54 protein-coding genes (1 of these 54 running past the window's edge) are annotated in these 57,671 nt (G+C 50.8%); 43 read left to right on the plus strand and 11 right to left on the minus strand.

Annotated features, from left to right (window positions below):
- Positions 1-44 precede the first annotated feature (44 nt).
- The 4 genes from ACLUXO_RS05030 to ACLUXO_RS05045 all read right to left on the minus strand — a co-directional run bounded on the left by ACLUXO_RS05030 (position 45) and on the right by ACLUXO_RS05045 (position 4,225).
- Complete coding sequence (locus ACLUXO_RS05030) at positions 45-620, minus strand: hypothetical protein (protein WP_412136592.1); 576 nt, start codon at positions 618-620, stop codon at positions 45-47.
- 99 nt (positions 621-719) lie between these two features.
- On the minus strand, positions 720-1,142 hold the full coding sequence (locus tag ACLUXO_RS05035) for a very short patch repair endonuclease (protein ID WP_412136593.1): 423 nt from the start codon (positions 1,140-1,142) through the stop codon (positions 720-722).
- Positions 1,143-1,170: 28 nt separating this feature from the next.
- Positions 1,171-3,021, minus strand: a complete 1,851-nt coding sequence (locus tag ACLUXO_RS05040; RefSeq protein ID WP_412136594.1) for a Z1 domain-containing protein — start codon at positions 3,019-3,021, stop codon at positions 1,171-1,173.
- Between the two features lie 16 nt (positions 3,022-3,037).
- Positions 3,038-4,225: a restriction endonuclease PLD domain-containing protein gene (locus ACLUXO_RS05045; protein ID WP_412136595.1), complete on the minus strand. Its 1,188-nt coding sequence runs from the start codon at positions 4,223-4,225 to the stop codon at positions 3,038-3,040.
- A gap of 263 nt (positions 4,226-4,488) precedes the next feature.
- Here ACLUXO_RS05045 and ACLUXO_RS05050 point away from each other — a divergent pair, with 263 nt between their 5' ends.
- Entirely contained in the window at positions 4,489-5,631 is a 1,143-nt protein-coding gene (locus tag ACLUXO_RS05050; protein ID WP_412136596.1) for a DNA cytosine methyltransferase, read from the plus strand.
- 66 nt (positions 5,632-5,697) lie between these two features.
- Here the strand turns inward: ACLUXO_RS05050 and ACLUXO_RS05055 are convergent, their stop codons facing one another.
- Positions 5,698-5,958 (minus strand): nitroreductase family protein, encoded by a 261-nt coding sequence (locus ACLUXO_RS05055; protein WP_412136643.1) that lies wholly within the window; start codon positions 5,956-5,958, stop codon positions 5,698-5,700.
- A gap of 175 nt (positions 5,959-6,133) precedes the next feature.
- Here ACLUXO_RS05055 and ACLUXO_RS05060 point away from each other — a divergent pair, with 175 nt between their 5' ends.
- Entirely contained in the window at positions 6,134-6,319 is a 186-nt protein-coding gene (locus ACLUXO_RS05060; RefSeq protein ID WP_412136597.1) for a hypothetical protein, read from the plus strand.
- A 76-nt stretch (positions 6,320-6,395) separates the two neighbouring features.
- Here the strand turns inward: ACLUXO_RS05060 and ACLUXO_RS05065 are convergent, their stop codons facing one another.
- Both ACLUXO_RS05065 and ACLUXO_RS05070 read right to left on the minus strand, forming a co-directional pair.
- Positions 6,396-7,607, minus strand: coding sequence for a L,D-transpeptidase family protein (locus ACLUXO_RS05065; RefSeq protein ID WP_412136598.1), 1,212 nt, complete (start codon positions 7,605-7,607; stop codon positions 6,396-6,398).
- Between the two features lie 94 nt (positions 7,608-7,701).
- Entirely contained in the window at positions 7,702-8,337 is a 636-nt protein-coding gene (locus ACLUXO_RS05070) for a hypothetical protein (RefSeq protein ID WP_412136599.1), read from the minus strand.
- Between the two features lie 64 nt (positions 8,338-8,401).
- Here ACLUXO_RS05070 and yaaA point away from each other — a divergent pair, with 64 nt between their 5' ends.
- The 7 genes from yaaA (at position 8,402) to ACLUXO_RS05105 (ending at position 15,069) form a co-directional block, all read left to right on the plus strand.
- Complete coding sequence (gene yaaA, locus ACLUXO_RS05075; RefSeq protein WP_412136600.1) at positions 8,402-9,139, plus strand: peroxide stress protein YaaA; 738 nt, start codon at positions 8,402-8,404, stop codon at positions 9,137-9,139.
- Positions 9,140-9,319: 180 nt separating this feature from the next.
- A complete protein-coding gene (locus tag ACLUXO_RS05080; protein ID WP_412136601.1) occupies positions 9,320-10,723 on the plus strand; it encodes an FAD-binding oxidoreductase in 1,404 nt (467 codons plus the stop codon).
- A gap of 315 nt (positions 10,724-11,038) precedes the next feature.
- Positions 11,039-11,545 (plus strand): TetR/AcrR family transcriptional regulator, encoded by a 507-nt coding sequence (locus tag ACLUXO_RS05085; protein ID WP_412136602.1) that lies wholly within the window; start codon positions 11,039-11,041, stop codon positions 11,543-11,545.
- 34 nt (positions 11,546-11,579) lie between these two features.
- Entirely contained in the window at positions 11,580-12,638 is a 1,059-nt protein-coding gene (locus tag ACLUXO_RS05090) for an FtsX-like permease family protein (RefSeq protein WP_412136603.1), read from the plus strand.
- Position 12,639: 1 nt separating this feature from the next.
- Entirely contained in the window at positions 12,640-13,314 is a 675-nt protein-coding gene (locus tag ACLUXO_RS05095; protein ID WP_412136604.1) for an ABC transporter ATP-binding protein, read from the plus strand.
- A gap of 141 nt (positions 13,315-13,455) precedes the next feature.
- A complete protein-coding gene (locus ACLUXO_RS05100; RefSeq protein WP_412136605.1) occupies positions 13,456-14,475 on the plus strand; it encodes a hypothetical protein in 1,020 nt (339 codons plus the stop codon).
- Positions 14,476-14,571: 96 nt separating this feature from the next.
- Positions 14,572-15,069 carry a PTS sugar transporter subunit IIA gene (locus tag ACLUXO_RS05105; protein WP_412136606.1) on the plus strand — a complete coding sequence of 166 codons (498 nt, stop codon included), beginning with the start codon at positions 14,572-14,574 and terminating at the stop codon, positions 15,067-15,069.
- Between the two features lie 63 nt (positions 15,070-15,132).
- On the opposite strand, the gene ACLUXO_RS05110 is transcribed toward ACLUXO_RS05105, so the two are convergent.
- Positions 15,133-16,533: a C69 family dipeptidase gene (locus ACLUXO_RS05110; protein WP_412136607.1), complete on the minus strand. Its 1,401-nt coding sequence runs from the start codon at positions 16,531-16,533 to the stop codon at positions 15,133-15,135.
- A 276-nt stretch (positions 16,534-16,809) separates the two neighbouring features.
- Here ACLUXO_RS05110 and ACLUXO_RS05115 point away from each other — a divergent pair, with 276 nt between their 5' ends.
- The 5 genes from ACLUXO_RS05115 to ACLUXO_RS05135 all read left to right on the plus strand — a co-directional run bounded on the left by ACLUXO_RS05115 (position 16,810) and on the right by ACLUXO_RS05135 (position 20,436).
- Positions 16,810-17,358, plus strand: coding sequence for a TetR/AcrR family transcriptional regulator (locus ACLUXO_RS05115; protein WP_412136608.1), 549 nt, complete (start codon positions 16,810-16,812; stop codon positions 17,356-17,358).
- A 128-nt stretch (positions 17,359-17,486) separates the two neighbouring features.
- Positions 17,487-18,026 (plus strand): NAD(P)H-dependent oxidoreductase, encoded by a 540-nt coding sequence (locus ACLUXO_RS05120; RefSeq protein ID WP_412136609.1) that lies wholly within the window; start codon positions 17,487-17,489, stop codon positions 18,024-18,026.
- A gap of 14 nt (positions 18,027-18,040) precedes the next feature.
- Positions 18,041-18,589 (plus strand): NADPH-dependent FMN reductase, encoded by a 549-nt coding sequence (locus tag ACLUXO_RS05125; RefSeq protein WP_412136610.1) that lies wholly within the window; start codon positions 18,041-18,043, stop codon positions 18,587-18,589.
- A gap of 93 nt (positions 18,590-18,682) precedes the next feature.
- Positions 18,683-19,465 carry a tyrosine-protein phosphatase gene (locus ACLUXO_RS05130; RefSeq protein WP_412136611.1) on the plus strand — a complete coding sequence of 261 codons (783 nt, stop codon included), beginning with the start codon at positions 18,683-18,685 and terminating at the stop codon, positions 19,463-19,465.
- An 11-nt stretch (positions 19,466-19,476) separates the two neighbouring features.
- Complete coding sequence (locus ACLUXO_RS05135) at positions 19,477-20,436, plus strand: FAD:protein FMN transferase (RefSeq protein WP_412136612.1); 960 nt, start codon at positions 19,477-19,479, stop codon at positions 20,434-20,436.
- Between the two features lie 45 nt (positions 20,437-20,481).
- On the opposite strand, the gene ACLUXO_RS05140 is transcribed toward ACLUXO_RS05135, so the two are convergent.
- Positions 20,482-21,006 carry a CvpA family protein gene (locus ACLUXO_RS05140; protein ID WP_412136613.1) on the minus strand — a complete coding sequence of 175 codons (525 nt, stop codon included), beginning with the start codon at positions 21,004-21,006 and terminating at the stop codon, positions 20,482-20,484.
- 164 nt (positions 21,007-21,170) lie between these two features.
- Here ACLUXO_RS05140 and rsmG point away from each other — a divergent pair, with 164 nt between their 5' ends.
- From rsmG to ACLUXO_RS05225, 17 genes are all read left to right on the plus strand, one after another.
- Positions 21,171-21,890 (plus strand): 16S rRNA (guanine(527)-N(7))-methyltransferase RsmG, encoded by a 720-nt coding sequence (rsmG, locus tag ACLUXO_RS05145; RefSeq protein WP_412136614.1) that lies wholly within the window; start codon positions 21,171-21,173, stop codon positions 21,888-21,890.
- Positions 21,891-21,908: 18 nt separating this feature from the next.
- Positions 21,909-22,733, plus strand: coding sequence for a nucleoid occlusion protein (noc, locus tag ACLUXO_RS05150; protein WP_412136615.1), 825 nt, complete (start codon positions 21,909-21,911; stop codon positions 22,731-22,733).
- Position 22,734: 1 nt separating this feature from the next.
- Positions 22,735-23,514 (plus strand): ParA family protein, encoded by a 780-nt coding sequence (locus tag ACLUXO_RS05155; protein WP_003621113.1) that lies wholly within the window; start codon positions 22,735-22,737, stop codon positions 23,512-23,514.
- Positions 23,492-24,385, plus strand: coding sequence for a ParB/RepB/Spo0J family partition protein (locus ACLUXO_RS05160; protein WP_003624700.1), 894 nt, complete (start codon positions 23,492-23,494; stop codon positions 24,383-24,385). The genes ACLUXO_RS05155 and ACLUXO_RS05160 overlap by 23 nt, the downstream gene beginning before the upstream one ends.
- Positions 24,378-24,641: a DUF951 domain-containing protein gene (locus ACLUXO_RS05165; protein WP_050952965.1), complete on the plus strand. Its 264-nt coding sequence runs from the start codon at positions 24,378-24,380 to the stop codon at positions 24,639-24,641. The genes ACLUXO_RS05160 and ACLUXO_RS05165 overlap by 8 nt, the downstream gene beginning before the upstream one ends.
- A gap of 76 nt (positions 24,642-24,717) precedes the next feature.
- Positions 24,718-25,818 carry a redox-regulated ATPase YchF gene (ychF, locus tag ACLUXO_RS05170; RefSeq protein WP_002879521.1) on the plus strand — a complete coding sequence of 367 codons (1,101 nt, stop codon included), beginning with the start codon at positions 24,718-24,720 and terminating at the stop codon, positions 25,816-25,818.
- 14 nt (positions 25,819-25,832) lie between these two features.
- Positions 25,833-26,603, plus strand: a complete 771-nt coding sequence (locus tag ACLUXO_RS05175; protein WP_412136616.1) for a DUF1129 family protein — start codon at positions 25,833-25,835, stop codon at positions 26,601-26,603.
- 140 nt (positions 26,604-26,743) lie between these two features.
- Positions 26,744-28,471: an ABC transporter ATP-binding protein gene (locus ACLUXO_RS05180; protein ID WP_412136617.1), complete on the plus strand. Its 1,728-nt coding sequence runs from the start codon at positions 26,744-26,746 to the stop codon at positions 28,469-28,471.
- Positions 28,472-28,481: 10 nt separating this feature from the next.
- Positions 28,482-30,326, plus strand: coding sequence for an ABC transporter ATP-binding protein (locus ACLUXO_RS05185; protein WP_412136618.1), 1,845 nt, complete (start codon positions 28,482-28,484; stop codon positions 30,324-30,326).
- A 128-nt stretch (positions 30,327-30,454) separates the two neighbouring features.
- Entirely contained in the window at positions 30,455-31,141 is a 687-nt protein-coding gene (locus ACLUXO_RS05190) for a response regulator transcription factor (protein ID WP_412136619.1), read from the plus strand.
- Positions 31,131-32,339 carry a sensor histidine kinase gene (locus ACLUXO_RS05195; RefSeq protein WP_412136620.1) on the plus strand — a complete coding sequence of 403 codons (1,209 nt, stop codon included), beginning with the start codon at positions 31,131-31,133 and terminating at the stop codon, positions 32,337-32,339. The genes ACLUXO_RS05190 and ACLUXO_RS05195 overlap by 11 nt, the downstream gene beginning before the upstream one ends.
- Before the next feature lie 36 nt (positions 32,340-32,375).
- Positions 32,376-33,926: a UDP-N-acetylmuramoyl-L-alanyl-D-glutamate--2,6-diaminopimelate ligase gene (locus tag ACLUXO_RS05200; protein WP_412136621.1), complete on the plus strand. Its 1,551-nt coding sequence runs from the start codon at positions 32,376-32,378 to the stop codon at positions 33,924-33,926.
- A 13-nt stretch (positions 33,927-33,939) separates the two neighbouring features.
- Positions 33,940-34,689 carry an aspartate/glutamate racemase family protein gene (locus tag ACLUXO_RS05205; protein ID WP_003613284.1) on the plus strand — a complete coding sequence of 250 codons (750 nt, stop codon included), beginning with the start codon at positions 33,940-33,942 and terminating at the stop codon, positions 34,687-34,689.
- Between the two features lie 151 nt (positions 34,690-34,840).
- Positions 34,841-35,590: a DeoR/GlpR family DNA-binding transcription regulator gene (locus ACLUXO_RS05210; RefSeq protein WP_412136622.1), complete on the plus strand. Its 750-nt coding sequence runs from the start codon at positions 34,841-34,843 to the stop codon at positions 35,588-35,590.
- Entirely contained in the window at positions 35,590-36,504 is a 915-nt protein-coding gene (gene pfkB, locus ACLUXO_RS05215) for a 1-phosphofructokinase (protein ID WP_412136623.1), read from the plus strand. Before ACLUXO_RS05210 ends, pfkB begins: the two co-directional genes overlap by 1 nt.
- Positions 36,505-36,552: 48 nt before the next feature.
- On the plus strand, positions 36,553-38,529 hold the full coding sequence (locus ACLUXO_RS05220) for a PTS fructose transporter subunit IIABC (RefSeq protein WP_412136624.1): 1,977 nt from the start codon (positions 36,553-36,555) through the stop codon (positions 38,527-38,529).
- A 105-nt stretch (positions 38,530-38,634) separates the two neighbouring features.
- On the plus strand, positions 38,635-40,230 hold the full coding sequence (locus ACLUXO_RS05225; RefSeq protein WP_412136625.1) for an NERD domain-containing protein: 1,596 nt from the start codon (positions 38,635-38,637) through the stop codon (positions 40,228-40,230).
- 218 nt (positions 40,231-40,448) lie between these two features.
- On the opposite strand, the gene ACLUXO_RS05230 is transcribed toward ACLUXO_RS05225, so the two are convergent.
- Positions 40,449-41,090: a hypothetical protein gene (locus tag ACLUXO_RS05230; protein WP_412136626.1), complete on the minus strand. Its 642-nt coding sequence runs from the start codon at positions 41,088-41,090 to the stop codon at positions 40,449-40,451.
- 95 nt (positions 41,091-41,185) lie between these two features.
- Between ACLUXO_RS05230 and ACLUXO_RS05235 the strand changes: the two genes are divergently transcribed.
- From ACLUXO_RS05235 to ACLUXO_RS05270, 8 genes are all read left to right on the plus strand, one after another.
- Entirely contained in the window at positions 41,186-41,986 is an 801-nt protein-coding gene (locus ACLUXO_RS05235; RefSeq protein ID WP_412136627.1) for an HAD family hydrolase, read from the plus strand.
- A 25-nt stretch (positions 41,987-42,011) separates the two neighbouring features.
- On the plus strand, positions 42,012-42,665 hold the full coding sequence (locus tag ACLUXO_RS05240; RefSeq protein ID WP_270448806.1) for a metal ABC transporter ATP-binding protein: 654 nt from the start codon (positions 42,012-42,014) through the stop codon (positions 42,663-42,665).
- A complete protein-coding gene (locus ACLUXO_RS05245; protein ID WP_270448807.1) occupies positions 42,665-43,462 on the plus strand; it encodes a metal ABC transporter permease in 798 nt (265 codons plus the stop codon). Before ACLUXO_RS05240 ends, ACLUXO_RS05245 begins: the two co-directional genes overlap by 1 nt.
- Before the next feature lie 390 nt (positions 43,463-43,852).
- A complete protein-coding gene (locus ACLUXO_RS05250; RefSeq protein ID WP_412136628.1) occupies positions 43,853-44,695 on the plus strand; it encodes a DUF6574 domain-containing protein in 843 nt (280 codons plus the stop codon).
- Between the two features lie 27 nt (positions 44,696-44,722).
- A complete protein-coding gene (locus ACLUXO_RS05255) occupies positions 44,723-46,414 on the plus strand; it encodes a TcaA second domain-containing protein (RefSeq protein ID WP_412136629.1) in 1,692 nt (563 codons plus the stop codon).
- A 253-nt stretch (positions 46,415-46,667) separates the two neighbouring features.
- Positions 46,668-48,206 (plus strand): L-lactate permease, encoded by a 1,539-nt coding sequence (locus ACLUXO_RS05260; RefSeq protein ID WP_412136630.1) that lies wholly within the window; start codon positions 46,668-46,670, stop codon positions 48,204-48,206.
- A 120-nt stretch (positions 48,207-48,326) separates the two neighbouring features.
- Entirely contained in the window at positions 48,327-49,553 is a 1,227-nt protein-coding gene (locus tag ACLUXO_RS05265; protein ID WP_412136631.1) for a lactate oxidase, read from the plus strand.
- 210 nt (positions 49,554-49,763) lie between these two features.
- On the plus strand, positions 49,764-50,567 hold the full coding sequence (locus tag ACLUXO_RS05270; protein ID WP_412136632.1) for an Rpn family recombination-promoting nuclease/putative transposase: 804 nt from the start codon (positions 49,764-49,766) through the stop codon (positions 50,565-50,567).
- A gap of 47 nt (positions 50,568-50,614) precedes the next feature.
- On the opposite strand, the gene pepF is transcribed toward ACLUXO_RS05270, so the two are convergent.
- Positions 50,615-52,417 carry an oligoendopeptidase F gene (gene pepF / locus ACLUXO_RS05275; protein WP_412136633.1) on the minus strand — a complete coding sequence of 601 codons (1,803 nt, stop codon included), beginning with the start codon at positions 52,415-52,417 and terminating at the stop codon, positions 50,615-50,617.
- Between the two features lie 175 nt (positions 52,418-52,592).
- On the opposite strand from pepF, the gene ACLUXO_RS05280 reads away from it, so the two are divergent.
- The 4 genes from ACLUXO_RS05280 to ACLUXO_RS05295 form a co-directional block, all read left to right on the plus strand.
- The gene (locus tag ACLUXO_RS05280) at positions 52,593-53,732 is read left to right on the plus strand and encodes an LCP family glycopolymer transferase (RefSeq protein WP_412136634.1); all 1,140 of its coding nucleotides are present in this window, start codon (positions 52,593-52,595) and stop codon (positions 53,730-53,732) included.
- A gap of 133 nt (positions 53,733-53,865) precedes the next feature.
- Complete coding sequence (locus ACLUXO_RS05285) at positions 53,866-54,009, plus strand: hypothetical protein (protein ID WP_201330044.1); 144 nt, start codon at positions 53,866-53,868, stop codon at positions 54,007-54,009.
- Between the two features lie 2 nt (positions 54,010-54,011).
- The gene (gene lanKC / locus ACLUXO_RS05290; RefSeq protein ID WP_412136635.1) at positions 54,012-56,504 is read left to right on the plus strand and encodes a class III lanthionine synthetase LanKC; all 2,493 of its coding nucleotides are present in this window, start codon (positions 54,012-54,014) and stop codon (positions 56,502-56,504) included.
- 78 nt (positions 56,505-56,582) lie between these two features.
- Positions 56,583-57,671, plus strand: partial view of a sensor histidine kinase gene (locus ACLUXO_RS05295; RefSeq protein WP_412136636.1) — the 5' portion only. It continues 255 nt past the right edge of the window; the window shows 1,089 of its 1,344 coding nt (coding positions 1-1,089); its start codon is at positions 56,583-56,585; the stop codon falls past the right edge of the window.

Consider the following 57,671-nt stretch of genomic DNA (forward strand, 5'->3'; position numbering starts at 1 on the left):
AAAAAGACTACAGTCCCAGTAAAAGGACTGTAGTCTTTTAGTTGCTATTTGAATGAAAGGTCTTTGTAACCATGGATAGAGACATTTTTGTATTGCTTAGCTAATGCCTTAGTTGGATAGTAGTTTGCCCAATTGTAGCCATTGAAGTATACTAAGACACCGACTTTTTTACCATTGATACGACGATTGACACGCCGGAAGGATGGGAAATGCTCTCTCATTGAGTACCAATAGCCAACGCAAAAGTAACGCTTCTTGTAAATACGGCTGTAATAACCGGCGACCCAGTGCTTGGATGCTTTTTCAATAGCTCTGTTCTCAGCTATTTGTTTCTTTGTCTGAGCGTAGTAATGGTAGCTAGGATAGCCATTGCGAGCATAGATGTGCATATTGTTTCCTAAGCTACCAGAAAATGTGTATTTGGTGAATTTAATGACATGTTTGTTGCTATCACGACCTACATCATAGCTATACCATTTGCCTCTTAAGTCTTTAGGTACAACGATCTGTTTACCTCGACCATATTTTACAGCGGAAACGGTTTGAGTATTATAACTGATAATAGTAATCAGTCCAAGCATAGCGCTCAAAACAGCTAGTACTCTTTGAAACTTCTTCATTCTTTTTTACCTCATAATTGTGAAAACCATGTTCACTAATTATGATACAACTTTATGTTAAGAGAAAGAAGAGAATTATTAATGATTTTGACTAATAATTCATTCATCACTGCGAGTGTACATCATGATCAATTCAGCGTAGTATTCTGGATTTTTGAGCACTTGTTTAGACCAAAAGCGCAATACTGTCCATCCCATTTCTTTAAGCTTTGTATTGACTTCTTGATCCCGCTTCATGTTGCGCTCGATTTTAGGAATCCAGTAGTCACGATTGCTCTTTATGTGTTTTTTGTAGTTTTCCCAATCATAGCCATGCCAGAATTCTCCATCGATAAATACCGCAACTTTGTATTTGGTGAGTGCAATGTCTGGCTTTCCCGGAAGATCTTTATAGTTTTTTCGGTAGTGAATGCCATTCTTCCAAAGGATTTTGCGAATGATGACTTCGTCCTTTCCTTCGGTAGAATGAACCTTGGACATTCGTTTGCTAGTCCTAGGGTTGGTCTTAAATTCATACGTCACAGGCTATTACCTGCCTATTCTTGAGGAACTAGTCAATCATATAAATGTTGCTAGTGCCAGGAAGTTTGATGTTTGGCACCCAGAGTTTCTTCCCTTCGGGCCAATTCAATTCTGGATTGTCACCGTTTACTTGATAGAGCGTTAAGACAAACTTGTCGGTAAATGCATTTGTAGCAGCCCAGTCATTTGGTGACAGTAAGGCCCGCATGCCATAGGTAATGTTACGGTCTCGTCTTACCATAAGCATGCCTGTAGCAAGTGGAGTCTTGTGCATTTCAGATTGAATCATGCTCTTGTATCCAGCAAAATTGAAGTTGTCATCTTCAAATTTGTCTAAAATCTTGATAATTAGCTGAAGAGGAACTGCTTGAGGTGCTTCAGTTCCATCAAACTTTTCCACCATTTTGGAAATCTCATCAAAAGTATTATTGTGAGGATTTGACGGGAAGTGGTTGCTGTTGCCTGGAAGAATGTTAAGCAAAGATTTGTCTAACACATTTTCACGTGTTGGATTTAATCCGTCAGGATAGCTGATAGTAATTTTTTCTCCTTTTCGGGCTTGCTCAACGATTGCGTTGTTTGTCTCATTAATTTCAGAGAACAGGTTGTACAGCTCGTGAGTAATAAAGAGACTGATAAGCCCCTTATCGCGATCATACCCAAACATTCTGTTGTGTTGCCACATTGTGTCTGCTTGTGGGTGTTTGCTCGTGCGTGCGTAATAGAAAGTATGTAGCTGACTAAACGTTACGCCACGACCAAGATTGGTACCACCAACTACGAAATTACACCCGTTTGCATAGTCTTCACTTGTATCAGCGCTTGAACCGTTTAACTTAACGATGTTGAATTCCTTCTTACTCAAGATTTTTTGAACGAGTTGATAGATATCTTCAAAAGACTGCTTTGGATCTTTTACAGGAGCAAGCGTGTCATATTCTTTCTTCATTTCATCTTTTAACTTAGGATCATCGGATGATTCAGAAAGCTCGTCAAGTACATTGCTGATTTCCCTTGCCGTTCTGTTGTGTTCTGACTGCAAGCGGCTTGTATGAATTAAGCAATTAGACACTTCATGACCCGTTAGGAAGAGTTGTGCCGTTACAACTAAATGTCGAATGACAACATCACGAGCTAAGTTTGAAGCAGATTCGCTGTCAATAAAGCGCACAAAATCTGGTGTTTTGTCTTTCGGAAAGAAGAAGTTGCCGCCAAGATAGGCGTCTCCTGGTTCGAAGTAGTCTACGAAAAGGGGATGCCAGCCGGAGATGCTTGATTGCAATAACAAGGATTGAGGAGTACCAGTCATTTGCAGGTAGATGCTGCTTTGGGCTGTATCAATAATATCTTGAAGATATTTATTGATCGATGACACTTTGTCTTGATTGACCTTGGTGTTCAAAGATGCGGCGTCTGCTTCATCGTCAATGATAAATAGTGGATTTCCTAAAAGCATGTTTGTATTTCTGAATCTATTTGCCCATGCTTTAAGAACTCGGTAATTCTTTTTAACAACAACTACTACGGGTTTATCACCGTGGTTCCTAAATTTTTGTTCTTCATTTTCGTTGCATACTACGAAATCCGTCAAGTCGTTTTTTGCCCGGTCATAGGTTTGATCTTGAAGAGTAGTATTGTCAGTAGTCAGAAACAGAAAGAAGGGAAATCCGAGGTCAACGGCTTCACACATTACCCCAAAAACATGTCCAGTCTTCCCAGATTGAATGTTGCCAAATAGGAGTCCCATTTGATGGGACGCATAGTCAAATTGTGACAGTCGTTTTTCTCCTATTTGCTTTGCGGTCTTTTCAATTGAATCAGCAAAGCCGGTTTTTCCTTCATTTCTGATTTTATCTATATAGTTATCTAAGTAGCCCATCAATTACTTCCTTAAGCTAATCACAAAAGTGGATCGTCCAAACATCTAAAGGCTCTTCTGTCCAGTTTTTCTTGTCCAGGCGGTTCTTTTCATTTCGTTTGAAGACTTTGCCAAGTCTCTTCTCATTGGTCTTGTGTAATTCGAGCGTCGTCATGTGAGACTGTTTGAGCATCTCCTCAGTTACCATACCAAGTCTATCAGGATCGCCATCTTTATTATCAAAAGGCTTTAGCAGCCCAGATGCAACTAAGCGACCTTTGATCCATCTACCAAAGATACGGTCATTACCATATGCTGTCAACTGCTTGTTATTTTGAGCAGTGGTATGTGCTTCGAACATGTATCCATCATCGGTTACCAGGAAAAACGGCTTGTCTTTTGGGTAATCAGGTTCACGGGTGATATCTACGCTAACAGTGATTTGGGTTTCGAACCAGTTTCGTGGAGTAACTTTACCGTTCTTGCCTTTTCTGCCGTTTCCGTAGCACACATTGATATTGGAACTTGCAAAGTCTTTTCTATCCGTACTGAAACGATTTGCATACTTTGGAGCTTTGATTGGAATGTGAAAGGAAATATCGTTCTCTTTTTCGTTGAAGTGTTGAACTGATGATTCAGTTAATTCAGATACATCTTCAATATTGGTCAATAAGTCGTTTCTTTCGTGAACAGTCTTGATCTCATCAATTTTCTCTACAGTGATACAACATTTCTCTAGCAAATTGGTGATAAATACAGATAGCTCTTGATTCTCTGCGATGTCTTCAGTCGTTTTAGAGAGTTCGTATTGACGTGAGGTACGGCTGGTTGGATCTAAGGCACCTAAGTTTGCAGATCCTAGAATGCTGAGAAACGGTTTGCCATCTTTCCAGAAGATGTACAGCTTGCCGTGATATTCCATACTTCTGACAATGTATAAGTCACCAATTCCACTGGCTTGCCACTTTTTGTGAAGACGAATTATTTCATTGCGAATGCTGCTGGGTATTCCATCAACGGAATACATTCCGCAAATCAGCTTAACGTCTTTAATATTATATTTTTCTACAAGTTCATCGACTTTTTGGAGCCCTTTTACAGAAACATAGCCTACTGCAATCTCAAGCTTATCAGATTGTGCAAGAGATTCTTCAAATTGTTCTGATATTACCTTCTTGCCACTTGGTTTAATCATCGGTCTAATATCTGTATACAAAATTGACATCAGTCATACCTCATTTCTAAGAAATTGAAACTATATTCTTATTAGTTCCATGCTCAATTAAATTCTATCAGCTAAAAAATAGTTTGTCAGAATTATGTGGTGCGCGTATTATTTGGCTGTATTACAGTGGAAATAGAGGTACGGTACATTATTATTGCCTGCTGCGTTCAAAAAAGGTAAAATGTTAGCATAGTCATATGCCAAAACAAATGTTTTGATAATGATTTTTGTAGCAAGAAAACTGATTACTGAGGAGCTCAAATATGATTTTTAGGACTGCTGAACTTTTTGCTGGCCCTGGTGGTGGAGCGTATGCCGCCAAGCAAAGCCATTTCGTAGACAAGAACGGCGTAGAATGGGGATTTACCCACGCTTGGGCTAATGAATATGATCCCGACACTGTTGAAACCTATAAGCGGAACATTCTTAATGATCCAGATGCAAAGACAGTCTACTGTGAAGATGTTCGTAATTTTAATCTAGATGACGATGAGAAGCTTGGAAACATTGATGCTTTAATTTTTGGTTTTCCATGTAATGACTACTCAGTGGTGGGGAAGCATAAAGGTCTTGAAGGGACTTATGGTCCACTTTATAGCTATGGCGTACATGTTTTGAAGAGATATCAGCCTAAAGTTTTTGTGGCTGAAAACGTTGGTGGGCTGACGTCGGCAAACCAAGGTGAAGCCTTCATTCAAATTTTGAAGGCATTGCAAGAAGCTGGTTACACTCTGACACCAAACTTTTACAAGTTTGAACAGTATGGCGTTCCTCAGATGCGACACCGTATCATTATTGTTGGGATCAGAAACGACTTAGCGGAAAAGGGGATCAAGTTCCATGTCCCAGCACCGACTACGCCAAACCCGTCTGACTACAAGACGGCGGGTGAAGCATTGACTAATCCACCGATTCCAGCTGATGCGTCAAACAATGAAATGACTCATCACAACAAACGTACTGTTGATATGCTTAATTATATCCCTGAAGGTGGCAATGCATGGTCGTTGTCTATTCCAGAAGAATTGCGTTTGCATGTTAAGGGGGCAAAACTCTCCAACATTTATAAGCGCTTGACCTTCAATAAACCGTCTTATACGGTAACGGGTTCTGGCGGTGGTGGCACTCATATGTATCACTGGAGTGAAAATCGCGCTCTAACAAATAGAGAGCGTGCGCGTTTACAGACTTTCCCAGATGACTACGTATTTGTTGGTGGGAAAGAAAGCGTTCGTCGCCAAATCGGTATGGCGATTCCTCCAGAGGGGATGAAGCATATTTTGATGGCCGTGCTTAAGACGTTTGCAGGCGTAGATTATCCGAGTGTTGAACCTACTGAGCGTTTACAGCCAGAAATCCTGTTCAATGTCAGTGGTAGCGAAGTCGCAAACTTAGTTAAACATTAATAGAGCATAAGAAAACTGTTTCCGGTAAGAGCTGGAAACAGTTTTTTGTATGTATTCAGACTAAGTTTAAGCGAATTCTGTTACATCCTTGACATCGTAGCGAACCGTGTCAGGAACGACTTCACTTGGGTCCGGCTTGCCAATGGAGATGGCCATTACCGGAATGTATTGTTCTGGATTTAAGCCAAATTCTGCGGCTGCTTTGCTTGCGTCATAGCCGGCCATTGGGTTGGTTTCGTAACCGTGTTCACGGGCAACCAGCATCAGTTGCATGGAGACGAGTGAGGCACCGGATAGACTTTCTGTTTTGCATGATATCTTTAAAATCGTTGTTCATTTTATTACCTCAAAGAATGTACGATTACATCTACATTGTAACCGATTGCACATAATAAACAACCATGTTTTACTGAAAATATTTTGTATCATCCGAACCGGAGAAAGCGTTATAATATAAGTAGTAGGAAATGGTCAGAGATGTGTGAGAAATAAGGTGAGCGTAATGAAGATGAAGCATGCTAAGAGAATTGCCCTTTTGCTGGCTTTAGGCTACGCTGGTGGCCAGGCTTTGAAGCGGTCAGCCCCGTTCTTGAAGGGGGTGCAGGCAGGTATCCTCATGGAGAAAGAGAAGAGAAAGCTCATGGAGAGCGAACCTGTCCAGAAACTTAAGGAATTATCTGATAAATAGAAAGATATCTTGCATACCAAAAAAAGGATCTACCTTCTCGATGAAGATAGATCCTTTTTCATATGTAATTTACGTTTTAGTAAACGATCACTGGCATGTGAACCGTAACCGCGTCCCAAACAGACTTGATTTCACTTGGCCGGATGTTGACGCAGCCGTGTGACCCGCCTTCCAGGTAGGCCGTGCTTGACCAGTCGGTCCGCCATGAAGCGTCGTGCAGGCCGCAGCCGCTCATGGTAAATGGCATCCAGTAGCTGACCTTGGAAGCGTAGCTCGACCCGTCATCGTTCTGCCCTCGCAAAGTCGCGTCCTGCTGCTTGTACATGATATACCAAACACCAGGTGGGGTGGCATTGTCGCCCTTGTTGGCCGTCCCTGTAACCACGTCAGATACAGTTACGACCACCTTGCCGTTGACCACTACCCACATGTCCTGGCTGGCGATTGACACAACTACATAGCTGTTGCCCAGCCCGTTGTTGCTCTTGCCGTAGCCCAAACCTTGCGTGGTGTAGCCTTCGCCATAGATGTGGTTCTTCCCGTCAATGGTCTTCTTGCCAGTCTCATAAGCTGACAGAACCGCCTTCTTGGCGCTGGCCGTCCAGATCCCCCAGCCGTAGCTTTGGTTGGTAACGGTGATGGTTGACCCGGTTGGCGTCTTGAACTTGTAGCTCTTGCCCAAAGTCTTGACTTCCTTGTTCATGGCCTCCAGTTTCGCCGTCAGCTTGCTTGCGTCGTCGTAGTGGACAGCGCCGTTGTAGTAGCTGACTTGGGTCAAGTAGTCCTTAGCTGCCAGGGTAAAAGTCTTCCCCGCTACAGAGTAGTTCACGCTGGCCGCGGTAATGGCCTTCAGCTTGCTCTTGCCCTTCTTCAGAGCCGTGTTCTCGTAATTGTAGCTCTGGTCAGTCGGCAGCTGGGTGTACTGCTTGTCAAAGTATTTCTGCACCCGTTCCTTGCTGATAGTTGTCAGCTTGCTGTCGCGGACAGAAGTAATCTTGCCGTCCTTGTAGACCAGCTTGTTCACGGCCTTGGCCTGGATCTTTTCGACCGCTTGGTCAACCGTCAGCTTGCCCACCTTGACGCCATAGATAGTAACGTTGGCGTTGAAGTGCTTCTTGTTATATGCCGCCTGCTTCTTGTTTTCCGCTAGAACGGTTGCCTGGTGCTGTTGGTAGGCATTGTGCCCCCAAATACCAGCGCAGGCTAGGGCGATAACCGCCAGGCCCGCGATAATCAGATACTTGCTGCCTTGAGTGTTTTTCTTCCGGTAGTCTTTGCGAGAAGTCATTAGTAACTCCAATCTGTTCATTAAAAAGATTGTGTTCAGTATAACACGAATCGCTTAGCGATTAAAATGTACGGAGGGATTTTTTAATATCATTTTAAAACTTCGTCTCCGCGATATCGTCCTCCGGCCGGTGGCCTTGAATCCGGATCAGTTGCCAGGCAAAAGGACTTTCCTGCTTCTTTAACTGAACCGTCAGGACTCCGTTTTCAAAAACAAAATCACATTCTTCCCGGCCGTCGATCCATTCGATCCGGTTTGGTTCTTCCGTTAGGCCTGTCACCTTGACCTCTGCAGGATAAGGGGCCTTTAAGAAAAGGTAGGCCTGGTAGGGCGCGTGCCGGTTGGTCAAGACAAAAGCCTCTGCCGCGTCGGCTGACAAGGCACTTTCCTGGCCTTCATTGACCGCGTGGCCAAACTTGTGCATCCAGGCGTTCAAAGCGTCTAAAGCCGCCTGGTCAGCTTCGTCTTCACCGTCCACGTCAACGACTAAGGCCTGGCCGGCCTTTCTGGCAGCTAGCAAAGCGTCCACGACTTCATCTGCCTTGTAGTGCTTTCCAGCTTGGTCTGGCAGGTAGGCGATGGTGTACTTTTCGCAGGCCGCTTTTAATTCTTCCCGGCCGCTGACGGCGCGGGCACCGATGTCCCTTGCCCGGCGGACCAGAGCATCCGCGTTTACATTTGCCCCAGTTGGGTTAAAATTTAAGATAATCGCAAAATCAGGGTTGATCATGCTTGCTCCTCCTTATTGTTAAACACATGTTTTATTTTACTAGATTATTAATAGGATGTAAAAAATGAAGATTGTAATTTCCCCCGCTAAAAAAATGCAGACAGACGGCGGCTTTTTGCCGAAAAGCCAGCCCGTCTTCCTCGACCAGGCTGAGGAGCTTTGGTCCTATTTGCATTCCTTAGATCAAGCTGAGCTGGAAAAAGTCTGGCGGGCCAATGCCAAAATCACCGAAGAAGCCCGGCAGATGCTGGCTGCTGACCTGACTCAGCCGCAAGTACCAGCCCTCTTTGCCTACAGCGGTCTGCAGTACCAGTACCTGGCCGCTGATGTTTTAGACCAAGCCGGACTAGACTACCTGGATCAGCACCTGCGCGTTTTGTCCGGTCTTTACGGCAGCCTTCACCCCTTTGACGGGATCGTGCCCTACCGCCTGGAAATGAAGAGCCCCCTGCCTGCCTTTAAGTATAAGAGCCTTTATGAATTCTGGGGAGAAAAAGTTTACCAAGAGCTCTACCAAGATGATTCCGTGGTCCTCAACCTGGCTTCCAAGGAATACAGCCGCCTCCTGGCTCCGTTCTTAAAAGAGGGCGACCGCTTGCTTGAGGTCGTCTTCCAAGAAGAGAAAAACGGCAAATGGCGGACTCAGGCAACTCATGCCAAGATGGCCCGGGGCCGTTTAGTCCGCTGGCTGGCGGAAGGGGGCCGGGACTTGTCCGACCTGCCGGACTTCACCGACTTCGGCTATGCCTTTGCCCCTGACCAAAGTGGGGCAGACCGGGTCGTTTTCCGGAAGAAGGCATGACGATTTTTCACAAAGTACGAAAAAAGAAAAAAATTTTACACTTTTAAAAGGTTGGGAAGCGCTTGCTGACCGGCCTTTTTCCTTTTGTGCAATAAATCATAAAATTGACAACGCTTTCAGATGTGATTTAATAGAAACAGAGATTGAAACACAAAAAAGAAAACTGTAAGGTGAGCTAGAATGGAATATCATAAGTTAACTGCTGAAGACATTGAAAACTTGCGGCCAATGATTGCCGACCCAGAACGTTTTATTACTGAAGTAACTGAACACTGGGACCACGACCAATTCAAGACTGTCCGGGCTATGCCTGACCTGGTAATCCAGCCAACCACGGCTGAAGAAGTAGCCAGCGTTTTGAAGTATGCCAGCGACCACGAAATTGCCTTGACTCCACGGGGCAACTCAACTGGTTTGATGGGGGCTAACTTGACTGTGCACGGCGGGATCTCCCTGGACATGGTTAAGATGAACAAGGTTATCGACTATGACCCAGCCAGCTTGACCATCACTGTTCAACCAGGCATCCGTCTGAACCAACTGGAAGAATTTTTGGCAGACAAGCCATTTACCTACATGCCAGCACCAGCTATGCACTGGGCTACTGTAGCCGGCAACATCAGCACCAACGCCGGCGGCTTGAAGGCTATCAAGTACGGGGTAACCCGTGAACACATCCGGGAAGTTAAGGTTGCCTTGACTGACGGCAAGGTCTACAAGTTCGGTTCCAAGTCAGTTAAGTCATCATCCGGCTACTCCTTGAAGGACCTGATCATCGGTTCAGAAGGGACTTTGGGCGTCATCACTGAAGCTGTTCTCCGTCTTTACCCAAGACCAAAGCACGCTTTGAACGCCATCATTCCTTTCCCGACTCTGGACGATGCCATCCAATCAGTGCCAGCTATCCTGGCTTCCGGCGTTGTGCCAACCACTGTTGAATACATGGGCCGCAAGGTCTTGAACCTGTGGGAAAAGTACTACGACGCAACTTTCCCAATCAAGGAAGGCGACGGCTTCATCATCCTGGGCATCGACTCCTTCACGGCCAGCGACGCTGAAGCCCAATTGGCGCAAGCTTTGGAAGCAGTCAAGCCATTCCACGCTTTGAAGGAAACTGTCTTGAACGCTGAATCAGACGAAGCCAAGACCATTTGGGACGCCCGTGAAAAGCTGCTTTTGGCCATCCAAAAGTCAACTCCGAAGATGGACGAAGTCGACGTTTCCGTGCCGATCAACAAGATTCCATTGGTTCTGCACCGGATCGAAGAACTGGAAAAGGAAGAAAACATGCGGATTCCTAACTTCGGCCACGCTGGCGACGGTAACCTGCACATCTACCTCTGCTCAGACGACATGACTGACGAAGAATTCGCCAAGAAGGGCGACACCGTTATCTCCGAACTCTACAAGACCGCCAAGTCAGTGGACGGCAACATGTCCGGTGAACACGGGGTTGGCTACGCCCGCCAGAACTACTACGAAGACTTCTACGGCAAGGACTACACCGACTTGCTCAGAAAGGTCAAGGGTCTCTTCGATCCTAAGGGCATCCTTAACCCAGACAAGATCTTCCCGTTAGACTAAAGCACGGTCCCTCCGCGCGGCAAGCTTCAAAAATCCGAAGCAAAAATAATCAAGAACTAATCAACTAAGCAAATCAAGAATTAACCAAAAACCGAAAAGAACAAGTACCTAACAATAAGTACATAAAAACAAAAACAACAAAACAACATTTTAATTTTTAAGCTTCACAAATTAATTATCACAGGGAAGGGCTGCTCCGGCAGCCCTTTTTTGTGCAAGAAAAATGACATCGCGTCACTTTTCTTGTTGACATGGTGTCACTTTAGGCATATATTAGAAAATAGTTGAGGGTGACACGGTGTCATGGAGGTAAAAATGGTCAAGGCAACTTTTGAGAATTTAAGCAAAGACAAGCAGGACCGGGTAACAGAGGCCCTGCTCAAGGAATTCAGCGCCCATACTTTGGCCAGCGCCCAGGTGGCGCGGATCGTCAAGGAAGCCGGGATTGCCCGGGGGGCCTTTTACAAGTACTTTGAGGATTTGACGGATGCTTACCAGTACCTGTTCAAGCTGGCCATGCGGGACCTGCACACGGGTCTGACCGGCCGGATGGGGGCAGACGAGCTCTACCAGATGACCAAGGACTTTGTAACCAAGGCTACTGGCAGCCAGTACTATGACTTGATCCGCCTGCACTACGCGGCTAACGAGGCCCTTTTGCCAAGCAAGAAGCCCCGGCAATTGCCGGCTTGTGCTTGGGCAGCTATGGCTTTGTCGCATGAGGCGATCAAGGATGCGCTGCTGGACCCGGAGAATGCCGCTTTTTACTTAGACCGGGAACGTGAGGCTTTAGAGAAGCTGTTTAGTAAAAAGGCGGACTAGGGGAAAGATATAAGAAAGGAAGAAAGCAGAAAAAATGTTTTTAGCATTAAAAGAGATCAAGCATGAAAAGAAACGCTACGGCTTGATTGTCTTCATGATTTTTTTGATCGCCTACATGATTTTGGCAACCTGGGGACTGGCTTACGGCTTGGCCCGGGAAAACACGGTGGCCCTGGAGGGCTGGCAGACCAAGAGCGTGGTTTTGAACAAGAATGCCAACCTGTCCATGAACAGCTCAATTTTGACCAAGGATGACCTAAAGAAGATCGACCTGACGGACAAGGAAGCCGTGGTCGGCGAACTGCAGGTAGTGGCCAAGAAGAAGGGCAAGACCGGGATTAACGCCCAGTACATGGGGGTTAAGAAGGGCGAGTTCATCTACCAGGATCAAGACCTAGTGGCCGGCCGCCGGGCGAAGAGCAAGTATGAAGTTACGGCTGACAGCCGCTTTAAGGACAAGGGCTACAAGCTGGGCGACAAGGTGACCTTGAACGGGTCTGACCACAAGTACACGATCGTCGGCTTCGTCAAGGATGCCAAGATTAACATTGAACCGATCCTGTATGGCTTTTTGCCAGCATGGAAGGAATTGAAGAACGTGGCACCGGGGATTGAAGCTTCCGGGATTATTTCTCAGCGGAAATTGTCTGTTAAGGGGAAGAACTTCAAGACTTACGGGGTTAAGGAATTTACGCAAAAACTGCCAGGCTACTCTGAACAGAACCTGACTTTTGAATTGATGATTTCTTTCATGTTTATCATCTCTCTGGTAATCGTGGCTGTCTTCTTGTACATCCTGACCATCCAAAAGCTGCCAAACTACGCGGTATTGCGGGCCCAAGGGGTACCAGCCAAGACCTTGATTTGGGCTACGGTCAGCCAGAGTCTGCTTTTGGTAACAAGTGCCTTGGTCTTGGCTCTTTTGGCTATCTGGGGCACGGCGGCCGCCATGCCGGCTTCAGCACCGATGGCCTTTACGCCAAGCATCTTTGTGGCAGCGATCGGCGGGATGCTGCTAATGGCATTACTCGGCGGACTCAACCCAGTTAGAACGATTTTGAAGATTGACCCGGTACAGGCAATTGGAGGCTAAGATGGCAGCGATTGAAATCAAGAACGTGAAAAAAGTTTACGGGCAGGGGGATGCAGCGACAGTTGCCCTCAAGGGGGTTGACTTCAGCGCTGATACTGGCAACGTGGTCCTGTTGATGGGGCCAAGCGGGGCCGGGAAGAGTACCCTGCTGACGATTATGGGCGCCTTGCAAAACGCAACCAGCGGGCAGGTGGAAATCGACGGCCAGGACATCAGCCAGTTGAAGGAAAAGGACCGCAGCCGCCTGCGCCTAAACAAGCTGGGCTTTGTTCTCCAGGCCTACAACCTGGTGCCGTACTTGACGGTTAAGGAACAGTTCCAGTTGGTGGACAAGGTGAAGAAGACTGGCAACTTGAGCCAGAAAGAATTAAAGGATCTTTTGGCTGACTTGGGGATTGAGAACCTGGTCAAGAAGTATCCGGAAAATCTGTCAGGTGGGCAGAAGCAGCGGGTGGCAATCGCCCGGTCCATGTACGCCAACCCGAAGATTTTGCTGGCCGATGAACCAACGGCATCGCTGGACAGTGAACGGGTAGAAGAAGTTGGCCGCTTGTTTAAGAAGCTGGCCAAGGACCACGGGAAGGCGATCATTTTGGTCACCCACGACCCGCGGCTGGAAAAATACGCTGACCACATCTACGACATGATGGACGGGCAGTTGACACAAAGAAAATAACAGAAGAAGGCTCCGCTCAGGCGGGGCCTTTTTTGACCGGATACGCAGAAAAATGACCGGATTTGAATTTTTGGCGGAAAAAATCTGGAAAAAGAGTATCCTTAAATAAGAAAACGAGTGAAAAATGTGAGGTCGTTAGGGATGGAAAAATTATACGAAATCTACACTGGCGGAGCTGAGGACAGTTTCGAAGTCGGGAAATTATTGTTTGAAGAAAACGGCTGGCAGCTCTACTTGACTTTGGATGAGTTGGGCCGGGATGATTCCCTGCTCCTAATCAAAAAGTCAGCGGTCACGCGGCTCTTGGATCAATCAAATTATTTGGCAGAGATCCAGCGCCGGCGGAAGCTGCTGGCGCAAAAAGGCCTGGCAGATCCTTTCAAGCTGGAAGACAAAGTTAGCTTAACTAAGTCAGTTGAAAGCTTTATGGACTTGTTGCCTGGGCAGGTTGTTTATTTTGGCCTGGAAGGCGAAGATTACCAGCAATGGGGCTATATTGATGAAATTTCTGCCGGGCAAGTTAATTTTGCGGCATATCCATCTGGCAAATACAAGCCTTTTGCAGGAGAAGTTGCTGTCAGTCAACTCCGGCGGCTAGCCGCTTTTTCAGGTGAATGGCTGCTGGACAATCCTAAGTTGCGGGATACTGAAGATGCAACGGAAGTTAGTTTGCGTGAAGTTCATCTGAAAGAAGATCCTGATTCATTTGCGGTTGGCCGGCGCTTGTGTGCTGATGACGACTTCAGCTTGTATTTGACTGTCGACGAAATTGGCCGGGATGACTCATTGCTGCTGGTTAAGAAGTCGGCCGTTGACAGAGTAATTGAACGATCAGAGTATTTGCAAGATGTCAGCCGTTGCCGGCGCCAGCTTAAGAAAAAAGGATTAGAAGATCCTTTTGAAGTTCAAGGTAAAGCAGCAAACATCAAGCAGATGCAGGACTTCTGGCGATTAGCTGCCGGGCAAGTCGTGTCCTTTGTCATGAAAGATGAGGAAGAAGCGGAATACGGCGTCTTGAAGAGCAAGGAAGGGGATGCCTTAAGCCTTGAGCAATACCCGTCTGACAAGTACGAGACTTTTGCTGGCCAGATCAACCTGGCTGAAGTTGACCGCTTGGAAGCCTTTGGCGGAGAATTGACTTTGGAAAATGACAATTGTTAGCGGGAACATATAGTAAAACTACCATCAAAATGATAAACTAGACAATGATGATTGCGCTTACATATTTTAGTCTGAATATCATTTTGAGGTTGATTTATGTTTAGAATTTTTGATTTGCTAAGGAGCAGGGCCCGGCTGAGCAAGGTTCTGGCTCCGGTCCAGGGTAGGCTCTTTCCGCTCGCGGACGTCAACGATGAGATTTTTGCCAGCAAGGGACTGGGTGAGGGCTTCGCGGTTCAGCCGTCCAGCGATTTGATCTACGCGCCCTTGAACGGCACGGTTACTTCCTTGTTTCCGACCAACCATGAGATTGGCATCCGGACCAAGGAAGGGCTGGATCTCTTGATCCACCTGGGTTTGAACACGGTAGAGCTAGGTGGGGGCGGCTGCGACATTTTAGTTGAAGCCGGCCAGGAAGTTAAAAAGGGGCAGCTCTTGGCGACCATGAACCGGAAGCTGCTCCGCGGGCTCGGCTACGACGATACGGTGATCGTGACTTATACCAACGACCAGATCCTCAAGGGGGTCTCGGCACCGGTCTTCTTTAGGGAAATCAATGCCAAAAGAGCGGTCCAGACGATCAGTTACCATTAGTGACAACAAAACAGGCGTGAAAGCAGCAATGGTGCACTTTCACGCCTGTTTTAATATGCTTTTTTACAAATTCGGGTCCATCTGGAAGCTGAGCGGGGAATCGCCTGTTTGCTCAGTAATCAAACTGCTGATCAACTTGTTGTAGATGTCCGTAACCGTCTTGGCCATCTTGGCATTGGCCTCATCCGCGATCGCCGTGGCCTGGCTAGGATTGGCGTGCAGCTTCTGGTCGTATTCATAGCGCAGGCGCAAGACCTTTTCTTTGGCTTCAGTTTGAGCGTTGGCCAGTTCCTTACCGTACTTGCCCCAGTTCCGGTCAACCAGAACCCCGGCCAGCTTGAAGATCCAGTAGGCAGAGTTCGGGCTGTAGTCGACCTTGCCATTGCCCCACATGTAAGGCACCTTGGTCCCTTGCGGGAAGAAGGGAATGTAGACGCTCTGCGCCGTAACCCCCATGGCCAGCCAGTGGTACATGTCCTCGCCCTTAAGCTGCAAGAGGTGGGATTCCTGGGTCGTCGCCACCCCGATTGGCCGGAAGGTTGCCTGGCCCGCGTTTTTCGGGTTAGTCAGGTCGTATTCCGTATTGCTGTAGTGGCTGGCCAGGACCGTCTGGGCGTCCTGGATGCTCAGCGGCCGGTCTGCCTTTTGAATAAAGGGCAGGTCAAAAGACTGCGGTTCTTGCTTAACTGACGGGGTCAGCAGCTTTTGCCCGTACCAAACCCGTGGGGTGTTATAGTGCAGGTCGCTCTCGCTTCTCGTGCCAAAAATCTCCCGCCAGTTGAACTTGGCTTCCTTTGGCCACAGCTGGTGTTCATAAACGAATTCCTGCAGGCCGGCTGAATAAAGGAAGTTGGCCGGATCGTTAAAGTTGATCTCTTGAATTGACAGCTGGTTGGCAACCACCGTGTAGGAGTCGTCCGGGATTCTCTGGGCAAGCCAGTGGTGGCCAGAACCGATTTCCAAGTACCAGGCCTCGTCTCTGTCCGCAAACAGAATCCCGTTTGATTCAGCCGCCCCGTACTTTTCCACGATCTCGCCCAAGCGCTTGACCCCTTCTTGGGCCGTCTTGACGTAAGGCAAAACAATAGTCACCATGGCTTCTTCCAGCAGGCCCTTTTCAGGGTCAAAGGGGTCGATAGCCAGAACCCGCTCGTTGGCATAAGCACTTTCCGTAGCACTCATTGCCACATGGTACTCATTGATCCCGTCTTCTTCAAAAAGCCCGTACTTTTTCGTCCATTCTGGAGTGGATGAATATGCAAAGGCTTCCTCTGGCAAAGCAATTGTGAACTTGTTATCATGCGACTTAAAAGTCTGGGCTCCTGCTTGCCGCTGGTGGAAGGCCAGGTGCTTGGGCCAGGCCGTCCGTGAGTCTTCATTGCGGCCAATAATCACGCTGCCGTCAAGGCTGGCCTTTTTCCCGATCAAGATGGAAGTGCAGGATGAACGTCCGTGTGTTGTCATAATTTGTCCTCTTTTCTCCTTGTGCTCTTGTTTAGATTTTACCTTATTTTGCCTCCGCCCGCAGGGACGAGGGTTTATCTGCTTAACTTTTTACTAAAAATACGCCGTTGGTTAGATATTGTGCTAATATATAAATTGGTACGAATAAGCATTTTTTATAAGCTGATTGTCGATGATTCATTAGTCTAAGCTAATAGAATCAGCTGGAAAAGCTTGTTCTGGTTAGGAATGAAATAGTAAAGTGTTTACAAAATATGATGAAATTAGGTGGAGCAGATGATGGCCAGAAGGAAAGAGATTGATCGCGAGCGAATATTGGAAATCGCCTACAAGAAGGCCTTGACCGACGGGATCGAGAACCTGACTGCCCGCAGCATTGCCCAGACTGGCCACTTTTCAACTCAACCGATCTATTTGGAATTCAAGAACATGGATGGCCTGCGCAAGGAAGTGCTTAAGCGCGTCTCCCGCACCTTGCGCGATGAAATCCTGCAGAAGAAATTTATTGGCGAGCCATTATACGATGTTGACCTCTCCTACCTGCAATTTGCCCGCGACCACCGGAGCCTGTACTCAACGATTTTCGTCAATGGGGAATTTGGTGACGACTTAATCCGCGATACCTTGATGGACCTGGGCCACACCAAGGTTCGCGAACAGTACCAGCGCGACCTTGACCCGGAACTAGAGAAGTGGCTCATCGCCCTTAACTGGATTATCGTCAACGGCCTGGCCGTAATGCTGGTCGATGGCCTGATTGACTATGACCAGGACAACTTCGTCCGGATCATCAAACGGCAGCTGGAAAGCCTTTTTGACCGTTGATCCATTTAAAAAATCAAACTATCAATCGGGCATTTCTATCCTTGTAATTTTTTCACAAAAACCCTGCTGAAATCCCTTTAATTTGGGTATAATAAGGGGAGTAATGGAAAATCTGAAAGGTGGTTTTTATGAAAGTTTTAGCTCTTAACGGATCTAACGCTGACAAGTCTTACAACGAAATGCTGCTGAAGTTCATTGCCAAGCACTTCGCTGATAAGTATGATTTTGAATTCGCGACCGTGAAGGGGTTGCCGATGTTTAAGGAAGGCCAGGAAGACCCGGCTGACGTGGCCAAATTGAGTGACCAAGTTGCCGCTGCTGACCTGGTTTTGATCGGGTCACCGGAACAACAGCACTCAGTAACCAGCGCTTTGAAGAGTGCCCTGGAATGGCTGTCAACCAACACTCACCCCTTCAACGGCAAGCCAGTCGTTATCGTGTCAACTTCACCGCTGGCCCAAGGGGCTGCCCGGTCACAGACCAAGCTGAAGACGATTTTGGCTTCCCCAGGCCTGCACCCGGTTGTCTTCAACGATGACGAATTCATGATGGGCGGGGCAGCTACTGCCTTTGACGAAAACGGCGATTTGAAGATTTCCGGCACCGTTGACTTCCTGGAACACTTCTTTGACGAAGTCGACGCCTGGTACGCACAAATCACGAAGTAAGTGGGGGATTTCAAATGAAATTATTAGCTATTGTCGGAACTAATGCCGATTTTTCTTTCAACCGTCTGCTCTGCCAGTTCATCGCCAAGCGTTTCGGCGATAAGGCGGAAATTGAAGTCGCTGAAATTGGCGACCTGCCAGCCTTCTACAAGGAAGGGCAAGCTGATGCCCGCGTTGCGGCCTGGCGGGAAAAGGTTGACCAGGCTGACGGCTTGATCATCGCTACTCCAGAATACGACCACGCTATTCCAGCTGCTTTGAAGAGCGCTTTGGAATGGCTGGGCAGCCACGCTGGCAGCAAGGTTATGGCCTACAAGCCAGTCTGCGTGGTTGGCGTATCCTTGGGCGGCCAAGGCGCTTCCCGCGCCCAGGAAGATGCCCGGGAAATCCTGCTGGCTCCGGACATGACGGCCAACGTTTTGCCAGGCAACGAATTGCTGATCGGCCGGGCCTACAGCAGCTTTGACAAGGAAAGCGGCGACCTGGTTGACGAAGCTGCAATCGCTCAGCTGGACAAGGTTATGGAAGCCTTCTTTGCTTTCGTTGCCCAAGTCAAGAAGTAATGTAAAAGAAAAATTGCAAAATAAGGCGGATAGCTTGGCGCTTCCGCCTTGTTTTGTTTTAAAATTGTAGGAAGAAGTGAAGGAGGAGAAAAGATGGCAGAGGAACTTTTACCCTTGAAAACAGTCCGCAATCCCCGGGACCTTGGCGGCTATACCGGCTTTGCCGGCAGGAAGATCAAGGCCGGACTTTTGCTGCGGACCGGGACGGTCGCGGCGATTAGTGAAGAAGATGGCAATTATTTGCGGGCCCGCGGGGTGAAGACCATCATCGACCTCCGTTCTCCGCAAGAATGCCGCAAGCGGCCGGATAAAAAGCTAGCCGGGATCCAGAACGTCAATATCCCCGTTAACAGCCGGGACCAGACCAAGGCCGGGGCCAGCCTGGCGGAATTAGCCAGGCAGTACGGCTTAGACCCCCTGGCGGGCTTCCGCCATATGGTGGAAAGCTACCGGCTGATGGTGACGGAAGAGCATGCCCAGGCGGCTTTTGGCCAGGTTTTAACCTATCTGGCTGAAACTGAAGGCGGGACTATTTACCACTGTTCAGAAGGCAAGGACCGGACAGGCCTGGTGACTGTCTTTTTGCTGACAGTCTTGGGGGTTGATCCGGAAACCATCCGCCAGGACTATCTTTTATCTGCCCCCTACCTTAACGGCTACCGGGCCAAAAGGGACAAGGAAGCCCGGGAAAACGGGGAAAGCCTGGTGCAGCGGGCCAATCTCAGGTCTCTGGGGACGGTCAACAATGAGTACTTAGATAGTGCCTTGATCACTATCGACCAGGAATATGGCGGCATGGAAGCCTTTTTGACCCGGCAATTGGGCGTAACGCCCGTCCTTCGTGACCAGCTCCGGGCCAAGTATCTAGAAGAGTAAGGATTTTAAAAATGGGAATCATCAAATACATATCAACTGACCAAGTCATGGCCCAGCACAAGGCCATGGGGACCCACATCAGCCTGCAGATCTACGGGGCAAGGGAAGACCCGGAAAAGATTCTGGACCAGACCAAGGCCCTGATCGACCACTTTGAAGACCTGCTGACGGTCAACCGCAAGCCGGACCACCCCCGCTACGGCCTGTCCGAAGTCACCCGGGTCAACGACCAGGCGGGGAAAGAGCCTGTCCAGGTCTCCAGCAGCGTTTACGGCTTGATCAAGCTGGCCGTTGAGACCAGCCGGGAAAACTTCGGCTTCAACGCCTTAATCGGCCCCCTGGTCAAGCTCTGGTCCATCGGCTTTCAGGATGCCCACGTGCCAAGTGACGCGGAAATCCAGGAGAAAATGAAGCTGATCGACCCTTGGATGGTCGAATTAAATGACGATGACCACACGGTCTTTTTGAAGCAGGAAGGCATGGAGCTGGACCTGGGCGGGATCGCCAAGGGCTGGACGGCCGACCGGATCCGGGACCTCTGGCGGGCCTATGGGGTCGAAGCCGGCATCATCAACCTGGGCGGCAATGTCCTCTTCGTCAACCCTTGCCCGAAGCGGGCCAACGGGATGTGGACGGTCGGCGTCCAGGATCCTTTGAAGCCGCGGGGAGAAAACATCACGGCCATGATGATCCCGGAATGCTCCGTGGTCACCAGCGGGACTTACGAGCGCTTTTTGGAAGTGGACGGGCACAAGTACCACCACTTGATCGACTCCCGGACCGGCTACCCGGTGGAAACCAACATCGCCGGGGTGACGACCTTCACCAAGAATTCCGTTGACGCGGAAATCGAGTGCAAGCGCTGCTTCTTTGCCGGCCAGCCAATTGCCAACTGGGTCAATGACCGCCGCTTAGGCGCCGTTTACGTTTATAACGATGAACGGGTGAAAAAGGTCGGCCTGGATTACTAAAGTAAAGCAAAAGCAGCCTCACCTTCTGGTGAAGCTGCTTTTTCCTTAGGCCGTGGTCCGGCTGACGCTGAAGAGAGTCTTGAAGACCCCGGTTGACAGACCGGGCGTGTCATTGACGATGAAACTGAGCAATTGGGAATCGCTGATCAGCTGGCTCAGCTGGCTGACGCCGACTGAGTTGAGGATGGACAAGACCACGTACATGAAGAAGTAGGAGGCCACGAAAGAAACGATGGCCCCGGCCGTGTGGTCCAAAGTGGCCGTGAAACCAGTCTTGGTCTCCTGGGCGGGCAGCCAGGCCTTGAAGATCTTGGCCACCTGCTTGAGGATGAAGAAGAGGGCGAAGAAGGCCCCGAAGCGGCAGGCCTGCAGGACCAGGCTGGAGTCGCCCGCCTGCCCCTGGACGAACTGGGTGTAGATCAGGTTGCCGACCGGATTCTGCAGCATGATGGCCAGCATGAAGACCAGACCGGCGAAGATCAAATTGACGATCCGCTTGGAGAAACCTACATGGTAGCCTTTGTAGGTCTGCCAGGCGATGTAGAGAATGACGAAAATAACTAAGAGCATCTTTAATATCCTTTGTTTTTAGCTGTAATTTTCCATGGATTCTTTTTGACCTTCAAGCAAAAATAATCCATAATTGTTAAGATAGTTTGTGTAACATTTTTTTGCGCAAGATTGCTTTTTGCGTTACATTTAAGGGTGTGAAACACGGTTTCACAGGTGAAAGAATGAATCCTGAACTTTTTGCAGAAACATTGTCAAAATATAATTTTAAGTTGTCTCCTGTCCAAGAGCAACAATTTAAAACATATTTTAAGGAATTGGTCCGGGTCAACGAACATGTCAACCTTACCCGGATCACGGACGAAGACGAGGTCTACCTCAAGCATTTCTACGATAGCGTGACTCCGCTCCTGCTCTGGCCAGAGGTCTTTGCTGAAGGGGCAAAGCTCTGCGATGTCGGGGCCGGAGCCGGCTTTCCGTCACTACCAATCAAGATCCTCCGCCCGGACCTGGAAGTCACCATCGTTGACTCTTTAGGCAAGCGGCTGAACTTCTTGTCTGACTTGCTGGAGAAGCTGGGCATCGAAGGCGTGAACCTGGTGCACGGCCGGGCTGAAGATGTGGGACAAAACCCGGACTACCGGGAGAAGTTTGACCTGGTAACTGCCCGGGCTGTGGCCAGAATGAGTGTTTTGAGCGAATACTGCCTGCCCCTGGCCAAAGTCGGCGGCAAGTTCCTGGCTTTAAAGGGGCCGCGGGCTGACGAAGAATTGGAAGACGCCAAGAGTGCCCTGGAGAAATTGGGCGGCGAAGCTGTCTTCAGCCGGGTCTTCACCCTGCCAGGCAGCGCTGAAGAGCGGACCCTCGTCCTGGTTGACAAGGTCAAGGCAACTCCGGGCAAGTACCCGCGCCAGGCAGGCACGCCAAACCGGAAACCTTTGTAGTTTTTTGGAGGTGCCCAAATGGCTTTTGGTTTTTTCCATCGAAATGAAATTCCCCAAAACAAGCAGGTCCAAGACCTGCCTTTAGCGGAAATCCATCCGAACCGCTACCAGCCAAGAAGGACTTTTAGCGACGATTCCATCCAGCAGCTCGCCCAGACCTTGCAAGAAGAAGGGCTCTTGCAGCCGATCATTGTCCGCCAGGACCAGGGCGAATACGAAATTATTGCCGGCGAGCGCCGCTTCCGGGCGGCCAAAAGCCTGGGCTGGGAAAAGATCCCAGCGATCGTGAACAATCTTGATGACCAGCAAACCGCTTCTTTGGCCTTGATCGAAAACCTGCAAAGGGAAAACCTGAATCCAATCGATGAGGCCCAGGCTTATGAGCAGCTGATGCAGCTCAACGACTTGACCCAGACCCAGCTGGCCCAGGACATCGGCAAGTCCCAGTCCTACGTGGCTAACAAGCTCCGCCTGCTCAAGCTGGCAGAACCCGTCCAAGAGTATCTGGCCAAAGGCGAGCTCAGCGCCCGCCATGGCCGGGCCATTTTGGGCTTAAGCGAAGAGGACCAGGTTAAATTGGCTGAAGAGATTGTCGAAAAAGGTCTCAGCGTGAAAGAGACGGAAGAGCGGGCGGCCAAGCTGGCCAATCCTAAGCCAGCCGTTAAGAAAAAGGCGGTGGTCCGCTATGGCCGGGACATGCAGCTGCAGATTAACACGATCAAGCAGGCGGTTAAACTGGCCAAGGAGTCCGGCGTGAAAGTCAAGGTTACTGAGGCGAAGAGCCCGGATGAGTACCAGATTACTATCGTGATGAAGAATCAGAGAAAGAAGAAGGAGGACTAGCATGGGCAGCGTCATCGCAGTCGCCAACCAGAAGGGCGGCGTTGGCAAAACCACGACGACCATCAATTTGGCCGCTTCCATTGCTAAAAGAGGCTACAAGGTATTGATTGTCGACATTGACCCGCAGGGCAATGCCACCTCAGGCTTGGGGATTGAGAAGTCGACCATCGAGTACGACATCTACAATGTCCTGATCGATGAAATCCCGATCGCCTCAGCCATCAAGCCGACCAGCAGCAAGAAGCTGGACATCGTGCCGGCCACGATCAACCTGGCCGGGGCGGAAACCGAGCTGATCAGCATGATGGCCCGGGAAACCCGCTTGAAGGGGGCTATTGAAGACCTGGGCGACAAGTACGACTTCGTCTTTATCGACTGTCCTCCTTCTTTGGGGCAGTTGTCCATCAACGCTTTTACGGCCAGCCAGTCGATTTTGATTCCGGTCCAAAGTGAATACTATGCCATGGAAGGATTGAGCCAGCTGCTCAACACCATCCGCTTAGTCCAGAAGCACTTCAACAAGGACTTGGGCGTGGAAGGGGTCTTGCTGACCATGCTGGATGCCCGGACCAACCTGGGGGCCGACGTGGTCCAGCAGGTCAAGGAATATTTCGGCGACCGGGTCTACAAGACGATCATCCCGCGGATCACCAAGCTGGCTGAAGCGCCAAGCTACGGGGAGGCAATCACGGAATACGCGCCAAGTTCGCGCGGGGCCAAGGTTTATGATGACTTAGCAAAAGAGGTGCTGAAGGCTCATGGCAAGAGACTCAAGAAATAAAAAACAGGAAAAGAAGAAGGGCGGCCTGGGCCGGGGCTTGGGGGCGCTTTTTGAAGAAGAGCCCCAGGTAAAGCCGGCCGAGGAAATTGAAGACCTGCCTTTGGCAGAAGTCCGGCCTAACCCTTACCAGCCACGGAAGAACTTCGACGAAAAGAAGCTGGCTGAACTGGCTGAATCCATCAAGGAAAACGGGGTCCTGCAGCCGATCATCGTCCGCCGGTCAGTCGGCGGCTACGAGATCATCGCCGGCGAGCGCCGCTGCCGGGCTTCCGAATTAGCCGGCCAGGCCACCATCCCGGCCATCATCCGCCAGTTTGACGAAAGCCAGATGATGGAAGTGGCCATCTTGGAAAACCTGCAGCGGGAAGACCTGACTCCTTTGGAAGAAGCCCAGGCTTATGAAATGCTGCAAAAGAACCTGGGCTTGACCCAGGAAGAGGTTTCCAAGAAGATGGGCAAGTCCCGCCCTTACATCACCAACTACCTCCGCCTGCTCACCTTGCCGCAGAAGACCAAGGGCCTTTTGCAAAGAGGGGAATTGTCCATGGGCCAGGCCAGAACCCTTCTGGGCTTAAAGGACAAGGACAGGATCGATGAACTGGCCAAGCGAGTGGTTAAGGAAGGGATGCCGGTCCGCAAGGTCGAGGCGCTGGTCGCCAAGATGAACGAGCGCGGGCAGAAGCAGAAGAAAAAGAATGCCGGCAAGTCAGCCTTCGTGCGGGCCAGCGAAAGCCAGCTGGCCGCCAAGTTCGGCTCGCCGGTAAGCATTACGGAAAACAAGACGGGGAAGGGACACTTGTCAATTGACTTTGCTTCCCCGGATGAACTGAACCGGATTCTGGATTTGTTAGGTGTGAATCTCGATGACTAAAAATATTACTTTTGACTTGGCGGACACGGTTGAAATGAAGAAGCCCCACGCTTGCCAGACCAACAACTGGGAGGTCCTGCGCCTGGGCGCCGACATCCGCCTCAAATGCATGGGCTGCGGGCACGTCGTCATGATGCCGCGGGCTGACTTCAACAAGAAGGTCAAGAAGCTCCTGGCCAAGAGCAATGATCCCGTCAACTTGAAGAACGATTTTTACGTGGCCAAGGAAGACATCGCCCGGCCAAATTTCGGCTAGGCATTGACTAATCTGGCCAAAAGGCCAAGAATTAAACACGCAAGCAAGAAAAAACAAGAAAGAGGAATTACAAAATATGGCTTTAACTGCTGGTATCGTCGGTTTGCCAAACGTCGGCAAGTCAACTCTGTTTAACGCAATTACCAAGGCGGGCGCGGAAATGGCTAACTACCCATTCGCGACCATTGAACCGAACGTGGGGATGGTTGAAGTGCCGGACAAGCGCCTGGCCAGAATCCAGGAACTGATCCCGGCCAAGAAGGTTGTCCACACGACTTTTGAATTCACCGACATTGCCGGTTTGGTCAAGGGGGCTTCCAAGGGTGAAGGCCTGGGCAACAAGTTCCTGGAAAACATCCGCCAAACTGACGCCATCGTGCACGTGGTCCGGGCTTTTGACGATGAAAACATCACTTCCGTCTCCGGCAAGGTTGACCCGGAAGAAGACATCGACACCATCAACCTGGAACTGATCTACGCTGACCTGGACTCAGTTGACCGCCGGATTGGCAAGGTGCAGAAGATGGCCCAGCAAAAGGACAAGGAAGCCATGGCTGAATACAATGTCCTGCAAAAGATCAAGCCAGTTTTGGAAGCCGGCGACCCGGTCCGGTCCATCAAGTTCACTGATGACGAAGCCAAGATCGTCAAGGGCCTCTTCCTCCTGACTTCCAAGCCGGTCATCTACGTGGCCAACATCGCGGAAGAATCCATGGCTGATCCGGAAAGCGACAAGTACTACCAAATCGTCAAGGCCCACGCCGACAAGGAAGGGGCTGGCTGCCTGGGCATCTCCGCGGCTATCGAAGAAGAAATTGCCGGCCTGGACGATGAAGAAAAGGCAGAAATGCTGGCGGCTGAAGGGGTTGAAGAATCCGGTTTGGACCGCTTGATCCGGGCTGCCTACCACCTGCTGGGCCTCAGAACCTTCTTTACGGCCGGGGGCAAGGAAACCCGGGCCTGGACCTTCCACCAGGGCATGAAGGCACCGCAAGTCGCCGGGGTCATCCACTCCGACTTTGAACGGGGCTTCATCCGGGCCGAAGTCGTTTCCTTCGAAGACCTGGACAAGTACGAAAGCATGCAGAAGATCAAGGAAGCCGGCAGAGTCCGCCTGGAAGGCAAGGAATACGAAGTCCAGGACGGCGACATCATCGAATTCAGATTTAACGTATAAGGCGGGAGACAGAAGTGAGCGAAGAAAAGCAAGTTAAGAACGCTTCTCAAGCCAAGCTGCAAAAGCAGGGGCAGGCAGAAGCCAAGACGGAAAGCATCAAGCAGGAGAAGCCGGAAGAACTCCGGGGGAAATTGTCCAACAAGAACAAGGACTACATCTACCGCTTGAAGAAGGAACTGGTTGCCGGCGGCATGAGCGAAGGCGACGCTGACGCCCAGATCGACGGCCTTTTGCCGGAAATCTACGACGCCCAGATCAAGGGGCAGCCGGCCAACGTTTTGTTTGGCGCCGCGCCTAAGCTGAAGGCCAGCCAGATCCTGCACCCGGTCGTTAAGCCGGAAAGGGTCCCGGACAAGCTGGTAGCCCTGGATGGGGCCCTCTTCTACACGGCTATGCTGACGGTTCTGTTTGGGATCCTGCAATTGTTCACGGACAACAGCAAGTCTACTTCCTCCGGTTCCGGGATCCTGACCTTGATCGTGATGGGTCTGGCCATGGGCTGGTACTTCACCAAATACAACACCTGGATGCAGCCTGACCCGAAGACCGGCAAGCCGGCCTGGGGCAAGGTGATCTGGGGCCTTTTGGGGTCACTTTTGATCATCATGCTGATCGTCTTTGTCCTCTCAATTCCGGCCTTGTCCGTCATCAACCCGGTTCTGCCCGGCTGGGCTGACATCCTGGTGGCCGCTATTGCTTACGGGATCCGCTGGCTGGTTCGCCGTCACTACGGGATTGAAGGGACCTCCCTTAGCCCGGACAAGCTGACCATGAAGAAAAAGTAAATCAATAGCGTGCTTTTTAATCCTAATGGGTGTAAAATAAATAAGCTGATAAGTATAAAATAAATAGATGCTTAGCATCTATTTTTTTGTTTGACGATTTTTTAATAAAAGCGATGAGCAGTAAAAGAGGGAGGTCATTAATGCTTAAGACTTTACTGAAGTCCGTCCGCCAGTACAAAAAAGAGACGCTCTTGTCTCCTTTGTGCGTGGTTGTCGAGGTCTTCATTGAAATGTATATCCCATATATCATGGGGCTCTTGATTGACAACGGGATCAACAAGGGTGACATGGACTACGTGCGCAAGATGGGGTTGTTCACCATCCTGCTGACCCTGGTCTCCCTGGTCCTGGGGGCTAGTGCCAGCTACTTCTCAGCCCACGCGGCAGCCGGCTTTACCGCCAACCTCCGCCAGGACATGTTCTATCACATGCAGGACTTTTCATTTGAAAATATTGATAAGTTCTCCAGCGCCAGTCTGGTGACCCGGCTGACGACCGACACCAACAACATCCAGCAGGCCTATCAGATGAGCATCAGAATGGCCGTCCGGGCTCCGTTCATGATGCTCATTTCCCTGTTCATGGCCGCTTCGATCAGCTGGAGACTGACCCTGGTCTTCCTCGTGGCTGTTCCGGTTTTGGCTCTGGCCATGATCTTGATCATCAAGAATGCCCGGCCATACTTCCCGAGAATCTTCCGGGCCTATGACGAACTGAACCGGAAGGTCCGGGAAAACATCCGCGGGGTCCGGGAAGTCAAGACTTACGTCCACGAAGAAGAGCAGATCGAGAACTTTGAAAAGTCCACCAGCAAGATCTACAAGCTCTTCAGCCGGGCCATGTTTATCATGGCCTTCAACGGCCCGGTCATGACCCTAATGATCGATGCTGTTATGCTGGCCCTGTCCTGGTTCGGGGCAAAACTGATCGTGGGCCATCAACTGGCAACCGGCCAGCTGGTTTCCATGTTCTCTTACACCATGTCCATCTTGATGTCCTTGATGATCCTGTCCATGATCTTCACCCAGCTGATGATGGCCCAGTCAAGCGGGCACCGGGTGGCTGACGTCTTGACGGCCAAGCCGACTATTGTCAACCCGGCCAAGTCACCTTTGACGAGCGTGACCAACGGGGAAATCGTTTTTGACCACGTTGACTTCAAGTACGACAAGGAAGATGCCCACTATGCCTTAAAGGATATTGACCTGCGGATCAAGTCCGGGGAAACTTTGGGGATTATCGGGGAAACCGGGTCTTCCAAGTCAACCTTGATTTCCATGATTCCCCGCCTTTACGACGTGACCGGCGGGGCAGTCAGAGTCGGCGGTCACAACGTGCGCTCTTACGATCTTAAGACCCTGCGCGACAACGTGGCGGTCGTTTTGCAAAAGAATGTCCTTTTCTCCGGTACTATCAAGGACAACCTCAAGTGGGGGAATGAAAAGGCCAGCGACGAGGAAATCGTCCGGGCAGCCAAGATTGCCCACGCTGACGGCTTTATCCGGGAAATGCCGGACGGCTATGACACCATGGTCGAACAAGGCGGCAACAATGTTTCCGGTGGGCAAAAGCAGCGGATCACGATCGCCCGGGCCCTGTTGAAGAAGCCGAAGATCCTGATCCTGGACGACTCCACCAGTGCCGTCGACACCAAGACTGAACGGGAAATCCGGGAAGCCTTGAAGCGGGACCTGCCGGAAACGACCAAGATCATCATTTCCCAGCGGATCGTCTCCATCAAGGATGCCGACCGGATCGTGGTCATGAACCACGGAAAGATCGAAGACGTCGGAACCCACGATGAACTGATCAAGCGCAACGACTTGTACTCATCCATCGCCAAGTTCCAGGAAGAAAACAGCAAGTAGGTGATAATCGATGACTAAAAAACAAGCTCAGCAACCATCACAAATGCAGACCTTGATCCGTCTGCTGAAATACGTCTACCGGGTTAGCCCGGCGTCTTTGATTATCTCCCTGGTCTCCGTGATCATCAGCGCGGCGGCTTCCGTTGCCGGCTCCTTGTTCATTGAACAGGTTATCGACCGCTACATCACGCCCATGCTTAAGCAAAAGAGCCCGGACTTCGGCCCTCTGGCTCACGCGGTTTTGCTCATGGCCGGCGTTTACGCCATCGGTCTGGTCGCCAACTACCTTTTCACCTTGCTGATGATGGTCTTGTCCCAGCAGGTGCAAAAGCAAATCAGAAATGAAATGTTTACCCACATGCAGCGGCTGCCGATCGCCTTTTTTGACCAGAACGAATACGGCGACATCATGTCTCGCTACACTAACGACATCGACACCTTGATGCAGATGATCTCCCAGGCCCTGCCGATGTTCGCTAACTCTGTCTTTTCAGTAGTCTTCGTTTTGGCGGGGATGTTCTACCTCAGCTGGCAATTGACCCTGGTTTCCCTGGTAGTGGTTCTCCTGTCCTTAGGCGTTGTCCGCTACTTGACCGGCAAGTCCAGCTATTACTTTGACCAGCAGCAGAAGACTGTGGGGACGGTCAACGGCTACAACGAAGAAATGCTTAACGGCTTGAAGGTCATCAAGGTCTTCTCCCATGAACCGGAAGCCAAGGCCGACTTTGACCGCTACAATGACCAGCTGCGGATTGCCTCAAGCAAGGCCAACACCTATGCCACCATCTTGTTCCCAATCATGGGCAATATCGGCAACCTGCTCTACGTTTTGATCGCCTTGCTCGGCGGGGCGGCAATCTTAGCCGGCAACATTCCGCTGACCTTGGGGGCCCTGGCTTCCTTCATGCAGCTGTCCAAGGGCTTCATCATGCCGATCGCCCAGATCTCCCAGCAGCTGAACGCTATTGTCCTGGCCATTGCCGGGGCCCGGCGGATTTTCCAGGTCCTGGATGAAAAAGTTGAAGTCGACGACGGCCAGGTAACTATCGAAGAAAAGCCGGGCGTCAAGAATGCCTGGCAGTGGAAGATACCGACCGAAAACGGCTTTAAGTACGTGCCAGTCAAGGGCCACATCGTCTTTGACCACGTCAACTTCGGCTATGTGCCAGGCAAGCAGATCCTGCACGACATTTCCCTTGAAGCCAAGCCGGGCATGAAGGTGGCCCTGGTCGGGGAAACGGGGGCCGGGAAGACCACCATTTCCAGCATGATCAACCGCTTCTATGAAATCAATTCCGGCACGATCACTTACGACGGGATCGACATCAAGGACATCAAGAAGGATGACCTCCGCAAGTCTGTCTCCATCGTCTTGCAGGAAACCCACATGTTTACCGGCAACATCATGGAAAACATCCGCTTCGGCCGGCCTGACGCCTCAGATGACGACGTCTACCAGGCAGCCCGCCTGGCCCGGGCCGACGAGTTCATCCATGACCTGGATGACGGCTATGAAACGGTGATCGACGGGGGCGGCAGCGACCTCTCCCAGGGGCAGCTGCAGCTTCTCTCCATCGCCCGGGCCATGATCGCTGACAAGCCGGTCATGATCCTGGACGAAGCCACCAGTTCCATCGATACCCGGACTGAGCGCCTGGTGCAAACCGGGATGGACAACCTTTTGGCTGGCCGGACCAGCTTTGTTATCGCCCACCGTCTGTCCACCATCGTCAACTCCGACTTGATCATGGTCCTGGACCACGGCCGGGTCCTGGAAGCCGGCAACCACGACCAGCTTCTGGCCAAGCAGGGCTACTACTACGAGCTCTACACCGGCAAAAAAGAAATCCAATAAGAGCGAATCTTATGTTTTGCTAAAATCCAAGTCAGAGCGTACGTCAAAGTACGCTCTTTTTGGTATATTGGTTAAAATAAAAGGTACAATATAGGATAGATAAGTTTGGAATAGAAGAGGTTTTGCAAATGAAAATTCTCGTTGTCGATGATGACCACGAAATCGTGGAACTCTTAAGCATTTATTTGAAGAACGAAGGCTATGAGCCGCTTGCCGCCTACAATGGCAAGGAAGCTTTGACCAAGCTCTCAACCACGCCGGATATCGCCTTGATGATTCTGGACGTGATGATGCCGAACATGTCAGGCATCGATGTGGTCAAGGAAGTTCGCAAGGATTCTGACATTCCGATTATCATCGTCAGCGCCAAGACTGGCGACATGGATAAGATCCAGGGCCTGATCACCGGGGCCGACGACTACGTGTCCAAGCCTTTCAACCCCCTGGAAGTCATGGCCCGGGTCCGGTCCCTTTTGCGCCGCAGCCAGAAGCAAGTCAAGGAAGAGGAGCCTGACGTTTTGGAAGTCGGGCCTCTGATCATCAACAAGGACTCCCATGAGGTCAAGACGGTTGAAGGTAAGGAAATCCAGCTGACAGCCCTGGAATTCGGCATTCTTTACCTTTTGGCCAGCCACCCCAACCGGGTCTTCTCAGCTGATGAGATCTTCGAGCGGGTTTGGCAGCAAGAGTCCATTGTCAGCGCCAAGACGGTCATGGTTCACGTTTCCCACTTGCGGGACAAGATCCAGAAGGCCACCGACGGCGAAGAAGTCATCAAGACTGTATGGGGTGTAGGTTACAAGGTTGAAGCCTAAGCAAGACAAAGAAAAACAAGTCGTTCAGGGCAAGCGGCCCCGGGTCAAGCTGACCGCGGCTGAGAAGAGCGAGCTTTTTGCTGAAGGCGTGGTGACGGTCATCATCATGCTGCTCTTGAATATGTCCGTCATCATCCTCTACCATTTAGCGGTTCTGCAGGACAAGAGCCTGGTCAACGGCATTTATTTTTTGAAAAAGACCATGACGATCGGACCGGGCTACCATATCTGGTCCTGGGAAAGAATCGGGATCATTTTGATGGGGATCGCTGACGTCATCGTCTTGTACTGGCGCTTAATCCGCCGCTACCACCAGATGCAGCTGCGGCACATCATTTCCGAATTGCACTATATTGCCAACGGCCACTTTGACCACCGGATTTCCTTCAGCGTCAACACCGACATGCAGAAGGTGATCGATTCCATCAACTCCCTGGTTGACTCAACCGTGGGGGCGATCAATGAAGAAAAAGCGATCGAGCAGTCCAAAGACGAACTGATCACCAATGTTTCCCACGATATCCGGACCCCTTTGACCAGCATCATCGGCTACCTGGGCCTGCTGAAGAACGGGGCTGTGACCAGCCAGGAGGACATGCTCAAGTACATCAATATTGCCTATGACAAGGCTGAGCAGATGAAGTCCCTGGCCAATGACCTTTTTGAGTACACCACCTTGAAGTCGACCAAGACCAAGCTGAACGTGACCCCGATCAATATCAAGGGCATGATGGAGCAGGTGGCGGCCGGCTTTGAGCTGGAAGCGGAGAAGAAGGGCATTGCCTTTATCGTCAAGGCTCGGCCGGATGACTTGATCGTCAACGCCGACGTGGAAAAGCTGGTCCGGGTCTACAACAACTTGATCTCCAATGCCTTAAAGTACGCGGCTGGGGCCAGCCGGATCAACCTGGTAGCCAATTTGATCAACCACGAGCAGGTTGAGCTGCGGGTGGAGAATAATGGGGAACCGATTCCCAAGGACAAATTGAAGAAGATTTTTGACCGCTTCTACCGGGTGGAAAGCTCGCGCAATACCAAGACCGGGGGCACGGGCTTAGGCCTGTCCATTGTCCAGGGGGTCGTTGAGCTGCACGGGGGGACGATCCGCTGTGAATCAAACAAGGATTGGACCAGTTTCATCATTCTCTTGCCCCGGGATCCCCAGGCAAACAACTTCGCTCTTAGACCTGTGGTATAATTTGAACTGAATCTTAATTGACAGTGAGGAGTAAAAATGAGCATCTCATTAAACACCTGTATTTTAATCTTAAAAGAACACCACCTGCTCAAGTCCAGTGCCGTCCAGGACACTGTCCAGACCAGAATGGAGGCAGTTTCTTATGACTCACGTGACGTCCAGAACAACAGCCTCTTCTTCTGCAAGGGGGCAGGCTTCCGGCCAACCTACCTGACCATGGCCAAGGAAAACGGGGCAATTGCCTACGTGGCTGAGCAGCCATACCCGGAAGGCACGGGGATGCACGCCTTGATCGTCCGCAACGTGTCCAAGGCGATGGCCCTTTTGTCAGCTGCCTTCTACCGCTTCCCGCAAGACGACCTCTTCCTGGTTGGCTTTACCGGGACCAAGGGCAAGACCACTTCCGCCTACTTCTTAAAGGGGATGCTGGACCAGCTCAACGGCGGCCGGACTGCTCTTTTGTCCTCAGTCAACAACATCCTCGGGCCGGCTCCGGAAGACACCTTCAAGTCCAGCTTGACCACGCCGGAATCACTGGACTTGTTCAGAGACATGCGGCGGGCAGTTGACAACGGCATGACCCACATGGTTATGGAAGTGTCATCCCAAGCCTACAAGAAGAGCCGGGTCTTTGGCTTGACCTACGACCTGGGCTTCTTCTTGAACATCAGCCCGGACCACATCGGGGTCAACGAGCACCCGAACTTTGAGGACTACCTCCACTGCAAGCTGCAGCTTTTGGTCAACTCCCGCAAGTGCATCATCAACGCGGAAACCGACCGCTTCGCTGATGTTTACGCGGCAGCGACGACCACGACCAACCCGGACAGCATCTACCTGTTTGCCCGGGACGGCTTTGAAAACCCGGATCTGAAGAAGCCGATCGACTTCCGCTACAAGTCCGTGGAAACTGACCTGGCTGAAACCAAGTTCACCTTGACTACGGCTTCAAGCAAGGCCCACAAGCTGCCAATCTCTGGTGAATACACTCTGCAGATGATCGGCGACTTCAACGAAACCAACGCAACCGGCGCCATCATCGGGGCTGGCCTGGCCGGGATGAGCTATGAAGACTGCGCCAAGGGGATCCGGCACGTGACCATCCCAGGCCGGATGGAAACTGTCACGACCCAAAAGCACGGCTTGATTGTGGTGGACTATGCCCACAACAAGGCCTCCATGCTGGCTTTGATGCGGTTCATGCGCCGGGAATTCACCAACCCCCGGGTTATCGTCGTGGTCGGCGCGCCTGGGGACAAGGGGATTTCCCGCCGGCCGGGCTTCAGCGAAAGCTTGACGGCGGAAGCTGACAAGGCCTACCTGACCACGGACGACCCTGGCTTTGAAAATGCCCAGGACATCTGCGAGGAAATCGATGCCGGGATCGACCACTCCAAGTGTGAAACGGTTATCGAACTGGACCGGGAGAAGGCCATCAAGGAAGCTATTTCCGAAGCTGGCCCGGACGACGTGGTCCTGCTCTGCGGCAAGGGGGCTGACGCCTTCCAGAAGATCCGCGGGGTAGACACCCCATATGCCGGCGACATTGTTATCGCCCGGCAGGTGGTCCAGGAATTAGAAAAGTAAGGATTGATATTTAGTGAAGCATTTCTTTAGCATTATTGGCGGGATGGGGACCATCGCGACCGAAAGCTATGTCCGCTTGATCAACCACCGGGTCAAGATCAGCAAGGACCAGGACTACTTAAACTACATCCTGGTCAATGATGCCCAGGTGCCAGACCGGACGGCCTACATCAAGGACCACAGCCAGCCGAATTTTTTCAATGCGCTTAAAGAAGATGTTTTAGGCCAGGCCAAGCTGGGGCCGGACTTCATGGTCATGCCCTGCAACACGGCCCACTACTTTTATGACGACCTGGCGGCTTTGACCGACATTCCCTTCCTGCACATGATGCGGATTGCCGTGCACCAATATGTCGACCAGTTTCCAAACAGTCCCAAGATCGGCTTGATCGCGACTGAAGGGTCAATTTACGACCACCTTTATGAAGATGAGATCCACCGGGTGGGCCGGGAAGTTGAATTCGGCGGCCCCGAGATCCAGCCGATGGTGACGGAGTTGATCTACCGGGACATCAAGGAGAAGGGGATCGTCGACAAGGAGCTCTACCATGAGATCCTCCGCAAGATGCACGACGAATATGGCTGCGACGTGATCCTGCTGGGCTGTACGGAACTTTCCTTAGCCCAGGAGCAGGCACCGGACCACCCTTACCAGGTTATCGACCCCCAGTCGATCATCGCTGACGTGTCGATCGAACTGGCTCTGGCGATCAGAAACGGGCAAGACCCCCGCCAGGCCTGCCAGAAATATCTATATGACTAAATAAAAGACCAGGGTTTCCTGGTCTTTTTTGCTTGATTTTTAGCATTCAGTCAAAAACAGTCAATTTTTTAGGAAAATCGCTCATTTTTGACGGAAAATGATTGCTTTTGATTGAGAAAGCCTTTACAATAGATAATGAGGTGAGATAAAGATGCTGACGGAAGAGCGGCAACAAATGATTGCCCATTATGTAGACGAACATCAGATTTGCCGCGTAACGGAACTTTGCCGCTTGACCTCGACATCCGAGTCGACGATCAGACGCGATCTGAGTGAAATGGAAGACCGGGGCCTGCTTAAACGGGTCCACGGCGGAGCGCAGAGCCTGCAGACTTTTGGCCAGGATGTGGCCCAGCAGATCCGCTTTAATCTGAACAAGGATGACAAGCTGGCCATTGCCCGCCTGGCCGCCAGGAAGGTCCACCCGCACGACTATCTCTTTTTAGACGCGGGGACGACCGTTTATGAAATGGTTCCCTTTTTAAAAGAGATCAGCGGCCTGCACGTGGTGACCAACGGCCTGGAAACGGCCCTGGCCTTGACTGACGCTGGAATTGACTGCTGCCTTTTGGGCGGCCATGTCAAGCGGCAGACCCACGCGGCCATTGGCGCGACCACTGTCTCCCGCCTGCAGGAGCTGAACTTCAACGCGGCTTTCATTGGAGCCAACGCCCTGAGCCCGGCCGGCTTTTTAACCACGCCGGACACTGAGGAAGCTGCCGTGAAAAGGACGGCTATCCAGCAAAGCCAGCAGGCTTTCGTTTTAATCGACCGCAGCAAATTTAACGCGGTAACTTTTGCCGAATTCGCCAAGACCGACCAGGTGACCATCATCAGCCGCCTGGCGGCTGGCGACCGGGAGAAGTTGCCAGTAAATATTCAACTTGAGGAGGCTGAATAATGATTTACACCGTGACTGTCAACCCAGCTTTGGACTACGTTCTGCAACTGCCAGAAGTCAAGGACGGGGAGACCAACCGGTCAAGCGACACCCAGTTCTTAGCTGGGGGCAAGGGGATCAACGTTTCCCAGATTCTTAACCAATTAGGCGTGGATAACACTGCCTGGGGCTTTGTCGGTGGCTTTACCGGCGAAGAATTGATCCGCCAATTGAACGTCAAGAAGATCAACAGCGACTTCGTAAGAATCAGTGACGACACCCGGGTGAACGTTAAGATCCACGCCCAGGAAGAAACTGAAATCAACGCGGCTGGCCCGGACATTACCGACCAGGAAGTCGCAGCCTTCAAGTCCCGCCTGGACGACCTGGAAGCAGGCGACGTCGTTGTTTTGAGCGGTAGCCTGGCTCCAAGCCTGCCAACTGACTTCTACGAAAGCCTTTTGCCTTTGATCCGGGAAAAGGGGGCGGAATTCGTCGTTGACACGACTGGCGAAGCCCTGCTGCGTACTTTGAAGTTCAATCCATTGGTTATCAAGCCAAACCACCACGAACTGGCTGACCTCTTTGACACCAGCTTCTCATCAACTGCCGACATGCTGGAAGCAGCCAAGAAGCTGCAGAAGCTGGGCGCGCAAAACGTCATGATCTCCATGGCTGGCGAAGGTGCTTACCTGGTAACTGCTGACCACGTCTACCACGCCAACGCGGCCAAGGGTACGGCGGTCAACTCAGTTGGCGCCGGGGACTCCATGATTGCCGGTTTCGTTGGCACCTGGTTTGAAAAGCACGACGCGGCTGAAGGCCTCCGGGTCGGCAGCGCCTGCGGCGGGGCTACGGCTTTCACTGAAGACATCGCGGTCAAGAGCCAAATCGACGCCGTATTGCCGCAAATCAAGATCGACGTCGTTGAATAAAGGGAACAAGAAGTAACAGAGTATTTTTTAGTAACTGAGGGAAACAAGATGCGGATTAAAGATATTTTGAGCCCAGAATCCATGATTATGGACTTGCAGGCTACCACCAAGGATGAAGCCATCAACGAAATGGCCGACTTGGAAGTAGCTACGGGCATCGTCAACAACAAGGAAAAGTTCGTTGAATCCATCTGGGCCCGGGAAAAGGAATCCACTACCGGGATCGGTGGCGGGATTGCCATGCCTCACGCCAGAAACGAATACATTAACAAGGCCCGGGTGCTTTTTGCCAAGAGTGAAAAGGGCGTGGACTTCGACTCATTAGACCAGCAGCCAGTCCACCTCTTCTTCATGATCACTGCCCCAGCCGGTGCGGACAATACCCACTTGCAAGCCCTGGCTAAGCTGAGCAGCCTCTTGATCAACCCTGACCTGGTTGAAAAGCTGAAGGCAGCTAAGACGGCTGACGAAGTTATCGACCTCTTCAGCCAGGCAGAAGCTGACAAGGACAAGGAAGACGCTGAACGCGAAGCCAAGCTGGCCGCTAAGAAGGAAGCGGAAGCTAAGGCAGCTAGTGATGAAAAGCCATTGATCGTCGGCGTTACTGCCTGCATCAACGGGATCGCCCACACTTACATGGCTGAAGAAGCCCTGATCAAGGCCGGTGAAAAGCGCGGCGTTGAAGTCCGGATTGAAACCAACGGTTCAGAAGGCGTTAAGCACGAATTGACTGCTGACGAAATCAAGCGGGCTAAGGGTGTTATCATCGCTTCCGACAAGCAGGTCAAGATGGCCCGCTTTGACGGCAAGGAACTGGTTAAGCACCCAGTTGTTGACGGGATCAACAAGCCAGACCAACTGGTTGACGACATCCTGTCCGGCAAGGGTAGCGTTTACCATGCCGAAGCTGGTGAAGCCAGCGAAAGCTCAGCTGCAAGCGACGGCAGCGTATGGTCAACTATCTACCGGCACCTGATGAGCGGTATTTCTCACATGCTTCCGTTCGTTATCGGTGGTGGTATCTTGATGGCCATCTCCTTCCTGGTTGAACAATACATGGGTGGTGCCAAGAGCCCGGCCTTCATCTTCTTGAACAGTGCTGGTAACCTGGCCTTCGCCTTCATGGTTCCGGTTCTGGCCGGCTACATCGCTGAATCAATCGGTGACCTGCCAGCCTTGATGCCAGGTTTCGTCGGTGGTTTCATGGCCTCAATCACCAACTCTTCCTTGGGCGGCTCTTATGCTGTTAACGTCAACGCTAAGGCTGCTTCACCAGCCGGCTTCCTGGGCGGGATTGCCATTGGTTTCATCGCCGGTTACCTGATCCTGGGTCTCAAGAAGCTCTTCGCTAAGCTGCCGAAGAACGTTGAAGGTATGAAGCCAATGCTTCTTTACCCAATCTTTGGTCTGCTCCTCGTAGCCTTGATCATGTACTACATCATCAACCCGGTCTTCGGTGCCTTGAACGCGGTTATTACCAACTTCCTGAACGGCATGGGCACTGGCAACCTGGTTCTCTTGACCACGGTTTTGGCCGGTATGATGAGTATCGACATGGGTGGTCCTTTCAACAAGGCCGCTTACGTCTTCGCTTCAGGTGCCTTTGCCAACGACCCGACTTCCAAGACTTCAGCCATCTTGATGGCTTCTGTCATGGTTGGTGGTATGGTAGCACCATTCGCGACTGCCATCGCAACTACTTTCTTCAAGAACAAGTTTACTGAAGATGAACGCCGGGCCGGTGTTTCCAACTGGATCCTGGGCTTCTCCTTCATCACTGAAGGGGCTATCCCATTCGCCAGTGCTGACCCGCTGCACGTTATCGTTTCATCAATCGTCGGCAGTGCTGTCGGCGGGGCCCTGGTAGGTCTGTGGCACGTCGGCGTGCCAGCACCTCACGGTGGTTTCTGGGTTATCGCTTTGTCCAGCAACTGGCTGGGCTACCTGGGCGCCGTAGCTGTCGGCTCAATCGTCGCTGCTTTGATGATGGGCTTTTGGAAGAAGCCAGTTGACCAAAAGAACTAATTTTCTCAAATAAAAGAACTCGGATTTTTCCGAGTTCTTTTTTTAGGTAAAAATCGCTTCTTTCGTGTAATAGTCAGTAGAGAGACTAAGCAAAGGAGCGATCTTATGGAACGAATGTGGACAAATTGGTACCTGGCCAGTGAAGAAGTTGAAAATGACGCCGTCGTGCAATCGGCCCAGGCAGCTGAGCAGCTGATCAATCCGGACTATGACCACACCCGGCAGCTGTCTGATCAGAATTTGGCTGGGGTGCGCGAGCTGAACGGCTTGCTGGTCAGCTATAACCAGCTGGGGGCGGCCCAGGCAGCGACTTTGACGCAAGAGCAGTTGGTGAATGCGGAAAATCTATTAGCGGGCGCGGCGGGTGAGTGGCTAGTCGATCGGGCAGTCAAGTCCGTCGCGGCGGCAGTTTTTCATAATGTGATTCTGCCCTGCAAATATGATAAAAATCGGCCAGTTGGCGACAACCAAATTGATAATTTGGTGATTACCAGTACCGGCATTTATTGTATTGAAGTCAAGGTGCGCAAAATTGCGGGGAAGCTTTTCGACTTTAACCGGCTGGGCCGGGGCATTTATGATCAGATTAGCTACCACAAGGAGGCGCTGACGCAAGTCCTGCAACCAATGGGGATCAGTCCCAATTTTATTAAGACGATTGTGGTGGTGATCAACCGGCTGGGGAATGATGACTTCAAGCTGAAGAACCAGGAGGATCTGCAGCGGGCTGGTTCGCAGGTGGTCAAGCTGTCGGTCTTGAACCTGTTTTTGAGCAATGACGGGTTCGCCGTGCTGAATCAGCAGCAGATCCAGGCAATTGAGCAGGCGATTCAAAGCCAGCGCCTGCCTGATCGGCGGACCTATCCAGCCAATGTCCGTTTTAAGTTGACGCAGGCGCATCTGGATAAAGCCAGACAGATCAGCCAGGCTGTCAGGCTTGGAATTCCGCTTGCGCAGAACGTGACGTATCATGGGCGGTTAAATGATTATCCGCTCACGGGCTTGACCGGAAAGCAGCAGAATATTTTGTGGCTGATCGTGGGCCGGCTTTATGGTTTCGGGTGCGGCACGCTTCAGCTGACCCGAAGTGAGTTGCGGACTGGGGCTGGCTATGGCGGGCGTGATTTTTTGCGGCTGGATCAGCAGTTAAGCGAATTGGCTGAGTTCATGCAACAGAGCAAGCTTTTTCAAAAGGCTAAGTATGAAGACAAGAAATTGACGGTCAGCGTTAGCAAGAAGTACTCGTTCCTGTTTAACGGCTGCACGAAGGACTTCACCTGCTGGAATTATCAATTGCTGCGCCGAATCAGCCTGAACAACGCCAAGACTTTGTTCCGCAAGTTGCTGCAAGCTTCAGCAGCCGGCTGCTACCAGGTGTCCTTTGAGCAGCTGCGGGAAATTCTGGCAGTGCCGGATAGCTATTCGAATTATGAGGTAATGAGGAATAAGATTAAGCCCGCTGTACTTCAACTGGTACCATTTTTTGGCAATTTGAGCTACGAAGTGGTCAAGAGCGGTAAAGCGAATAAAATTGTTGGGATAAGTTTCACTTTTGATAAGTTTTCGCCGGAGGAACTGTTGACCTTAAGAGAATGGCACAAATATTCAACCAATATTTCTGCTAATTCGCATTTATCTCTAACCGAGCAACTGAAAGCTGAGAGAATTTTAGAAAAGAATTTCGGAGATTGTTTGAAGTAGGTGTTCTATTTTTTTAGGTTCATGTGGTTCAGTAAAAACTGGGGTTAAAATTTTTTAAAAAGGCCGTGGCTCAGTAAAAATCGGGGCTAAAATTATTGAAACAGGCTGTGGCTCAGTAAAAAGTGGGGCTAAAATTATTGAAACAGGCCGTGGCTTAGTAAAAAGTGGGGCTAAAATTATTGAAAAAGGCCGTGGCTCAGTAAAAAGTGGGGCTAAAATTATTGAAAAATGCCGTGGCTCAGTAAAAATTGGGGCTCGAAGCGATGAACCATCCCCGTTTTTACCGTAGCCCCGTCCAAATTTCGCAAAACTGTCCCCGTTTTTACCGTAGCCCCGTCCAAATTTCGCAAAACTGTCCCCGTTTTTACCGTAGTCACGTCCAAATTTCGCAAAACTGTCCCCGTTTTTACCGTAGCCCCGTCCAAATTTCGCAAACTCATCCCCATTTTTACCGTAGCCAGGTCCAAATTTCGCAAAACTGTCCCCATTTTTACCGTAGCCACAGCCAAATCCCGCAAAACTATCCCCGTTTTTACCTCAGCCAGGTCCAAATTTCGCAAACTAGTCCCCGTTTTTACCGTAGCCACAGCCAAATCTCGCAAAACTGTCCCCGTTTTTACCGTAGCCAGGTCCAAATTCCGCAAAACCATCCCCGTTTTTACCGTAGCCAGGTCCAAATTTCGCAAACTCATCCCCGTTTTTACCGTAGCCAGATCCAAATTCCGCAAAACCATCCCCGTTTTTACCGTAGCCAGGTCCAAATTTCGCAAAACTGTCCCCGTTTTTACCGTAGCCAGGTCCAAATTTCGCAAAACTGTCCCCGTTTTTACCGTAGCCAGGGCTAAACTCCCGCACCGCACCCCGGGCGCCCGCAATTTTGCAAGGAGGGCGAAATTTTGGTATTCTATAACGTTAAAGATCTTTTAGCGAAAAAGCAGTTAGGAAGGAAGAAAAAATGATTAAATTACTTGCAACTGACATGGACGGAACCTGGCTCAACTCCAAGAAGGAGTATGACCTGGACAAGTTCAAGCAAATCATGGACCTGGCCAAGGAAAAAGGGGTCAAGTTCGTCATCGCCAGCGGGAACCAGTATGAAAACCTGGTCACCCGTTTCCCGAAAGAATACCTCAGCCAGCTCTACTTCGTGGCTGAAAACGGAGCCTATGTCTTGAAGGGGCGGGAAATCCTCAACATCGTGGACTTAAACAGCGATGAACTGGCCATGATTCACCAAATCAAGGAGAAGTACGGTCAGGACCACCCGACTGTCTTGGCCGGGGTGAATAGCGCCTACACCTTGAAGAGCTACGGGGAAGAGTTCTACAACTACCTCCACCTTTTTTACCAGGAACTGAAAGCTGTAGATGACTATGAAAGCGTCAAGGACCGGATCTTCAAGTTCACCATCGCGACCAAGGAAGGGGAGTCATCAGCCTTTGCCCAGCAGCTCAAGCGGGAATTCCCGAGCCTGGACATGGTGGCCGGCAGCGACTCAGCCGTTGACATCAGCAAGCTGGGCATGAACAAGGCGGTGGGCCTCAAGCTTTTGGGCAAGCGCTACGGGATCCCGGCTGATGAAATGGTGGCCTTCGGCGACGGGGGCAACGACGTGGCCATGCTGCAATATGTGGGCCAGAGCTACGCGACAGCAACGGCTTTGCCGGAAGCCAAGCGGGCGGCTAACGGGATCATCGGCTCAAGCGATGACAGTGCCGTCCAGGACAAGGTCCTGGACTTGCTGAAGAAGCTATAGAGATACTGATACTAGAGGTAAGTAAATGAGTAAAGCTTTGCAGGTCGTGGACTTGAGCATGAAGTTCGACGACCAGGAGATTTTTAAAAAGCTCAATTTCAGCCTGGAGACCGGGTCTATGACGGCTCTTTTAGGCCCTAACGGGGCCGGGAAGACCACCCTGGTCAGAATACTGATGGGGATGCTGAGCCCCAGCCACGGCTATTTTGAGCTGGCTGACGACGTAAAGGTGGGCTATGTGCCCCAGTTCCGCAATATCGACCCGGACTATCCCTTATCGATCAAGTCTTTTATCGAATTAAACACACCTTTTTGGAAGAGCCAGAAGGTTAAGGACCAGGTCAACCATATTTTGCAGGAGACCCACTTAAAGGGCCTGGCGGACACCAGGATGGGGGAGGCTTCCGGCGGGCAGAAGCAACGGGCCTATCTGGCCCAGGCTCTCTTGGACCAGCCGAACTTCATTATTTTGGATGAAGCCACGGCCAGCCTGGACCCGAAGGCCAAGGAAGAGTTGATGAGCTTGATCGCCCACCTCAACCATGAACACAAGATGACGGTCTTGTTCGTCACCCACGACATTCCTTTGGCCAAGCGCTATATGAAGGACTATCTTTACTTAAGCGACGGGACGGTCAGCCAGGGGAAGATGGAAGATTTTAAGGAGAGTTTCAACTGATGTTTGCCTACGAATTCATGCGCAATGCTTTTTGGGCGGCTACCTTTATCGCGATTACCTGCGGGGTGGTGGGCGTCTATGTCGTGGCCCGCAATTTCAGTTTCCTGGCCCACACCCTGTCGGAAATCGGCTTTGCCGGGGCGGCTTTTGCCGTTTTGATGGGCTTGAAGCCTTTGACGGGGATGCTAATTTTTGCCCTCCTGGGTTCAATTGGGGTCGGGGAGTTGTCCATGCGGACTGAGCAGAAGGAGTCGTCGATTTCCGCGATTTCCGCCTTCTTCGTCGGCCTGGGGATCCTCTTTTTGTCCCTGTCCAGCTCAGCCAGCAGCTACGCGACCAACATTTTGTTCGGGTCCATTATCGGGGTGTCCAGATCCAGCGTCTACCAGCTGGTCGGCCTGTCAGTGGTTGTCTTATTGATTATTTTTGCCATCCAGCGGCCCCTGAACTATGACTCTTTTGACCATATCGGGGCAGCGGCTCACCACATCAATACCGGCTTTGTCGGGGTGGTCTTCCTGGTGGCTTTGGCCATGGCGGTTTCCATTGGCTCCCAGGTGGTCGGGTCCATGCTGGTCTTTGTCCTTTTGACCATGCCGTCATCAACGGCCCGCTATTTGGGCAAGTCGATTCCAAGCATGCTGGCCTGGTCGGTCGGCCTGGCCCTGTTGGGGGTCTGGGCCGGGCTGTGCCTGGGCTACATTACCAACTGGCCGGTAACCTTTTTCATTTCAGTAATTGAAGTCACGGCTTACCTGCTGGTTTATTTCACCCACGCCAGAAAGAAGCGGGCGTAGTCAAATATTGAATTTTAATAATCATCAATACACAGTCTCTGCGCTTTTGAGAGACTGCGTATTTTGTTTTGCTAATATAATCCCCTAAAAACAGTTTATTATCATCTTGAAAAAAGTCTGCTTTTATATATTATACTTTCATTTCAGTAATTGAGGTCACGGCTTACCTGCTGGTTTACTTCACCCATGCCAGAAAGAAGCGGGTGTAGTCAAATATGGAGTTTTAATAATCATCAATACACAGTCTTTGCGCTTTTGAGAGACTGTGTATTTTATTTTGCTAATATAATTCCCTAAAAACAATTTATTATCATCTTGAAAAAGCCTGCTTTTATATGTTATACTTTTTCTAAAAAAGTATTAATTTTTTATAAAAGTGAGGGGATTAAGATGAAAGAATGTCCGAATTGTCACGCTGAAATGGGAGCAGATGTCAATTTCTGTACTAATTGCGGAACTGACCTGCGCCAAGTAGCGGTAAGCGAGGAAAAGCCTGCCCCAGCAACGCTTGAACCAAAAGCAGCACCTGTACAGGAAGCTGAAGTGAAAGCGGAAGATCAGGCTGACAGTCAGGCCAGCGGCCAAGCTATAAATGTGCTGTCCACATACTGGCAGTGGCTGCTACATGCTTGGAAGAAGCCGGCTGAGGCCGTAGCTGCTGAAAAGTGGTACGGCTTGACGACCTTGATTTTGGAAGACTTGTTTTTCATATTGGCAGGGCTTACGGGCATAAACAAGCTGGCTAGTTCATTAACAACAAGCTACCCATATTTTTCATCGATTATTACTGAGTTAAAGTCTAACATCTCTTCGTATGTAATGATCAGTGTCGTGCTGGGGCAAGTGGTAGTTTTGGCTATCAACTACTTTGCCATGAAGCGTTTTGCCAAGTCTGAATTTGACTTTTTGGGATATCTCAACCGGTATGCTCACTTATCGGCTTACAGTTTGATCTTGAATGTTTTGTTCTGGCTTTTTGCTTTGACGGGCAGCTTGAGACTGCAGGGAATTTTGCTCAGTATGACGGCAGTCGTTGGCTTCGTTGCTTTGATTTATGTTTTGCTGGAAGAAAAGGCGGAAAAAATCGACCAGATGCAGTTCGCGCTTGTGATCTCAATCATTGTTTTGATTGTGGTTATGATTGTGGTCAACATGTTCTTCAAGGAATTTGTGTCCAAGATCGAGTCTGTCACTAATCAGCAGATTAGCTCGCTGCTTGGCAGTAGTTACTAAGATGTATCGAAGTGGGAGGAAGTAAAAATGATCTACTGCGCTAAATGCCACGCCCCCAACCAAGCCAATGCCACTTTCTGCGCCAAATGCGGGGCAAAGTTAGTTAAGCCGGCACAATCAAGCCAGCCAACTCAGCCAACTCAGCCAGTCCAGCCGGCACAGTCAAGCCAGCCAACTCAGCCAACTCAACCGGCACAGTCAACTCAACCAACTCAGCCAGTTCAACCGGCACAATCAACTCAGCCAACTCAGCCAGTTCAACCGGCACAGTCAAGCCAGCCAACTCAGCCAACTCAGCCAACTCAGCCAGTCCAGCCGGCACAATCAACTCAACCAACTCAGCCAGTTCAACAGGTTCAGCCAGTTCAGCAAGTTAAACCCGTCCAACCTGTTAAGCCAGCTAAAACCGTCAAAAAGCGGACCGACCTCAAGCAGACCCGGAAGTGGAAGAAGCAAATCTTGCTCATCGTGGCGGTCTTGCTGGCCCTTTTGGCCGGCTACAGCTATGGCAAGTCTTACTACGCCAAGGACAAACAGATCGACAGAATCATCAGCGCGCTGAAGGACCCAAGCAAGGACCTGTCTCCTTACGTCAAGACCGACGACAGCAGCTTCCAGCTGACCAAGAAGAGCGTACGGCCGCTGCAGGAGTACTACAAGGCCAACCAGACCAAGGCCAACAACCTGGGCAGTAAGTGGAAGAATCAGGAAGAACTTGATGCCAGCTTTAAGGACTCCGTTTCTTTAGGCGAGGATGGCCACTACTTTTTCCTTTTCCCGAAATACAAGCTCATGGTTAAGACCTACTCCCCAACGGTCGTGACCAACCACAAAAATTCCACGATCAAGATGAACGGGAAAAACGTGGGCAAGCTGTCTGCTTCCGGGGACTACTACCAAAAGAAGCTGGACCCGGTAATCGCCGGCCGCTACACCTTCTCAGTTTCAGCCAACTTGAGCGGGAAGACCATTTCACCTAGCCCGGTTAAGCTGGACCTCTTCAGCAACCACCGGGTCAGCTTGAACATCACCACTGGCAGCTTCACGGTCAGCAGCGTGCCTAACGGGGAAGTCTACATCAACGATAAGAAGGTAGCCGACCTGGACGACAAGGGCCAGGCCAGCTTCAAGGACTACCAGATCACGTCAGGGATGAGCCTCTACGTGAAAAAGTCCGGCATCGGCAAGTCAGACACGATCTACAACTTTGACCAGTACGTGACTGACCCAGCTGACCAGGCAAATGACTATGACGATGACTATGACAGTGACGATGACTATGACTATGACGATGACGACAGCGACAGCAGCGACCAAATCAAGTCCGTCAACGGCAACTGGGTCCTGACTCCGTCCTGGCCAGGCCTGGCAAGCAGCGAAGACGCTGAAGACCTCCTCCAGGACATCTGGGATGACAACGACAGCGAAGACTGGGTCAACGGCAGCAACAATACCGGCTACATCAGCATCAAGAAGCTGCACGACAACTGGGACGACTCTGACTCAGTCGCTAATTACAGCGAAGTCGTCAGCGTCCTGTCCACCAGCCCGGCTGGCAACGGCAAGACTTACGTCAACTACACGGTCACCCACAAGCTCTCTTACACCGGTGACAAGGATGACACCAGCGTGACTGACACTTACCAAAAAGGGATCATCAGCCAGGATAGCGACGGCGACTACGTTTTGGAAAAATTAGGTACGCCTAACGCTAAATAGCAAAATTTTTTAAATCTTTTTTGCCGATCAATATAGGCAAGCTTGTTAACAAACGAGTTTGTGAAAAAATATATAGAGCCCCGCAATGGCGGGGCTTTTTTGGATCCTTCTTTTAGCAAGCAAAAACATTGTGAAATAAATTCAAGCACAAACGCTGATATATCAACGTTTTAAATCAATATTCACATGACTTTTTAAGCGCTTTCATGTACAATAATCCTTGTGAAAAATACTTATAGAAGGAGTTATCTGAATGTGGGTTAAATTCATTTTTGCCTTGATCCCGATCGTCTGGCTGATCATCTCTCTGACAGCCTTGAAGATGCCTGCGGCCAAGGCAGCCGTTATTTCTCTTATCCTGGCAATCATTCTGGCCATTACGGCCTTCCAGTTGCCAGTCGTTGACACTTTGACCGGGACCTTGGAAGGGATCCTGGGCGGCCTGTTCCCGATTGTCTACATCATCGTGGCCGCCATGTTTACCTCCAAGGTAACTTTTAAATCCGGCGCCATGCAAAAAATCCAGGACATGCTCTGTGGTCTGACGACCGACAAGCGGGTCCTGGTCCTCTTGATCGCCTGGGGCTTCGGGGGCTTCCTGGAAGCCATTGCCGGCTTCGGGACCGCTGTTGCCATCCCAGCCAGCATCTTGATGACCTTCGGGATCGACCCGATTGAAGCTTCCGTTATCTGCCTGGTGGCCAACACCACGCCAACTGCCTTCGGGGCGGTCGGCCTGCCAGTTATCACCTTGGCCCAGACTGCCGGCCTGGACGTGATGAACACGGCCTTCGTGGTATCTCTGCAGCTGAGCGTTTTGATCCTGGTCATCCCTTACATCCTGGTTGGCCTGGTCGGCGGGGGCGTCAAGGCGATCAAGGGGGTAGGCTTCATTACCTTCATGTCTGGTCTGGCTTTTGCCTTACCGCAAATCTTGGTGGCTAAGTTCGTTGGGGCGGAATTGCCAGCCATCGCCGGCTCCATCGTTTGCATCCTGGTTACGGCCTTTTTGGCCAAGCGGCACAAGGACGTGCCGGAATACTCTGCTTCTACCGGGGACATTGCCAAGCACTCAGCTGGTGAACTGCTGCAAGCCTGCGCGCCATTTATCTTAGTTTTCGTCTTCGTTTTGGCCGCTTCATCATTGTTCCCAGCCGTTAACAGCCTGCTCAACTCCGCGACTTTGAAGTTCCAGGTTTACACTGGCAAAAATGCTGGTCAGTTCAGCCTCAACTGGCTGTCTTCACCAGGGACCTTGATCTTGCTGGCGACCTTCATTGGGGCCCTGATCCAGGGCTTGAGCGTTAAGGAAACTTTTGGCATCCTCTGGGACCTGATTAAGGGGATCGGCAAGACGGCGGTGACTATTTCCGCTATCGTGGCCCTGGCTAAGGTTATGGGCTATGCCGGCATGACCAGTGCCATCGCGGTTGTTTTGGTCAAGGTCATGGGTCCGGTTTACCCATTGATCGCGCCAATCATCGGTGCCCTGGGTACTTTCGTGACCGGGTCAGACACCAGTTCCAACATTCTTTTCGCCAAATTGCAGGCCTCAGCCGCCCAAAGCCTGGGCGTTAGTCAGACTTGGGTCGTGGCCAACAACATGGTCGGGGCGACGGCTGGGAAGATGATTTCCCCGCAGTCGATCACGGTTGCTTCTACTGCTATCGGCCAAGACGGCAGCGAAGGCACGATCTTGAAGCAGGCCTTCAAGTGGTGCGGGCTTTATACTGCTATCATCTGCGTTTTCTTGTACGTGGTCGGTTTGGCAACGGGCCAGCTGCACTTTTAATTTTTTAAGCTGATCTGAAAAAGTAAAAGATTAGCCCAAAAGTAAGCGATTAAATGCTATGATAATCCTTGTAAGTAACTAGTAATTGATAGTAATTTTTTAATGATTGAGGAGATTGCCATGACACGTTATATTAAGGGCTTCCCACAAAGTGAAGCAGACGAAGATTTAAAATTTGTTAACGTTGACGAGCTTGAAGAAAGAGCTAAGGAAGTAATGCCGGAAGGGGCTTACTACTACGTGGCCTCAGGTTCAGAATACGAATGGACTTGGAGAAACAACACCACTGCTTACAATCACTATCAGATTGTTCCCCGGGCCTTGACTGGGATGGATAACCCATCAACTGAAACGGAATTCCTGGGCATGAAGCTGCAGACCCCAATCATGATCTCACCAATTGCTTGTCATGGTATTTCCCACGCTGACGCTGAAGTTGCCACCCAAAAGGGGGCAGCCTTGGCTGGAGCCATGTTTACCTCCAGCACCTACGGCAACAAGCCGGTTGAAGAAATCGCTGCTGCCGCCCCAGATGCTCCGCGGATGTTCCAGCTTTACCTGTCAAAGAACTGGGACTTCAACAAGATGGTTTTTGACGCAATCAACGCTGCCGGCTACAAGGCAATCCTGTTGACGGTTGACGCTTTGGTATCAGGCTACCGGGAAGCCAACCTGCGGACCAACTTTGCCTTCCCGGTACCGCTTGACTTCTTCACCCGTTTCCAAGGCGCCAAGGGCGAAGGGCAAACTGTTGCGCAAATGTACGCTTCCAGCGCCCAGAACATCGGCCCGGATGACATCAAGCGGATCAAGGAAATGTCCGGCTTGCCAGTCATCGTTAAGGGTGTCAACTGTGCTGAAGACGTTGAAGTTGCTTTGACTGCCGGCGCGGACGGCGTTTACGTGACTAACCACGGTGGCCGGGAAATCGACGGTGCTCCGGCAACTATTGACGTATTGCCAGAAGTCGTTGAAGCAGTCAACGGCCGCTGCCCAGTTATCTTTGACGGTGGCGTCCGCCGGGGTTCCCATGTCTTCAAGGCCTTGGCTTTAGGGGCTGACCTGGTTGGTATCGGCCGTCCTTACCTTTACGGCCTGGCTTTGGGTGGCCCGCACGGGGTTGCTTCAGTCATCAACGAATTGAACGATGAATTGAAGATCGACATGCAACTGACTGGCTGCAAGACGATTGAAGACGTTAAGCACGCTCGCTTGACTGACTTCCAGTACGCTGGCGACACCAAGCCATCCAGCACTGACCCGCGGGTGCGCAAGCCATACCCAGTTACCGCGGTTAACCAAATCAAGTCTGAACCAGACGCGGCTACTGGTGCTTCACACCACTAAGATTGAATATGTTTTATTGAGTCTGGGCAAAACCAGACCCTAGATAAATATAAAAGGTGAAACTCGATGTAATATTTCGAGTTTCACCTTTTTTGCTTGCCTTTTGTTTTTCTACAAGGAAATTGAACTTTTTTAAAGAGAATCGACGTAAAAAGCGTACTAGTTAATGGAGATAAAAACAATAAAAGAAAAGGAGGACCGTTGTATAATATGAGTAAGGATGAACATTTGAATCCATATGAGCCGATTGGCATTACGGACGACTTCATGTTTTTCGCGGTGATGAGCGATGAGGAGATCTGTACCAGGCTTTTGCAGGAATTGCTGCCAGAGCTCAATATCAAGCGGGTGACGACAAGAGCTCAGTCACAGATTAAGGGTGGCCGTGAAGATAAGGGCATCCGGCTGGATATCCAGGCTTTTGACGAACAAGGGCGGGTTTACGACATTGAAATGCAACTGTCAAGAAAATTCCACCCCAAGCGGTCTCGCTACTACAGGACCCTGGTTGATATGGTCAGCTTGCTGACCGGAGATGACTACGATGACATGCCGATGTCGTTCGTGATCATCTTTTCTCCCTTTGACCATTTCGGAATTGATGAGAGGGTTATTGAGTTCATCGAATACAGTCCGAAACATCATCTGGCACTTGGCGATGAAATGCACACCCTCTATGTCAATTCAAAGGGGACGAAAGGCGAAGTTAGTCCGACCTTGCAGAAGTTCTTAGATCTGATGAATGGCCAAGTTGACCGCAAGAACGATCTGATTGATGCCATCGCTGAGAAGATGAATTATTACAATCATAATCAAGAATGGAGGGCGAACAGATTGGAATACGAAACTACTTTACGCCATGAGCGTAATGAAGGCATCGACGAAGCAACCGTAAAAAATGCCTTGAGCGTAATGGTAAAGTTTAATGTAACAGCTGAGCAGGCATTGGACGCATTGGATGTTCCAAAGCCCGACCAGCCTAAGTACTTGCAGATGATGAAGGAAAAAGTTTAACAGCAAAAAACGAAGCTACTCACTTTGAGCAGCTTCGTTTTTGTTTTCTACAATTTTTTGATCAAGTCAGTAAATTCGTCCAGTCTTTCTGCAAAGACCTTGAAGGCATCTTCCAGGTAGTCGGACTTGGTCATGTCGACGCCGGCCTTCTGCATGATGTTGATCGGGTAGTCGCTGGAGCCGGACTTGAGGAAGTCCAGGTACTTCTCCTTGTCTTCCTGGCTACCGTAAGTAATCTTGTTAGCCAGGGCAGTTGCGGCGGCAAAGCCGGTCGCGTACTGGTAGACGTAGAAGTTGTAATAGAAGTGGGGGATCCGGGCCCATTCCAGATCAATATCGCTGCCCAGGCTGATCGCCGGGCCGTAGTACTGCTGGTTGAGCCGGTCGTAGAAGCCGCACAGGTAGTCAGCCGTCAAGGCTTCCCCCGCTTGGTCGCTTTCATGAATGAACTTCTCGAATTCCGCGAACTGGGTCTGCCGGTAGACCGTTCCCTTAAAGGAGCTTAAGTAGTAGTTGAGCAGGAAGGCCCGGGTCTTTGGATCCGTCACCCGGTCCAGGAAGTAGTTGGTCAGCAGGTTTTCATTGGTCGTTGAGGCGATTTCCGCGACAAAAATCGGATAGTCCCCGTACACGTATGGCTGGTTTTCCCGGGTGTACATGCTGTGGACTGAGTGGCCGGTCTCGTGGACCAGGGTGTAGAGGGAATCCAGGTCCCCCTGCCAGTTCAAGAGCTCATAGGCGTCGGTGTCATAAGCCCCGCCGGAGTAGGCCCCGCTTTGCTTGTGCATGTTAGCCACGTGGTCGATGCAGCGGTTGTTGAAGAGGTAGTCGACGTGCTTGACATAGTCCTCGCCCAAAACCTGCAGGGCCTCTCTGGCCTGGGCCTTGGCTTCAGCGAAAGTGTAGCTGAGGCTTGGCTTGCCAGTGATTGGCACGTACATGTCCCACATTTGCAGGTCGCCCTTCAGGTCCAGGATTTCTTCCCGCAAGTTGACATAGCGGTGGAGGAGGTCCAGGTGCTTGTGGACGCTGGTCAAAAGCTGGTTGTAGACGTCGACAGGGATGTTGTTTTCTGACAGAGCCGCGGCTAAGGCGTCCTGGTAGTGGTGGGTCTGGGCGTCAAAGTTGTGGGCCTTGACATTGCCGGCCAGGGTTGAGGCAAAAGTTGACGCGAACTGGCCGTAGCCAGCGTAAAGGGCGTCAAAGGCATCCTCTCTGACTTCCCGGTTCTGGGACTGGATCAAGATGTCGTAGTTGGCTTCCGTCAGTTCCACTGCTTCCCCATCTTCATCTTCAATGTAAGGGAATTGCAAATCGGAGTTGGTCAAGACGTTGAAGGTGTTGGCCGAAGCTGACAGGGCATCCCCGGCCGCCGATACCAGCTTCTCCTCTTCAGCTGGCAAAACGTGCTCTTCCTGCTTGACGATCTGTTCCAAATAGTGCCGGTAGTTTTCCAGTCTTGGCTCTTCCTTGAAAAAGGCGTCCAGGGCCTCTTTCCCCAAGGCTAAAACAGCCGGCTGAATGAAGGCGACAGCGGCCTGGTATTCAGCAGCCAGGCTCTGGCCGCGGGAATTAAGGGCTAGCTTCTTCTGGTTGCTGGTGTCGACGTCGCTGGCCATGCTGGCGTAGACGTAGATCTTGGACAGGCGGCGGTCAACGGCAAAAATTTTGGTCAAGCGGTCATAGAGGACGGCCGCGCTCTCCGTAAAGCCGTCTTCCAAGGCCGGCAGGGCCTTGACTTCCTGCTTGACTGCCTTAAAGGCGGCCTCCCAGTCCGCCTCAGTCTTGAAGACCCGGGTCAAGTCCCAGGTCTGCTCTTTGGGAACCTCACTGCGATAAGGGATTTCCATACGATACCTCTTCTTTTTCTCATTTCTTCTGGTGCGTTTACGATACTAGATATTCTACACTCAAAGCGGCCTTTTGCCAAAAAAATAAGATAGTCTAAATATTCCCGCGCCTGGTTTATTAAATGCCTTTTTCATGCGAAAATATATAATAGCAAATTATTAAAGGGGTTAGTCCATGGAAGAGCAACATAGCAGAAGACAACAGAAAATTTTTCGTAATGTGACTCTTGTCCAGGCTGGCCTTTTGAAAAAGTCCCGCCGCCCTTTGCCGACCATTATTGGCCTCTTGGTGACCTTTGCCGTCATGATCGCGGCGACCTGGGGGGCGCATGCCTACTTCTCCCTGCATTCAGCCCTAGTGAGCATGAACGGCAATAACGGTAGCACGGCGACCAGTGCCCGGATCGCGGCCAAGAAGCCGATCTCGATTCTGGTTTTAGGAGTCGACCAGGGGATTGAAGGACGCCATGACCAAGGCAATTCGGACACTATCATCTTGGTGACCGTCAACCCGACGACCAAGAAGGCGACCATGACTTCGATTCCCCGGGATACCTTAACGGAGATTCTGGGTGAAACGAGCAGCCAGAGCTACTACATGTTCAAGGTCAACTCCGCCTACCAGTTTGGCGGCAGCAGCGGGTCGGTCAAGACTGTTTCGGCCATGCTCAACGTGCCGATCAACTATTATGTGGAAGTTAACATGAAGGCCTTGAAGAGCCTGGTCAACGCTTTAGGCGGGGTTGACGTCGACGTGCCGTTCAGCTTCAGCTATGACTGGTGTGACTTCCATAAGGGAAAGCAGCACCTGGACGGCCGCCACGCCATCGCTTATGCCCGGATGCGCTATGACGACCCCCGGGGGGACTACGGCCGGCAGCTGCGGCAGCGGCAAATTATCCAGGCCGTGGTCAAGAAGGGCTTGTCCGTCAACGGTTTAGCCAACTACCAGAAGCTGCTCAAGGTTTTTGCCAAGTACGTCAAGACCAATCTGACTTTTGGCGACATGACCAGCCTGGCCATCAACTACAGAAGCGCGGCCAGCAACATCTCCAGCGGCTACATCCAGGGCCACGACGCGACGATTTCCGGAACCAGCTTCCAGATCGCGTCAACTGCAGAGCTGCAGAAGTGGTCCAACAAGCTGAGAAAGAGCCTGGGGCTGCCGACGCAGACCTTGACCAACCAGGAAACCCGGCAGAACAGTCTGAACGAGACTTACAACGGGGTCGACTTCTCCAGCAATGAGACCATCACCAACTACACGATTTATGAAGCCAACTCAATTACGCCAAGAAGCAGTGATTCTTGGTAGTGATAACATCATGCCTCTAGCTTAGCTAGGGGTATTTTTTTGCGCTTATGAGCCTTTTTTGCCCGATAATGACTTCTTGCCAAAAAACAAGAGGGAAGGCGCTAAACTAGTAGGCAAAAGGAGGCAGGGAAAAATGGAAAACCTGATTGAAGAAGTTTTGAATTTGCAGCTGAAGAAGGCAAAGAAGGATAAAAACGGCGACGTCCGCCGCAGCTTGATTTGCTTTCACACTATTTATGGCAGCTTCTACGGCTTTTTTGACAACTTGTTCAAGTAAAAATGAAGTACGCGATCGAGGACTACGTGCCCTTTCTCTTGGCTGAAAAGAACAGCTTTTTTGAAGACGCGGCGCCTAAAATGCAGCCTTACCAGGTGAAGCCGCCAGCAGGCTGGCAGACCTGGAGTGACCGCCACTGGACCTATATGTTGGCGCCAGGCAAGCTGCCAGCGCAGGGCTGGAAGATCCATTTGTCAGCCGGATACAAGGACGAAGAAGGTCTTTTAAGGGCAGCAACTGACTATCTCTTTAAGCAAAAAATCAGCTTCAAGTTCACGGTCAGCCGGGGCGAATGGATCGTCAAAAACTCCAAAAACGCTGACCGGACTGAGTCGGGCAAGTTTATCACGGCTTATCCAAAGGATACGGAGCAGTTCAAGCAGGCCGCGGCTGACCTGGCGGCTTTAACTAGTGAGTATGAATTAGGACCCTATATCCTGTCTGACAAGCGGTATAAAACAAGCAATGTTTATTACCGCTATGGAGCCTTTAAGGAGCTCCGCGATGAGGCGGGCAACTATTGCATAAGGGACGAGCAAGGTCGTCTGGTCATCGACCAACGTTTGCCTTATTACTTGCAGCCAGATTTCGTGTCAGATCCCTTTCCTGCTGAAAAAGAGGCAGGCAGCGGCGATTTTTCCCGCTTGAGTCAGTACAATATTTCGTCAGCATTGCTTTTTAGCAATGCCGGCGGGATCTACCTGGGGCGAAAAGCTGGGCAGAAGTACTTGATTAAGGAAGGCCGGCAGGGGGCCGGGATTGATGCGAACCTGCAGGATGGCTTCAGCCGGATCAAGCATGAAGCAGAGCTCTTAAGGCAGCTGCAAGATTCACCCTATGTTGTGAGGCTGCGGGATTCTTTCCAGGTCTGGATTCATTATTATCTGGTCGAGGACTATCTGCCAGCAGAAAACTTGGACCAGCTGATCAAGGAAAAGTATCCTTTCCGGCAAGATCATGGCCGCTATCTGAAAATGGTAAAAAAGCTGGCCAAGCAGCTGCTTGCGGCGGTAGAAGACATCCACCAGCGGGGGATAGCCATTGGCGACCTGCAGCCGGGCAATGTTCTCTTGGGCAAAAAAGGCCCGGTCCTGGTCGATTTTGAACAGGCGGGGCCACTTGACCAGATTTATGAACCAGGCTTGTCCACGCCAGGTTTCAGCGATCAGCGGGCCAAGACCCTGGGCCAGCAGGATTGGCTGTCCTTGTACAAAATGATTGAATACACCCTTTTGCCGGTCATCGACGTCAGTCATTTGGCTAAAAAGCCGGAAGCAAGCGAAGCAGTCAGGCTGGAAAATCTGGACCAGGCAGCGGGGGATTTTTTGCGGGAATTCAAAAGAGAGTGTTTTGAAAAAGCTGACCTGACTTTGCCAAAGTTGCCAGCCGCGGCAGGGCAGAAATCCCTGGACCAGCTGATTGCGGGCATCGCGAGAGGGATCGACGTAAATATCGATTGGACAAGTCAGCGTTTGATCAAGGGCGATATTGCTCAGTTTATTGAGCCGGCAGGGATGCTGAATATTGAAAATGGGGCGCTGGGCCTGGGCCTGGTCTTGTCCGCTTTGCCGGAAGACCGGGAGCTTTTTAAAAAGTGGTGCCTGGACAATCAAAAGGCAATTTGCCAGGCAAGTGAAATGGAGCCAGGCCTCTTTACCGGCGCGGCCGGGATGGGGGCAGTCCTGTATTCAGAAGTTGACCAGGAACTAGGCAAGAAGTTGATCGATGGAATTGAAGTTGACCAGATGACTGACTTGTCGCTAGAGAGCGGCTTGGCGGGGATAGGTCTGGCCAAATTGTCCCTGCAGCTGCTTGAACCAGATGAGGCGAGAAAGCAGGAGCTGGTAAAAGTTGCCCAACAGATACTGGCTGGCTATGACGCTTGGGAGGAAGCGGGTCTGCTTACTGGAAAATTAGGGATGCTCCTTTACCTCGAAAAAACTGGCAAGTACTTAAAGGAAACTGATTTAGTAAGAGCCGCTGGAAAAAAGCTGGCCGCCTTTTTAGAGCAGGAAGTCAGCCAGATAAAAGGCGGAACTTTTTTAAAAGGCGTGGTCAATGGCGAGGAAAGCTACCTGCCCTACCTTAATTCTGGCTCCTGCGGCTTGCTCCTGGTTTTGCTGGAATTCGCGAAAGACGGGGTCAAGGTCAAAGGCGGCAGCAGGATGATCAAGGACTTGATCGCGACTAACCGGGTTAAATTAGCCTATATGAATGGCTTGTTTAACGGCTTCGCGGGTCTTATGCTGGGGGACATCGCGGCAGAAAGTCTGGGCTATGAGGGCTTTTTGGACGAAAAACTGCAGTACTTGGCCAACTACCTGGTCTTTGATGAAGACAGAATTTTGCTTCCTGGGGTCTATGGCTTGAAAAATTCCCTGGACCTGGCCACCGGGGCTGTTGGAGTTTTGGCCATCTTGCTGGGGGCCAGAGACCACAATTGGGGCAAGTGGCTGCCAGTCATTGGGAATGAGAAATTCTTGTTTGCGGATTAGAAAAGAGGCGCAACTCAGTTGCGCTTTTTGCTGTATTATGGAAACGGTAAACGGACGAAGCGAAGACGGGATGAATAGATGATTTTATTGTATCTGCTTGATGTCAGCACCCTGCTGCTGGCGCCAGCAATTAAGATAGCACTTTTTTTGCGGCTGCTTGACCAGCGGCCCGCTAGCCGCCGGGCTTGGGCGATGTTTTTGGGTATCTGGCTCATTGGCGTGATTGACGGGATCACAATCGAATCGGTTCCGTCCTATTTCATTGACCTTCCTTTCGAAATTTTTGAGCTGACCCTCTTGGTTTTAACCCAGATCAAAGGCAAAAAGGTCAAGCAGGCAGTAAGCTCGGCCTTGATCATCGGCATCCTTGGTTTGCTAGAAGACATTATAGTAAACATCATCAGCTGGTCTTTCCCGGAAACTCTCGCAGCCAGTTTGTGGATTGATCTTGGCCTCCTACTGACTGGCTTTTTGCTCGCATGGCCCCTTTTGCCAAAAATCCGCAAATATATCAGCGACGTCCGCTATCAGACAAACTGCTTGTTTCTGCTGGCCTACCTGTATGTCTCGACAATTTTTGCATACGTCGTTGGGATGCAGGTGAAGAAGATGTCGGTTGGCCTGGCGATCCTCTTGGGTATCTTGGCCGTTCAAGGCATCTATGCCGTGCTTAGCTTTAGTCTCAGCATCAAAAATCAGACCGCCCTTTTAAACGAAGCCGAAGAGCGGCACCTGCAAGCGCAGAACCGCCAGCTCTATGAGTCCAACCAGCAGCTGAAGAGCTACGCGGCTTCTTTGGAGCAGGATGAGGACCGGCTGCGCCGCTTCAAGCATGACTACCGCAATATTTTGACCAGCCTCAAGCTGGCAGCGGCCCAAAACGACTCCCAGCAGCTCTTGGAGAAGCTGAATGAGTACTCAAGGGAAAATTTTGACGAGCATGCCCTGGCCAAGTTTCAAGATGTCAACCATATTCATGATGATTTGCTTAAAAGCATCGTGATTACCAAATTGTCGAAAATCTACGATCAGGGGATTCCCTACCGCTTCAGCTGCCAGAAGGACATCGACCACCTGCCTTTGGTTTCTGAAATGGAAAAAATGGACCTGGTCCGGGTCATCGGGATTTCTTTTGACAATGCCATCGAGGCCAGCAGCGGCTTAAAG

The sequence above is a fragment of the Lactobacillus delbrueckii subsp. bulgaricus genome, from assembly GCF_046938665.1.
GTDB lineage: Bacteria > Bacillota > Bacilli > Lactobacillales > Lactobacillaceae > Lactobacillus > Lactobacillus delbrueckii_C.

Bases quoted from the DNA above. Each gene is read 5' to 3' on its own strand.
- ACLUXO_RS05270 (WP_412136632.1), top strand. From the start codon at position 49,764: ATGAGTAAGGATGAACATTTGAATCCATATGAGCCGATTGGCATTACG.
- ACLUXO_RS05185 (WP_412136618.1), top strand. From the start codon at position 28,482: ATGACTAAAAAACAAGCTCAGCAACCATCACAAATGCAGACCTTGATC.
- ACLUXO_RS05245 (WP_270448807.1), top strand. From the start codon at position 42,665: ATGTTTGCCTACGAATTCATGCGCAATGCTTTTTGGGCGGCTACCTTT.
- ACLUXO_RS05050 (WP_412136596.1), top strand. From the start codon at position 4,489: ATGATTTTTAGGACTGCTGAACTTTTTGCTGGCCCTGGTGGTGGAGCG.
- rsmG (WP_412136614.1), top strand. From the start codon at position 21,171: ATGAATCCTGAACTTTTTGCAGAAACATTGTCAAAATATAATTTTAAG.
- ACLUXO_RS05110 (WP_412136607.1), bottom strand. From the start codon at position 16,533: ATGACAACACACGGACGTTCATCCTGCACTTCCATCTTGATCGGGAAA.
- ACLUXO_RS05250 (WP_412136628.1), top strand. From the start codon at position 43,853: ATGAAAGAATGTCCGAATTGTCACGCTGAAATGGGAGCAGATGTCAAT.
- ACLUXO_RS05115 (WP_412136608.1), top strand. From the start codon at position 16,810: ATGATGGCCAGAAGGAAAGAGATTGATCGCGAGCGAATATTGGAAATC.
- ychF (WP_002879521.1), top strand. From the start codon at position 24,718: ATGGCTTTAACTGCTGGTATCGTCGGTTTGCCAAACGTCGGCAAGTCA.
- ACLUXO_RS05210 (WP_412136622.1), top strand. From the start codon at position 34,841: ATGCTGACGGAAGAGCGGCAACAAATGATTGCCCATTATGTAGACGAA.
- ACLUXO_RS05070 (WP_412136599.1), bottom strand. From the start codon at position 8,337: ATGATCAACCCTGATTTTGCGATTATCTTAAATTTTAACCCAACTGGG.
- ACLUXO_RS05065 (WP_412136598.1), bottom strand. From the start codon at position 7,607: ATGACTTCTCGCAAAGACTACCGGAAGAAAAACACTCAAGGCAGCAAG.
- ACLUXO_RS05280 (WP_412136634.1), top strand. From the start codon at position 52,593: ATGGAAGAGCAACATAGCAGAAGACAACAGAAAATTTTTCGTAATGTG.
- ACLUXO_RS05045 (WP_412136595.1), bottom strand. From the start codon at position 4,225: ATGTCAATTTTGTATACAGATATTAGACCGATGATTAAACCAAGTGGC.
- ACLUXO_RS05085 (WP_412136602.1), top strand. From the start codon at position 11,039: ATGGTCAAGGCAACTTTTGAGAATTTAAGCAAAGACAAGCAGGACCGG.
- ACLUXO_RS05240 (WP_270448806.1), top strand. From the start codon at position 42,012: ATGAGTAAAGCTTTGCAGGTCGTGGACTTGAGCATGAAGTTCGACGAC.
- noc (WP_412136615.1), top strand. From the start codon at position 21,909: ATGGCTTTTGGTTTTTTCCATCGAAATGAAATTCCCCAAAACAAGCAG.
- ACLUXO_RS05135 (WP_412136612.1), top strand. From the start codon at position 19,477: ATGGGAATCATCAAATACATATCAACTGACCAAGTCATGGCCCAGCAC.
- ACLUXO_RS05060 (WP_412136597.1), top strand. From the start codon at position 6,134: ATGAAGATGAAGCATGCTAAGAGAATTGCCCTTTTGCTGGCTTTAGGC.
- ACLUXO_RS05030 (WP_412136592.1), bottom strand. From the start codon at position 620: ATGAAGAAGTTTCAAAGAGTACTAGCTGTTTTGAGCGCTATGCTTGGA.
- ACLUXO_RS05190 (WP_412136619.1), top strand. From the start codon at position 30,455: ATGAAAATTCTCGTTGTCGATGATGACCACGAAATCGTGGAACTCTTA.
- ACLUXO_RS05255 (WP_412136629.1), top strand. From the start codon at position 44,723: ATGATCTACTGCGCTAAATGCCACGCCCCCAACCAAGCCAATGCCACT.
- lanKC (WP_412136635.1), top strand. From the start codon at position 54,012: ATGAAGTACGCGATCGAGGACTACGTGCCCTTTCTCTTGGCTGAAAAG.
- ACLUXO_RS05040 (WP_412136594.1), bottom strand. From the start codon at position 3,021: ATGGGCTACTTAGATAACTATATAGATAAAATCAGAAATGAAGGAAAA.
- yaaA (WP_412136600.1), top strand. From the start codon at position 8,402: ATGAAGATTGTAATTTCCCCCGCTAAAAAAATGCAGACAGACGGCGGC.
- ACLUXO_RS05180 (WP_412136617.1), top strand. From the start codon at position 26,744: ATGCTTAAGACTTTACTGAAGTCCGTCCGCCAGTACAAAAAAGAGACG.
- ACLUXO_RS05120 (WP_412136609.1), top strand. From the start codon at position 17,487: ATGAAAGTTTTAGCTCTTAACGGATCTAACGCTGACAAGTCTTACAAC.
- ACLUXO_RS05260 (WP_412136630.1), top strand. From the start codon at position 46,668: ATGTGGGTTAAATTCATTTTTGCCTTGATCCCGATCGTCTGGCTGATC.
- ACLUXO_RS05155 (WP_003621113.1), top strand. From the start codon at position 22,735: ATGGGCAGCGTCATCGCAGTCGCCAACCAGAAGGGCGGCGTTGGCAAA.
- ACLUXO_RS05130 (WP_412136611.1), top strand. From the start codon at position 18,683: ATGGCAGAGGAACTTTTACCCTTGAAAACAGTCCGCAATCCCCGGGAC.
- ACLUXO_RS05285 (WP_201330044.1), top strand. From the start codon at position 53,866: ATGGAAAACCTGATTGAAGAAGTTTTGAATTTGCAGCTGAAGAAGGCA.
- ACLUXO_RS05100 (WP_412136605.1), top strand. From the start codon at position 13,456: ATGGAAAAATTATACGAAATCTACACTGGCGGAGCTGAGGACAGTTTC.
- pfkB (WP_412136623.1), top strand. From the start codon at position 35,590: ATGATTTACACCGTGACTGTCAACCCAGCTTTGGACTACGTTCTGCAA.
- ACLUXO_RS05105 (WP_412136606.1), top strand. From the start codon at position 14,572: ATGTTTAGAATTTTTGATTTGCTAAGGAGCAGGGCCCGGCTGAGCAAG.
- ACLUXO_RS05095 (WP_412136604.1), top strand. From the start codon at position 12,640: ATGGCAGCGATTGAAATCAAGAACGTGAAAAAAGTTTACGGGCAGGGG.
- ACLUXO_RS05200 (WP_412136621.1), top strand. From the start codon at position 32,376: ATGAGCATCTCATTAAACACCTGTATTTTAATCTTAAAAGAACACCAC.
- ACLUXO_RS05225 (WP_412136625.1), top strand. From the start codon at position 38,635: ATGGAACGAATGTGGACAAATTGGTACCTGGCCAGTGAAGAAGTTGAA.
- pepF (WP_412136633.1), bottom strand. From the start codon at position 52,417: ATGGAAATCCCTTATCGCAGTGAGGTTCCCAAAGAGCAGACCTGGGAC.
- ACLUXO_RS05140 (WP_412136613.1), bottom strand. From the start codon at position 21,006: ATGCTCTTAGTTATTTTCGTCATTCTCTACATCGCCTGGCAGACCTAC.
- ACLUXO_RS05080 (WP_412136601.1), top strand. From the start codon at position 9,320: ATGGAATATCATAAGTTAACTGCTGAAGACATTGAAAACTTGCGGCCA.
- ACLUXO_RS05265 (WP_412136631.1), top strand. From the start codon at position 48,327: ATGACACGTTATATTAAGGGCTTCCCACAAAGTGAAGCAGACGAAGAT.
- ACLUXO_RS05160 (WP_003624700.1), top strand. From the start codon at position 23,492: ATGGCAAGAGACTCAAGAAATAAAAAACAGGAAAAGAAGAAGGGCGGC.
- ACLUXO_RS05090 (WP_412136603.1), top strand. From the start codon at position 11,580: ATGTTTTTAGCATTAAAAGAGATCAAGCATGAAAAGAAACGCTACGGC.
- ACLUXO_RS05165 (WP_050952965.1), top strand. From the start codon at position 24,378: ATGACTAAAAATATTACTTTTGACTTGGCGGACACGGTTGAAATGAAG.
- ACLUXO_RS05235 (WP_412136627.1), top strand. From the start codon at position 41,186: ATGATTAAATTACTTGCAACTGACATGGACGGAACCTGGCTCAACTCC.
- ACLUXO_RS05220 (WP_412136624.1), top strand. From the start codon at position 36,553: ATGCGGATTAAAGATATTTTGAGCCCAGAATCCATGATTATGGACTTG.
- ACLUXO_RS05125 (WP_412136610.1), top strand. From the start codon at position 18,041: ATGAAATTATTAGCTATTGTCGGAACTAATGCCGATTTTTCTTTCAAC.